A 57,671-nucleotide genomic window follows, 5' to 3' on the forward strand; every position below is an offset into this window, starting at 1 on the left:
CTCCCACCGGCTGTGGGGGTGTTTAGGTCCCCCCCCCCCCCCCCCGGGGGGGGCGCCCCCCCCCCCCCCCCCCCCCGCCACCGGCCCTTTGCATAGCTTCTTCCCGCAGGTGGCGGCCGTGCCGCCGGCACACCAGGACGCCGATATGGCTGACAGGGGAGGGCGGGGGTGCACCCGTGCGGATCGGACTGCTCACCGAAGGTGGTTACCCGTATGCGTCCGGTGAGTCGCAGGCGTGGTGCGACCGGCTCGTGCGCGGGCTCACCGGCCATGAATTCGAGGTCTACGCCCTGAGCGCCGAGCCCCGCCGCGACGCGCCGCCACGGCCCGAACTTCCGCGCCACGTACGGCTGGTGCGCAGCGCGCCCCCGGGGGACGGCTTTCCCGCCGGGCGCCGCCGGGCCGGCGAGCCGCGCCGGGGCCGCGCCCCCGGACGGCGCGCACGCCGCCGCTTCGCCGAGTGCTTCGGCGACCTCGTGGCGGCCTTCGCCGCGGCGCCTCCAGGAGGAGAGCCGGCCAACCCGGTGGTCCAGGCCCGGGGCGCCGCCCATGGGGGAGCGCCGGCCGGGTCTCCGCCCGCCGCCCCGGGGGGTGCCCCCGATGACGTCGCGACCAGCAAGGCGGACCGTTTCGCCGGCGGCCTCTACGGACTCGCCGAACTCGCCCGGGAGTACCGGGGACTGCCCGCCCTGCTGCACTCCGAGGACGCCGTACGTCTCCTGGAAGCCGCCTGCCACGGGCCGCACGCCCTGCCCGCCGCCTCAGGCGCACAGGTCAACGATCTGCTGGCGGTCACCGCCGGGCTCGCCCGTGCGCTGCGGCCGCTGTCCCTGGACTGGTACGGCGACCGGCACGCTCCCGGGCTCGGCGGTGTGGACCTCTGCCATGCCACCTCCGGCGGCGCCGCCGCCCTCCCCGGACTGCTGGCCAAGCACTTCTTCGCCACCCCGCTGCTGGTCACCGAGTACGGCGTACGGCTGCGCGAGCACTATCTCGCGCGCGCCACCCCACCGTTGAGTGCGCCGGTGCGCGCGCTGCTCGCCGCCTTCCAGGGCGCGCTGGCCGCCGAAACCTACGCGCAGGCCGCGCTGGTCACCCCCGGCAACACCCACGCCCGGCGCTGGCAGGAGCGCTGCGGCGCCGACCGCGCCCGGCTGCGCACGGTCTATCCGGGCATGGACGCCGCCCCCTTCGCCGCGGTCGCGGACGCCGCGGCGGACGACCCCAAGACGCTGGTGTGGGTCGGCACCATCGAGCCCGCCAAGGACCTCATGGCGCTGCTGCACGCCTTCGCCGAGATCCGCAAGGCCGAACCGGAGGCCACCTTGCGGATCGTCGGCGGCGTCGGCCGCGATCCGCAGGCGCCCGGGTACCTCGCGCACTGCCGGGCGCTGGCCGCCCAGCTCTTCCCCGACGAGGCAGCCGACACCCACAGCGTCGGCGAGAGCCCGGTCAGCTTCGAGGAGGTCGGCAGCCCCGAGGTGCCCACCCTGGCGGACGCCTACGCCTCCGGCGCGGTGGTGGTGCTCTCCAGCGTCATCGAGGGCTTTCCGCGCTCCCTGGTGGAGGCGATGTTCTGCGGCCGCGCCACGGTGTCGACCGACGCCGGTGCGGTCTGTGAAGTCATCGGCGGCACCGGTCTGGTGGTCCCGCCCCGTAATCCCCGCGCCCTCGCCGAGGCCTGCACCGCGCTGCTCGGCGACCCGGACCGCAGGGCCAGGCTGGGCGCGGCCGCCCGGGCGCGGGCGCTGGAGCTGTTCACCGTCGAGCAGAACGTCGCGGCATTTCGTGGCATCTACCTGGAGCTGATCTCCCATGCCCCGGCCCGCCCGGCCGCCTGCGGCGCACGGGACGCCCGGGGCGTACCGCAGCCCTTCGCCCGTCCCGCCGAGTCCCATGTCCCCGGCCGCTGGGCCGCGACCGGTGCCGCCACCCGCGCCGCCGTGCCCGCCGCCAGGGACGCCGTGTCAGCCACCCCGGCAGCCGTTCCCGAGGGCCGCACGCCCAGCTGGGCGGTTCCCGCGCAGGAGCGGACCGCCGCGCTGCCGGTGCCGGCCGACGGAGGCGCGGAGGGCGGGGAAGCGACCGGTGTCCGAGGGGTGAGACAGCCGGTGAGATGGGGAGGAGCCGGCGACCGGACAGGCGTGACCGGAGCGAAGGAGCGAGCGCAGGAGAAGGGGCAGTGGTGATGGTGACGGCTGTGCTGGACGTGATGTGTGCGATGGGCCTGGTGGGCGTGGCACTGGTGACGGGTATGACGGATGTGGCGCACGGCGGGAGCCGGCCCGGACACGGGCCCCGGGGCGACCGCCGTCCCGGCCGTCCGGTGTACGTCGCCCACGCCGCCCCCGACGACCGGGTCCGCCGGAGCCGCCGGGGTACGCCGCAGCCCCGTCCCGGCCGGGACGGCTGCGCCGCGGCGGACCGGGGGAGAGGGGACGGGCGGTGACCACACCCGACACCGGCGCCACCCCCGCCGCGGCGGCCACGGCGGACGGGGACGCCGCCCGCAGCGCGCCGGCCACGGCGAACACGGACGGCACTGCCGCCCCTCCGCACCCGGAGGCGAACCCCGCCCGTACCCCGCCACCGGGCAAGGAGGCCGCCGCCCGCCCCGCGCGCCGCGGCCCCGCCGACCCCGTACGGTCCCTGATGCACCGCCACCAGGAGCTGTGCGCACGCGCCGTCGACGCGCTGGAGATCGCCGCCGGCCTGGAGGCGCACGGCGTCACCGACCGGACGGCCGCCCGCTTCCGGCACCGCGATGTCTTCTCGCTGGCCGAAGAGCTCTACGCCCGGGTGCCGCGCGCCGAAGTGCCGGACACCCGGCCGGACGGGCAGCCCCGCCCGCCCGCGCCCGTCCCCGCGCGGGGCTCGCGCGGCGTGCGCGCGGTGCTGCAGCTGCTGCCCGGCGCCGTCTGCCTCGCGGCGGTCGCCGCTGTTGCCTCGGCCGGTGCGGCGACTCCTGCCGTACGCACCGGTGTCGGCGCGGCGGGCGGCGCGCTGGTCGCCCTCGCCGTCCGGCTGGCCGTCCGGTCCGGGCCGCTGCGACCGCGCCACCGCGGCGCCGGATCGTGGACCGCCAGCCTGTGGGTCTGCTGGACGGCCGGATACGCGGTCTACGGCGACTGGCTGCTCGGACAGCTGCTGGCCGGCGGCCCCGACCTGCCCGGCACCACGCCCCGGGCCGCCGTCGCCACCGCCGTGGCCCTGGCCTTCGCCCTCGCCCCCGCGGCCGGCTGCGCCCGCTGGTTCGCGGCGCGCGGGCGGCGCGGTCTGGCCGCCAGCCGCGGCCTCGGAGAACTCGCCGCCCGCGTCCGGCCGTTGCTGCTCGCCGCCACCCTGCTCTACCTGGGCGCGCTGGTGGCCCTGCTCCTCGGTGCGGCCGCCGCCCTCGGGAGCGACGGCACGACGGCCCTGGCCGCGGCGGCCGCACTGGGGGTGCTGCTCTTCCTCGCCCGGCTGCTGGCCGTACACGGCTTCCCCGAGGCGGCGGCGACCGGCCTGGCCTCGGCCGCCGCCCTGGAAGCCCTCGCCCTGTCCCTGGTGCTCATCGCCCGGCTCCCCGGCCTGCCCCCGCTCGACGTACCGGTCGCAGCGCTCACCACCGCCGTGGGACCGGCCGCCGTACCCGCCGTGGCCTGCACGGCCGCCGCCGCCGGGCTCCTCGTCCACGGCCTGCGGGCGCTCACCGGCGCCTGCGCGCACTGGCCTGCTCCCTCCGGCCCGGCGGAGGCGCACCGGCCGTGACCCTCCGCACGCACCCCGGCCCCCGGCCCCCCGTCCCCGACCTCCCCTGCCCCGGACCCCCCGTCCCACGACTCCCCGTTCCCCCACACGGACACCCCCACCACGCACCACCCCCCGGAGCGGCACCCCGAAACGGCCGCTTCGACCCCTGACCCGCGGACCTCGCCCCCCACCTGGCCCCCGCCCCCGGGACGGAGGCCGACTCCGCGGAAGCCGACGCACTTCCCCCGACCTGCTTGAGGAGCACGACATATGAACGTCCAGCCGACCACACGCCACGCGGACCGGGGGGTCGCACGATGAGGGTGCTGCTCATCGGCGCCAACGGCTACCTGGGCCGTTATGTCGCCGACCGCCTGCTCGCCGACCCCGCCGTCCAGCTCACCGCCCTCGGGCGGGGCGACGACGCCGACGTCCGCTTCGACCTGGCCACCGGCAGCCCCGGCGCGCTCACCCGCTTCCTCGACGCCGTCCACCCCGGCGTCGTCGTCAACTGCGCGGGGGCCACCCGCGGCGGCGCCCGCGAGCTGACCCGGCACAACACCGTCGCGGTCGCCACCATCTGTGAATCGCTGCGCCGCAGCAGCTGTGGTGCCCGGCTCGTCCACCTGGGCTGCGCGTCGGAGTACGGACCCTCCCAGCCCGGCTCCTCCACCGCCGAGGACGCGGTGCCGCGCCCCGGCGGGCCGTACGGCGTCAGCAAACTCGCCGCCACCGAACTGGTCCTGGGCTCCGGCCTCGACGCCGTCGTGCTGCGGATCTTCTCGCCGGTCGGCCCCGGCACCCCGGCCGGCTCACCGCTGGGCCGGCTCGCCGAGGCGATGCGCCGCGCCATGCAGTCCGGCGACAACGAGCTCAAGCTCGGCGGGCTCGGCGTACAGCGGGACTTCGTCGATGTCCGCGATGTCGCGCGGGCGGTGCACGCCGCCTCGCTGTCCGCCGCCCAGGGCGTCGTCAACATCGGGACCGGCCGGGCCGTACGGCTGCGCGAGGCCGCGGCCGTGCTCGCCCGGGTCGCCGGCTTCGGCGGCGCGCTGCACGAGATCGACTCCCCGCCGGCCCGGCTGGTCATCCCCGGCCCGTCCCCCGAGCACCCGGTCGGCTCGCCGCCCGCCACCTACCCCTACCCGGACGGCTGCGGCACCTGGCAGCAGGCGGATGTCCGCACCGCCCGCGACCGGCTCGGGTGGCGTCCGCGGATCGGACTGGAGGAGTCCCTGGCCGACATCTGGATGGAGGCCGCATGCCGTATCTGACCGGCCGGCGGGCCGCCGGGGCGGCGGCCGGCGGCCCCGGAGACGCCGGGGTGTCACTGCCCGGTTACTGGGACGGATTCGTCTCGCGCATCGGAACAGGTGTCTCGGAATGAAGAAGGGCGTGGCAGTGTTGCGGGGAGAGCAAGCTCCCCCACTCTCGGCTCCGCCCGTGCGGGGGGAACCCCATCAAGACCGACCAACGGAGTTCCCGTGTCGCTGCCACCCCTGGTCGAGCCCGCTTCCGAGCTCACCGTCGATGAGGTCCGCAGGTACTCCCGCCACCTGATCATCCCCGATGTCGGGATGGACGGGCAGAAGCGGCTGAAGAACGCCAAGGTGCTGTGTGTCGGCGCCGGTGGCCTGGGTTCGCCCGCGCTGATGTATCTGGCCGCGGCCGGCGTGGGCACGCTCGGCATCGTGGAGTTCGACGAGGTCGACGAGTCGAACCTGCAGCGCCAGATCATCCACAGCCAGGCGGACATCGGCCGCTCCAAGGCGGAGTCCGCGAAGGACACCGTCCTGGGCATCAACCCGTACGTCACGGTCAACCTGCACCAAGAGCGCCTTGACTCCACCAACGTCATGGAGCTCTTCGCCCAGTACGACCTGATCGTCGACGGCACCGACAACTTCGCCACCCGCTACCTGGTCAACGACGCCTGCGTGCTGCTGAACAAGCCGTACGTCTGGGGCTCGATCTACCGCTTCGACGGCCAGGCGTCGGTGTTCTGGAGCGAGCACGGCCCCTGCTACCGCTGCCTGTACCCGGAGCCCCCGCCGCCGGGCATGGTGCCCTCCTGCGCCGAGGGCGGCGTCCTCGGTGTGCTGTGCGCCTCCATCGGCTCGATCCAGGTCAACGAGGCCATCAAGCTGCTCGCCGGGATCGGCGACCCGCTGGTCGGCCGGCTGATGATCTACGACGCGCTGGAGATGACCTACCGTCAGGTCAAGGTCCGCAAGGACCCCGACTGCGCCGTCTGCGGTGAGAACCCGACCGTCACCGAGCTCATCGACTACGAGGCCTTCTGCGGTGTCGTGTCCGAGGAGGCCCAGGAGGCGGCGGCCGGCTCGACGATCACTCCCCGGCAGCTCAAGGAGTGGATCGACGGCGACGAGAAGATCGAGATCATCGACGTCCGCGAGCCGAACGAGTTCGAGATCGTCTCCATCCCCGGCGCCAAGCTGGTCCCCAAGAACGAGTTCCTGATGGGCACCGCCCTCCAGGACCTGCCGCAGGACCGGAAGATCGTCCTGCACTGCAAGACGGGTGTCCGCTCCGCCGAGGTCCTGGCCGTACTGAAGTCCGCGGGCTTCGCCGACGCCGTGCACGTCGGCGGCGGCGTCATCGGCTGGGTCAACACCGTCGAGCCGGAGAAGCCGGTCTACTAGGGGTTTTGGGCCTGCGCGATCCGCTGGAGCCGCCGGGCCCGGCGGCTCCGCCAGGCCTCTCGGGCCTTCGGCGGGACCTGCTCCCACCGGCCGCCCCCTCCCGCGCGAAGGCGCCGGTCCGTATGACACGGACCGGCGCCTTCGGCGTGGTGTGCCGCGTGTACGGGCGGGGTCTCCCGGCCGGCACGGCGGCGGCTTCCGCTCAGATCTCGCCCTTGTGGGTGAGGTAGTTGAAGGCCACCCAGCCCGGCAGCACCGGCAGCCAGAAGACCATCAGGCGGAACAGCAGCACCGCCGGGAACGACGTATCGGCGGCGAGCCCGGAGACCGTCAGCGCACCGATCAGCGCGCCCTCCACGGCGCCCACACCACCCGGCGTCGGCGCGGCCGAACCCAGCGCGTTACCGGCCAGGAAGGCCACCGCGATGCTCGCGTAGCTGATCGTGTCGCCGCCGCCGAACGCCCGGATCGAGGCGTCCAGGCACATCACGTTCGCCGCCGTCAGCAGCAGCATCCCGCCGATGCCGGTGACCAGCTTCCCGGGCCGCTGCAGGATGTCCAGCATCCGCGGGACCACCCCCGCGAACAGCGACCGCACCCGGGTCGAGACGAACTTCCGCAGCGCCGGCACCGCCGTGACGATCAGGACCAGTACGGCCACGGTCAGCAGCCCGGCGATGACCGTACGGGACGGCGAGATCGACGGGGTCTGCTCCTGGGTGCCGGTCAGATAGCCGAACACCAGCAGCAGCAGGACGTGGCTGCCCAGGCCGAACAGCTGGGACGCGCCGACGCTCGCCACGGCCAGCCCCGGCCGGACCCCGGCGCGCTGCAGGAAGCGGGTGTTGAGCGCCACTCCGCCGATCGCGGCGGGCGCCACCAGCTTCACGAAGTTGCCCGCGATCTGCGCGATGACCGTCCGGACGAACGACACCCGCTCCGTGACGAACCCCAACAGGCTCATCGCCGCGGCGATATATGTCAGCGCCGAGAAGAAGGCCGCGACCAGCACCCACTCCCACTGCGCCTTGTTGACCATGTCACCGAGGTTGAAGTTGGTGAGCTGGGACAGCAGGAGGTACACCGCGAACGCGCCGGCGATCCAGGTGATCAGTTTGCGCGGGCTGAGCCGTTCCAGCTTCGCGGGTTCGATCACCGCCGTCGGCCGGATCAGCAGCACCTGCCGGCGGATCTGGGCGAGCAGGTCCTCCTCGCGGGCCTCCTCCGAGGCCTCGTCCAGGGCCCGCTTCTCGGCGGTCTTCTCCGCATGCCGCTCGGCCCGCATCGTCTTGCGGTCCTTGGGGCCCTCCGCCTCGCGCGCCTCCCGCGCCTCCTTGGCCGCCTGCGACGCCTCCAGCACCAGCTCGCGCTCCCGCTTGGCGCGCTCGCGGGCGCGCTGGCGCAGCGTCGCGCGGGTGGTGCGGCTCAGCGCGATCGGCTGCAGCAGCGGCAGGCTGTCGGCGACCGCGTCCGGGCCCAGCACCTCGACGGCCGCGGCCACCGCGCGCTCGGCACCCACCCGCAGACCGCAGGTGGCCAGCAACTGGGCGATGTCCATCCGCAGCACGAGGTCACCGGCCGCGATCTCGCCGCCGCGCAGCTCGGTCAGGACGATGGTGCCGGAACGATCCATCAGCAGCGCGTCCCCGACCAGCCGCCGGTGCGCGATCCGCCGCGACTGCAGCGCCTCGACCTGCCGCCACGCACTGTGCATCAGCGCGTCGGTGATCTCCTCGTCGGCCAGGGAGTCGAAGGTGCGGCCGCCGATGTGCTCGTAGACCAGCATCACCGCGTCCGGGCCGAGCTCGGAGGTGGCGATCAGCTTGGGGGCGTGGGCGCCGGCCGCGATGGCCGCGTACGCCAGCAGCGCCTCCTGTTCCAGCGCCTGGCGCAGCGACTGCAGACTGCGGCGCTGGTTGATGCCGCGCAGCGAGAGCCGGCGCCACACGCGGTAGAAGAAGCCGTGCGCCTGCTGCTCGCGGTCGACGACGGTGACATCGATCGGCGGCCCGTCCTCCAGCGTGACGAGGTAGCGGCGGCCGCGGTCGGGGTGGTCGGTGGTGCCGGCGTCCTCCGCCCGCAGCGCGGAGACCGGGTGGAAGCCGACGCGGCGCAGCCCCGCGAGGAGGTTCTGGCCGGTGGGGCGGACATTGGGGGAGCCGACCGCGTAGAGGGTGCCGTAGGCGACGGTCCAGCCGATCAGCACGGTCGTGATGATCGCGAACGGGGTGGTGTACCGCCCGACCAGCACCGCGAACGCGTCCAGCAGCAGCACGCACCACATCGCGACCCGCCAGCGCGGCCGCCGGGACATGCCCACCGCCGTCATATAGGCGATCACCGGTGCCAGGTAGCTGTGCACCGGAGCGGAGAGCGAACCGTTCTCCAGGGGCTGGGTCAGCGCGTCCCGGATGGAGACGGGCGCGGCATCGGCCACCCACAGATCGGCGGCCAGCGACACCCCGTGGGCCAGGACGGCGGCCAGCACGCCGTCCGCGATCCGCAGCCCGTCGCGCTTGATCAGCCGCTCCACGGCGAACGCCACCGGCACGATCAGCACCGCGACGCTGGAGGTCAGCCCCGCCATGTTGATCAGCAGCGGGGGCGCCGCCTTCGCGCCGGTGCCGATGTCCCGCGCCAGGCCCTGGGTGGTGCCGTGGGCGAAGGTGGCGAGGCCCAGGACGAGGGCGATCCCGGCGATGCCGAGCAGCAGCCGCAGCAGGTCGGCGGGGCGGTGCACCCGGGCGGGCAGCAGCGGCTCGTCGCCGGAGACCCGGTCGACGTGGAACTCGCCGTACTCGTCGGAGCTCAGGTCGGAGCGGTGCGAGCCCGTGTGGGGCCGGTCCGCAGCCGCGTGGGGCGTGCCCGGAGGCGTGCCCTGAGGCGTGCCCGGCTCCGGCTCCTCGTGCTGGTCGCGCGCGGCCGGTCCGTCCTGCCCCTGCTCGGGCTCCGTGCCGTCCCGCTCCTCGCCGCTGTGCTCCGCGCCGTTGTGCTCCTCCTTGCTGCTGTGCCCCTCCTCGTGCCGCTCGGTTGGCTCGGGCTCCTTGGGCTCTTCCGGCCTCTCGGAGGCCCCGGGTCGTTCGGCCTTCTCGATCGTGCTCGCCTTTTCGGTAGCGGAAGCCGTGCCCGGCCTCCGTTGGTGCGTCCCCTGTGCCGCCGCCTGCTGCCGTTCCGGCCGCTCGGTCGGTGCGGCCGGTCCGGGCGCGGTGCCTGCGGCGTCGACGGCCAGTGCCTCAGGGGTGCCCGCCTCCCGTGGAGGCGCCGCACCCTGCTGCTCGGCTGTCTCTTGTTGATCTCGTATCACCAGTCACCGTCCGGAAGATGGTGGCACGCCCGACCGGTGGAGGGGGGCATCAGGGTGCATTTCGGGGGTGCGGGAGGCGGAACGCCCTCCCCGTACCGGGGCGGACGCGCCTAGCCGCCGACCTCCCGAAGGCGCCGGACCGTGTGTCCGATCCCATTGTCGGTGCCGTGCGGCAGGATGGACCGAATGAGTGGGACCGGAGATGAGGCGGCGGGTGAATTCCCCGCAAACCCGGAAAGCCCGGAAGAGGTGGCAGGGGCGGAAGATCAGCAAGGCTTGGCAGGCCCCGGAGGCGCGGGAGGCCCTGGGTATCCGGACCTCCCGGAGTACGCGGAACGGGTTCTGGCCGTCGCCGAACTGATTCCGGCGGGCCGGGTGATGACGTACGGCGATGTCGCGGAGTGGCTGGAGGAAGGAGGCCCGCGGCAGGTGGGGCGGGTGATGGCGCTCTACGGCGGCGCCGTGCCCTGGTGGCGGGTGGTGCGCGCGGACGGCCGGCTGCTGCCCGGGAGTGAACTGCGCGCCCTGGGCCACTACCGCGACGAGGGCACCCCCCTGCGTACGGCACCGCACGCCGCCGAGGACCACATACCGCGGCTCGATATGCGGCGGGCCCGCTGGGACGGGCGCCAGGACGGCGGTACCGGTTCCCCGGCCGCGGACGGCGGCGCGGCTCCGTAGCGCCGGCGGCATCGCGCGACGGGCCGTGGGCGGCGCTGCGGCCCGGACGCGACCTGGCGTAGCGTCGGGCACTGCCGTCACGACGACGGCTCCGCCCCGCGCCGCGCAGCCGGACCACCCCTGACCGGCGGCCCGCGGCGCCGCGCACCACGCACGCACCACGACCAGCACCCCCTCAGGACCGGCGATCCACGTGAGTTCCTCCTTCTCGGCCTTCCCGGCCACCCCGCCGGCGCAGCCCCACCGGGTGGCGTCGCGGGGTGCCGCAGGCACGTACCGGCTGGTGCGCACCCCGCCGGGGAGGGTGGCTCCTCCTGCGTGGGACGCAGCCCAGCGCGCCGTGGTTGACCACCGGCACGGGCCGCTGCTGGTGCTGGCCGGACCGGGCACCGGGAAGACCACGACACTGGTGGAGTCGGTGGCCCGCCGGGTGCGGGCCGGCGGCGACCCCGACCGGATCCTCGTGCTGACCTTCAGCCGCAAGGCCGCCGTCGAACTCCGTGACCGGCTCGCGGCCCGGCTGGCCGACCTGGAGGGACAGCCCGAAGGGCCGCGCGGCGCGGCGGGCGGCGGGCCGCGGGCAGGCATCCCGCAGGCGACGACCTTCCACTCCTTCTGCTACGCCCTGGTCCGCGCCCACCAGGACGCCGATCTCTTCGCCGACCCGGTGCGGCTGCTGTCCGGACCCGAGCAGGATCTCGTGGTCCGCGAGCTCCTGGCCGGGCAGGCGGAACTGGCCGGCGCCGGCCGTGCGCCGGTGCGCTGGCCGGACGAGCTGCGGGCCTGCCTGACCACCCGCGGCTTCGCCGACGAGGTCCGTGCGGTGCTCGCCCGCAGCCGCGAACTGGGCCTGGGCCCGGACGCCCTCGGCGCCTTCGCCCGCCGCACCGGCCGCCCCGACTGGAGCGCCGCGGCCGGCTTCCTCGCCGAATACCTCGACGTGCTGGACGCCCAGGGCGTACTGGACTACGCCGAGCTGGTGCACCGCGCGGTGCTGCTCGCCGAACGCACCGACGTCGCGGCACACCTGGCCGCCTCCTATGACGCGGTCTACGTCGACGAGTACCAGGACACCGACGTCGCCCAGGTACGGCTGCTGCGCGCACTCGCCGGCAACCACGGAGCGACGGCGGCGCCGGGCTCCCCCGGGCGCACGCTCATCGCCTTCGGCGACCCCGACCAGTCGATCTACGCTTTCCGCGGCGCCGACGTGGGCGGCATCCTCGACTTCCCCGAGACCTTCCGCCGCGGGGACGGCACCCCCGCCCCGGTGGCCGTGCTCGGCACCTCCCGGCGCTCCGGCGCCGCCCTGCTCGCGGCCACCCGGCTGCTGACCCGCCGGATGCCGCTCACCCGCCTCCCGGCCCGGGCGGTACGCGCCCACCGCGAACCGGTGCCCGTACGGGACGGCGGCCGCGTCGAGGTGTACACCTACCCGACACCCGGCAGCGAACTCGACAACATCGCCGACATCCTGCGCCGCGCCCACCTGGAAGACGGCGTGCCCTGGCGCGAGATGGCCGTCCTCGTACGCGCCGGGGGGCGCTCGCTCCCGGCGGTACGCCGTGCGCTCACCTCGGCCGGGGTCCCCCTCGACATCGACGGCGACGATCTGCCGCTGCGCCACGAACCCGCCGTCGCTCCTCTGCTGACGGCGCTACGGGTGGCGGCGCGGGCTGCCCTGGGGCAGGACCCGGCGAGGGCCGCTTCGGACGGGGGCGGGACGGGTCAGGCAAGTCCGGGCGATTCGGGCAGCCTTGGCGGTCTTGGCGGTCTTGGCGGTCCTGACGGGCCTGGCGGGCCTGACGAGGCGGGATCCGCCGCGGGTGCCGTCGGTGAGGCCGCCCCCGGAGACGTTCCCTCCGGTACGGCCACCCCCGACGACACTCCCTCCGGTACGGCCGCCGCCCCCCATGACGCCCCGTCCGCCGAGGCCGCCCGCCCCGCCCTCGATGCCGAAACCGCCCTCGACCTGCTGACCTCCCCCCTGGGCGGCATGGACTCCGCCGATCTGCGACGGCTGGGCCGCGCCCTGCGCGAGGAGGAACGGGCCGCCGGACAGGCCCTGCCGCAGCCCTCCGACGAGCTGATCGCCCAGGCGCTCGCCGAACCGCAGCGCCTGGTGGCGCACGACCCCGCCTACGCCCGCGGTGCCCAGCGGCTCGGGCTGCTGCTGCGCAAGGCCCGCGAACTGCTGGCCGGCGGCGGCACCGCCGAACAGGCGCTGTGGGAGCTGTGGGACGGCACCCCCTGGCCGCAGCGCCTGGAGCGGGCCGCCCACCGCGGCGGAGCCGCCGGGCGCAACGCCGACCGGGACCTGGACGCCGTCGTCGCCCTCTTCGAGACCGCCGCCCGCGCCGAGGAGCGCACCGGCGGCCGCGGTGCGCTCAACTTCCTGGAAGAACTCGACGCCCAGGACATCGCCGCCGACACCCTCACCCGGCGCGCGGTGCGCCCCGACGCCGTACGGCTGATGACCGCGCACCGCGCCAAGGGCCTGGAATGGCGGCTGGTCGTCGTCGCCGGAGTGCAGGAAGGCCTCTGGCCCGACCTGCGCCGCCGCGGTTCGCTCCTGGAAGTCGACCGGATCGGCCGCGACGGCCTGGCCGAACCGCTCACCCCGGGCGCGCTGCTCGCCGAGGAACGCCGGCTGTTCTACGTCGCCGCCACCCGCGCCCGCGAACGCCTGGTCGTCACCGCGGTGAAGGCCGCCGCCGACGACGGCGACCAGCCCTCCCGTTTCCTGACCGAACTGGGCGTCACCCCCCAGGACGTCACCGGCCGCCCGCGGCGCCCCCTTTCGGTGGCCGCGCTCGTCGCCGAGCTGCGCGCCACCACCGTCGACCCCGACGCCACCCCCGCGCTGCGCGAGGCCGCCGCCCAGCGGCTCGCGAAACTGGCGGCCCTGCACGACGACGACCACCACCCCCTGGTGCCTGCCGCCCACCCGGACAACTGGTGGGGTCTGGCCGAACCCACCCACAGCACCGTCCCGCTGCGCGACCGCGACCGTCCCGTGGTCCTCTCCGGCAGCGCCCTCGACCAGCTCGCCAACACCTGCTCCCTCCAGTGGTTCCTGGGCCGCGAGGTCAAGGCGGACACCCCCGCCACCGCCGCCCAGGGCTTCGGCAACGTGGTGCACGTACTCGCCGACGAGGTCGCCTCCGGCCGTACCCCCGCCGATCTGTCCGTCCTCATGGAGCGCCTGGACTCCGTATGGGACTCCCTCGCCTTCGACGCCCCCTGGAAGTCACGCCAGGAGAAGGAGTCCGCCCGCGCCGCCCTGGAACGCTTCCTGCGCTGGCACGTCATGGAACGCGAGACCCGTGGCCGGGACACCGCCGCCACCGAGCACGGCTTCGACCTCACCCTGCGGGCCGGTGCCTACGAGGTCCGCATCCGCGGCAGCATGGACCACGTCTCCAAGGACGCGCAGGGCCGGGCGTACGTCGTCGACTTCAAGACCGGCAAACAGAAGCCGACCGGCCCCGAGGTCGCCCGACACCCCCAGCTCGCCGTCTACCAGCTCGCGGTGCGCGAGGGCGCGGTCGACGACGCCTTCGACGGCCGCACACCGCAGCTGGGCGGCGCGGAACTGGTGCACCTGCGGCTGGGCGCGGCCCAGAAGGAGGGCGGCGACGCGCTGCCCGCCGTACAGGCACAGCAGCCGCTGGAGCCGGGAGGCCCCCCGGAGGAGCCCGGGGGAGAGTGGGTCGGCGAACTGCTCGCCACCGCGGCGGGCCGCGTCCTGGAGGAGCGCTTCACGCCGACCACCGGCACGCACTGCACCCACTGCACCTTCCGGTCGTCGTGCAGCGCCCAGCCGGAGGGGCGGCACGTCGTGGAGTGAGGGGGTCCGCTGCGTTTGGGTGGCCTTCCCACGTTGTCGGCTCTCCCGCCGTGGGGCTTCTCGCCGTTCCTCCCCCACGCCCTTTAGGCAGTGGGGGAGAAACAAAGAGAGACCCCCACGGCGGGACAGCCGAAAACGCGGGGCGCAAGCAAAGCGCAGCGTGTCAGTGGCGCCCGCTACCGTTTACGTCGTGTCAGCTCGCCTCACCGACCCCGAGCAGCTCAAGGAGCTCCTCGGCATCCCGTTCACGCCGGAGCAGACGGAGTGCATCACCGCCCCGCCCGCCCCGCAGGTCATCGTGGCCGGAGCCGGTTCCGGCAAGACCACGGTGATGGCCGCGCGCGTGGTGTGGCTGGTCGGCACCGGCCAGGTCGCCCCCGACCAGGTCCTCGGGCTGACGTTCACGAACAAGGCAGCCGGCGAGCTCGCCGAACGCGTCAGGGCCGCGCTGCTCGCCGCCGGTGTCACCGACCCCGACGCGCCCCCGCCCGATGCCGGCGCCACCGCCACCGGCCGGCCCGACGGGCAGCCCACCGGAGAGCCGCGGATCTCCACCTACCACGCCTTCGCCGGCCAGCTCCTCAAGGACCACGGCCTGCGCATCGGCCTGGAGCCCAGCGCCCGGCTCCTCGCCGACGCCACCCGCTTCCAGCTCGCCGCCCGTACACTCCGTGCCGCCCCCGGCCCCTACCCCGCGCTCACCACCTCCCTGCCCTCCCTCGTGGAGGACCTGCTCGCCCTCGACGCCGAGCTCGCCGAACACCTCGTGGACCCCGCCGCGCTCCGCACGTACGACACCGAGCTCCTGGCCGCCCTCGACGGCGTGAAACTCACCAACGCCGACCTGCGCAAAGCCCCCGAAACCGCCCGCGGCCGCCTGGAACTGCTCGACCTCGTCACCGCCTACCGGGCCGAGAAGCGCCGCCGCGACCTCCTCGACTTCGGCGACCAGATCGCCCACTGCGCGACCCTCGCCACCACCCGCCCCGAAGTCGGCCGGATCCTGCGCGACGAATTCCGCGTCGTCCTGCTCGACGAGTACCAGGACACCTCCGTCGCCCAACGACTGCTGCTGTCCGCCCTCTTCGGCGCCGGCACCGGCACCGCCACCGGACATGCCGTCACCGCCGTCGGCGACCCCTGCCAGGCCATCTACGGCTGGCGCGGCGCCTCCGTGGCCAACCTCGACGACTTCCCCGTCCACTTCCCCTTCCAGGACGGCACCCCCGCCCGCCGGTACGCCCTCAGCGAGAACCGCCGCAGCGGCGGCCGCCTCCTCGACCTCGCCAACGGCCTCGCCGCACCACTGCGCCGGATGCACGAGGGCGTCGAAGCGCTGCGCCCCGCCCCCGGCGCCGAGCGCGACGGCACCGTCCGCTGCGCCCTGCTGCCCACCCACGCCGAAGAGCTCAGCTGGCTCGCCGACTCCCTCGCCCACCTCGTCCGCACCGGCACCCCGCCCGGCGAGATCGCCGTGCTGTGCCGCACCGCCGGTGATTTCGCCCGCATCCAGGGCGAACTCGTCGCCCGGGACCTCCCCGTGGAAGTCGTCGGTCTCTCCGGACTGCTGCACCTGCCCGAGATCGCCGACCTCGTCGCCGTCTGCGAAGTGCTCCAGGACCCCACGGCCAACGCCGCCCTGGTCCGCCTGCTGATCGGCCCGCGCTGGCGGATCGGCCCCCGCGACCTGGCGCTCCTGGGCCGCCGCGCCCGCACCCTCGTCCACCACAGCGCCCCCTCCGACGACCCCGGGCAGCGCCTCGCCGAGGCCGTCGAAGGCGTCGACCCGGCGGAGACCATCTCGCTCGCCGACGCCCTCGACACCTTCCTGGAGGCCGAAGGACCCGACGACTCGCTCCCCTTCTCGCCCGAGGCCCGGGTGCGCTTCGCCTACCTGGCCACCGAACTGCGCGACCTGCGCCGCTCCCTCGGCGACCCCCTCATGGACGTGCTCCACCGGGTGCTCGCCGCCACCGGCCTGGAAGTCGAGCTGTCCGCGTCACCGCACGCCCTCGCCGCGCGCCGCCGCGAAACGCTCGGCACCTTCCTCGACATCGCGGCCGGATTCGCGGCCAAACAAGGCGGCGAATCCCTCGACGGCGACGCCACCCTGCTCGCCTTCCTCGGCTTCCTGCGCACCGCCGTCCAGCACGAAAAGGGCCTGGACAGCTCCCTCCCCGGCGGCGAAAACACCATCAAGGTCCTGACCGCCCACAAGTCCAAGGGCCTGGAATGGGACGTGGTCGCCGTCCCCGGCCTGGTGGCCAAGCAGTTCCCCAGCGAACAGGCCCGTGAGTCCTGGACCAGCCGGTCCAAGGTCCTCCCGCACGCCCTGCGCGGCGACGCCGCCACCCTCCCCGACGTCGGGGAATGGGCCGCCCGCGGTCTGAAATCCTTCAAGGAGGCGATGAAGCAGCACCAGGAGACCGAGGAACTGCGCCTCGGCTACGTCACCTTCACCCGCCCCCGCTCCCTGCTGCTCGGCTCCGGCCACTGGTGGGGCCCCCAGCAGAAGCGACCGCGCGGCCCCTCCGCCTTCCTGGAGGCGCTGCGCGAGCACTGCGAGGCGGGGCACGGCGAGATCGAGCACTGGGCCGATGCCCCCGAGGACGGCGAGGAGAACCCCGCCCTCTCCGAGGCCGCCACGGAACAGCCCTGGCCGCTGCCCCTCGACCCCACCGCCACGGCCCGCCGCCGCGCCGCCGCGGCAACGGTCCGCGCCCACCTGGAACGCCGTACGGGGGAGGGGCCCGCCGCCGCTGCCGCCGCTGCCACCGCCTCGCCGTCCCTGTCCGCCCACGACCCCGACTGGCCGCCGCCCCCGGCCGATGATCCCTGGGACGCCGATCCGTTCGAGGGGCCCGAAGCCGGACCGTACGCCGGGCCGGATGCCGGGCCAGAGGCCGATCCGTCCGACGGGCCGTACGACATGCCGGACGACCCGTACGACATGCCGGACGACCCGTTCGACGAGGCCGGCCCCCGGCCGTTCGACGGCACCCCGCCGTACGACGTGCCCCGCCCGCACCCCTCTGACGACGCCCCGCCGCAGGACACCCCCGAGGCCGGCCCTGCGTCCCCGCTCCATGCCCGCATCGGCGCCCAGCGCTCCACCGAGCCCGACCTCACGGCACCCGCCGACGCCGACACCGCCCACCCCGGAGAGACCGCGCCGCACACTCTCCTCCCCGAGGAGCGGCGCACCGTCGGCTCCTGGGACCGCGATCTCGACGCCCTCGCCGCCGAACTGCGCCGCTCCCGCGCCACCGTCCGCGACGTCCCGCTGCCCTCCGCGCTCAGCGCCACCCAGCTGCTCCGCCTCGCCGCCGACCCCGACGGCTTCGCCCGCGAACTCGCCCGCCCCATGCCGCGCCCGCCACAGCCCGGCACCCGCCGGGGCACCCGCTTCCACGCCTGGGTCGAATCCCGCTTCGAAGAGCTGACGCTGCCCCTGCTCGGCCCCGAGGAGCTTCCCGGCGCCGAAGCGGGCGAGGAAGCCGAAATCGTCGACGAACACGACCTCGAAGCCCTCAAGGAGGCCTTCGCCCGCACCCCCTACGCCCACCGCACCCCCTTCCGCGTCGAAGCCCCCTTCCAGCTCACCCTCGCGGGGCGGGTCATCCGCGGCCGGATCGACGCCGTCTACAAAGAGCCCGGCCCCGACGGCGACCGCTTCGAGATCGTCGACTGGAAGACCGGCCGCGCCCACAGCGCCGACCCCCTCCAGCTGGCCGTCTACCGCCTCGCCTGGGCCGAGCGGTACGGCCTGGAGCCGTCCGCCGTCGGCGCCGCCTTCCTCTACGTCCGCAGCGGCGAGGTGGTCCGCCCCGCCCGGCTGCCCGGCCGCACCGGACTCGAACGCATCCTGCTCGGCGAGACCGCCGACCGGCCTCCCCCACAAGGCCGATAGGCTCGGGCGTATGAGCACAACCCCGGACAGCGCCGTCCGCGCGTACATCACCTTGCACCGTGAAGCGTTCCTCGCGGACCTCGCCGACTGGCTGCGCATCCCCTCCGTGTCCGCCGACCCCGAGCGCGCCGGCGAGGTACGCCGCAGCGCCGAATGGCTCGCCGCGAAGCTCTCCGACACCGGCTTTCCCACCACCGAGATCTGGGAGACCGACGGCCTGCCCGCCGTCTTCGCCGAGTGGCCCTCGGGGGACCCGTCCGCGCCGACCGTGCTCGTCTACGGCCACCACGACGTACAGCCCGCCGCCCGCGAGGACGGCTGGCACACCGACCCCTTCGCACCCCAGACCATCGACGGCAAGCTCTACGCCCGCGGCGCCGCCGACGACAAGGGCCAGGTGTTCTTCCACACCCTGGGCGTGCGCGCGCACCTCGCCGCGACCGGCCGCACCGCCCCCGCCGTCAACCTCAAGCTGCTCGTCGAGGGCGAGGAGGAGTCCGGCTCACCGAACTTCCCGGCCCTGATCGAGAAGCACGCCGACCGCCTCGCCTGCGACGCGGTGATCGTCTCCGACACCGGCATGTGGTCCAGGGACACCCCCACGGTGTGCACCGGCATGCGTGGCCTGACGGACTGCCAGATCGACCTCTACGGCCCCGACCAGGACCTCCACTCCGGCTCGTTCGGCGGCGCCGTCCCCAACCCCGCCACCGAGGCCGCCCGGCTGGCCGCCGCGCTGCACGACGCCGACCGCCGGGTCGCCGTCCCCGGCTTCTACGACGGCGTGATCGAGCTCACCGACCGCGAGCGGGAACTCTTCGCCGAGCTGCCCTTCGACGAGGAGGAGTGGCTGCGCACCGCGCACTCCCACGCCCCCCTCGGCGAGGCCGGCCGCACCACCCTGGAACGCATCTGGGCCCGCCCCACCGCCGAGGTCAACGGCATCGGCGGCGGCTACCAGGGCCCCGGCGGCAAGACCATCGTGCCGTCCACCGCACAGCTCAAGCTGTCCTTCCGGCTGGTCGCGGGCCAGAGCGCGGACGCCGTGCAGCAGTCCGTACGCGACTGGGTCGCCGCGCGCCTCCCGGCCGGCATCCGCCACGAGATCACCTTCTGGGGCGCCACCCGCCCCTGCCTCACCCCGCTCGACCACCCCGCGCTCCAGTCCCTCGTCCGCGCCATGGGCCGGGCCTTCGAGGACAAGATCCGCTTCACCCGCGAGGGCGGCTCCGGACCGGCGGCCGACCTCCAGGACGTCCTCGGCGTCCCTGTCCTCTTCCTCGGCATCTCCGTGCCGTCCGACGGCTGGCACGCACCGAACGAAAAGGTCGAGCTCGACCTGCTGATGAAGGGCGTCGAGACCGCCGCCCTTCTGTGGGGCGACCTCGCGGAGACCTGGCGCCCGGCCTGACCGCGCACCCCCGTACCGCTCCGCGCCCGTACGCAGCAATCACCCACGCCACAGGGGGAGTTGGAAACAGCAGTGACCACCTGGACCGACCACACCGCCGGCCGGCCGCTCACGTTCAGCGCGCCGAGCGGAATTGACCGCTCCGCCCATCACCGTCTCGACGAGGCATGGCTGGCGGCGGCCTGGAGCCACCCGACGACGCGCGTCTTCGTAGTGTCCGGCGGACAGGCGCTGATCGACGACACCCCTGACGGCCGCACCGAGCTGATCATGACGCCGTCCTTCGAGGCGCCGCTGACCGAGGCCCACCGCTACTACCTCGGCACCGACGACGAGGGCGTCAGCTACTTCGCCCTCCAGAAGGACTCGCTGCCCGGCCGCATGGACCAGTCCGCGCGCCCGGCGGGCCTGCGCGAGGCCGGTCTGCTGCTGTCGCCCCGCGACGCGGGCCTGCTGGTGCACGCCGTCGCCCTGGAAAACTGGCAGCGCCTGCACCGCTTCTGCTCACGCTGCGGCGAGCGCACCGTCATCGCCGCGGCGGGCCACATCCGCCGCTGCCCGGCGTGCGGCGCCGAGCACTACCCGCGCACCGACCCCGCCGTGATCATGCTCGTCACCGACGAGGAGGACCGCGCCCTCCTGGGCCGGCAGGTCCACTGGCCCGAGGGCCGCTTCTCCACCCTTGCCGGCTTCGTCGAGCCGGGTGAGTCCATCGAGCAGTCGGTGGCGCGTGAAGTCTTCGAGGAGGCCGGCGTCGTCGTCGGCGATGTCGAGTACATCGCCAGCCAGCCCTGGCCCTTCCCCTCCAGCCTGATGCTGGGCTTCATGGCGCGTGCCACGTCGTCCGAGATCCAGGTCGACGGCGAGGAGATCGAAGAGGCCCGCTGGTTCTCCCGCGAGGACCTGCGCGCCGCCTTCGAGTCCGGCGAGGTCCTTCCGCCCTACGGCATCTCCATCGCCGCCCGCCTCATCGAGCTCTGGTACGGCAAGCCGCTGCCCAAGCCGTGAACACCGGACGGTGGGCGGGGGCGGGCGGCCGTAGGGCAGCCGCCTCCGTTCACCGTCGGGCAGCAGAGAGCCGGCAGACGGGACGCAGTAGCCAGCAGGCCGCCGGCCGGTCCCACATGGGGTCCGGCCGACGGCCTGCGCGTGCACACGGAGCGCAGCCGTCAGACCATCCGGCCGTCAGACCATCCGGCCGTCGAGCCGTCGAGCCGTCGAGCCGTCGAGCCGTCGAGCCGTCCGGCCATCGGCTGTCAGGCCCCGACCTTCTCCTTGACCTGCGCCAGGGACGGGTTGGTCAGCGTCGAGCCGTCGGGGAACCGCACGGTCGGCACCGTCTGGTTGCCGCCGTTCGCCTTCTCCACGAACGCCGCGGACTCCGGGTCGTGCTCGATGTTGATCTCGGTGTACGCGATGCCCTCGCGGTCCATCTGGCCCTTCAGCCGACGGCAGTAACCGCACCAGGTCGTGCTGTACATCGTCACAGTGCCCGCCATGCGTCCCGCGCTCCTTCGTTAAGTCTTGATCCGAAACCGCCCGACGCCGTACTCGGCACTCGGCGCGGCCAAGCACCACAACGTACGACGTGCCCGGGTCATTCCCGGGGGGACACCCCCACCCCTCCCCCCTCCCCACCCACACCCCCGAGAGACCGCCCCACCGGCCCCGCCTCAGCCCCCACCGCCCCTCCGCGCTACCCTCCCCCGCTGCCGCTGCCGCTACCCTCCCCCGCTGCCGCTGCCGCTGCCGCTGCCGCTGCCGCTGCCGCTGCCGCTGCCGCTGCCGCTGCCGCTGCCGCTGCCGCTGCCGCTGCCGCTGCCGCTGCCGCCGCTGCCGCTGCCGCCGCTGCCGCTCCCGCTGCCGCTCCCGCTGCCGCTGCGCCGCTCTCCGCCGGCTGCTCGCCGGTGAGAGAAGCAAAGCACCCTCCGCGGCCGCGTGCCGGCCGTTGTCCACAGGGGCCGTGATGCGTACGACCGGGGTGCGGCGGCTGTGGACGGGCTTCCCGGGCGGCCGCGCGGACCTGGCAGCATGGCGGGGTGACAGCAGCAACGGATTCCTCTCTCTTCCCGCAGGTGCCTGACTCGGCCGACGGGGTGCTCGACGGGCTCGACCCCGAGCAGCGCGAGGTCGCCACGGCTCTGCACGGTCCCGTCTGCGTGCTGGCCGGTGCCGGCACGGGCAAGACCCGCGCGATCACCCACCGGATCGCCTACGGCGTGCGGGCCGGAATCCTGCAGCCCGCGAGTGTGCTCGCGGTCACGTTCACGGCCCGCGCGGCCGGCGAGATGCGCGGCCGGCTGCGGCAGCTCGGCGCGGGCGGGGTCCAGGCCAGGACGTTCCACTCCGCCGCCCTGCGGCAGCTCCAGTTCTTCTGGCCGAAGGCCGTCGGCGGTGAGGTCCCGCGGCTGCTGGAGCGCAAGATCCAGCTCGTCGCCGAGTCCGCCGCCCGCTGCGGCATCCGGCTGGACCGCAATGAGCTGCGCGATGTCACGGCCGAGATCGAATGGTCCAAGGTCACCCAGACCGTGCCGGCTGACTACCCCGCCGCCGTCACCAAGGCCGGCCGCGAGGCCCCTCGTGACCCGGCCGAGGTCGGGCAGATCTACCGCACCTACGAACAGCTCAAGCGCGAGCGCGGCAGCATCGACTTCGAGGATGTGCTGCTGCTCACGGTCGGTGTGCTGCAGGACCGGCACGACATCGCCGAGCAGGTCCGGGCCCAGTACCAGCACTTCGTCGTCGACGAGTACCAGGACGTCAGCCCGCTCCAGCAGCGGCTGCTGGAGCTGTGGCTGGGGGACCGCGACACCCTCTGCGTGGTCGGCGACGCCGGCCAGACGATCTACAGCTTCACCGGCGCCACCCCCGACCACCTCCTCAACTTCCGCACCCGCCATCCGAACGCGACGGTCGTCAGGCTCGTCCGCGACTACCGCTCCAGCCCCCAGGTCGTGCACCTCGCCAACGGTCTGCTGTCCCAGGCCAAGGGGCGCGCCGCCGAGCAGCGCCTGGAGCTGGTCTCGCAGCGCGAGGCCGGCCCCGAGCCCGTGTACACGGAGTACGCCGACGAGCCCGCCGAGGCCGAGGGCACCGCCCGCCGGATCCGGGACCTGATCGCCGCCGGTGTGCCCGCCGGCGAGATCGCCGTGCTCTTCCGCATCAACGCCCAGTCCGAGGTCTACGAGCAGGCGCTGGCGGACGCCGGGGTGCCGTATCAGCTGCGGGGCGCCGAGCGGTTCTTCGAGCGGCCCGAGGTGCGCGAGGCCGGCGTCAAGCTGCGCGGCGCCGCCCGCTTCGGTGCCAACGACGCGCTGCTCGACGACGCCATGGACCTGCCGTCCGAGGTGCGGGCGGTACTCAGCGACATGGGCTGGACGAGCAGGCCACCGGCCGGCTCCGGGGCGGTGCGGGACCGCTGGGAGTCCCTGGCGGCCCTGGTCCGGCTGGCCGAGGACTTCGCCAGGGCCCGGCCCGCGGCCACCCTCGCGGACCTCGTCGCCGAGCTGGACGAGCGGGCGAACGTCCAGCACGCCCCGACGGTCGAAGGGGTGACCCTGGCGTCCCTGCACGCCGCCAAGGGCCTGGAGTGGGACGCCGTCTTCCTGGTCGGCCTCACCGAGGGCATGCTGCCGATCACCTACGCCAAGACCGACGAGCAGATCGAGGAGGAGCGCCGGCTGCTCTATGTCGGCGTCACCCGCGCGCGGCTGCATCTGGGCCTGTCCTGGTCGCTGGCGCGCTCTCCCGGCGGGCGTACCTCCCGCCGCGCCAGCCGCTTCCTCAGCGGCCTGCGGCCCGGATCCGGGGCGGCGGCCGGCCGCCGGACGCCGGGCGCGCTCTCCGGGGGCGTCGAGCGCGGCGACGGGGCGGCTGCGGTGGTGCGGCGCCCCCGGCACCGCAGCCCGGCCCGCTGCCGGGTCTGCAACAAGACCCTCACCGACGCGGGCGAGATGAAGCTGATGCGGTGTGAGGACTGCCCCTCGGAGCTCGACGAGGCGCTTTACGAGCGGCTGTGCGCGTGGCGGGCCGAGCAGGCGGCGCGTTCCCGGCAGCCCGCCTACTGCGTCTTCACCGACAAGACCCTGATGGCGATCGCGGAGGCCGTGCCGGGAACCGAAGCGGAGCTTGCGGTCATCTCCGGGGTGGGGCGGCGGAAGTTCGACCGCTACGGCAATGACGTGCTGGCAATCTGCGCCGGCGAGGAGCTCGTGGGGGCCCTTGAGGACGGGCCCGGGGACGCCACGGAAAACTCGTCGGAAAAATAGTTTGCGCGCGCGGAGCGCATCCCCATAGCCTTCACAAGCAACGGAGACAACGGTTTCTTTCCGAGATCCGATGGATCCGTGCTGTACTTGAACACCCTGGAACGGGATTCCCGGTCCACCGAGACGCCGAGAGGAGGCGAGCCCAGTGATCAGCATCATCGAGACCAACAAAATGACCGATCTCTCGGTCGTCGCCACCTGCCCGCTCGGCTCCTCGCTCCCTGGTACCGGTATGTCCGGCTTCGGCCGCCTGTCCGGTATGGGAGTCGCGCGTCCCGAGTCCCTCGCTGTGCTGACGCGCGGCGAGCGGAGCGAGCGACCGACCGAGGCACCTGCGGTAGCAGCGGCGGCATCGGCGAATGCCTTTGTCTTCGCGGCGGCCAATGGTGCCGGATCCCGGAAGCAGTACCAGTCGCAGCATGAAACGTGGGCCTACCGCGGCCACGAACCCTGGAGAGATCCAGCCTGATCGGCACGATCAGGTCGGCACCTTCCAGGGCCGCGGAACCCACACCGGGATCCGCGGCCCTTTTGTTTTCCCCAAGCCTCCGGCTAGGGGGGACTCCCACAAGCGCGCCCGCCACCAGCCGGGCCGAACAGACGAGGAACACACCACCGTGCAACTGCAGACGCACACCCCGTCCGTAGCCACCGACCTGATCCCTCCGCCCGACCCTCAGGAGAACTCCTTGCTTCCCCTCACCGAGCTCGACGACGAGATCGACCGCCTCGGCGCCGCTGTTCCGTGCCGCACCTACGACCCCGAGGTCTTCTTCGCCGAGTCCCCGGCCGACGTCGAGTACGCCAAGACGCTGTGCCAGACCTGTCCGGTCCGTGAGGCCTGCCTCGCCGGTGCCAAAGACCGCCGTGAGCCGTGGGGCGTCTGGGGCGGCGAGCTCTTCGTCCAGGGCGTCGTCGTACCGCGGAAGCGGCCGCGTGGCCGTCCGCGCAAGAACCCGGTCGCGGCATGAACACCATCGGCACAGGAACGATCGACCGTCCCCTCACCCGGGACCCCCAGAAGCAGGACCTCACGATGAACCCCTCCCTCACCGACACCCCCGTCCTTGTGAACTCCGACGCGACCGAGTCGCGTCAGAACAGGAACCTCGCCATGCAACTCATCCCAGAAGCCCTGGCGCGTGCGCATATGCACCAACGCCTCCGGGAGGCCGAATCGGAACGCAGGGCGCATCGGCTCGCGGCCGCGCGGCGTATGCAGCGGCGCGCCGAGCGCGCGTCGCTCCGTGCCCGCCGGGCGCTGGCCATGGCCGTGATGCAGTAAGGCGCTGATGCCGCCACCCATGGGGTCCGTCCGACAGGGCGGGCCCCGCGGTGCGTTGTATCCCGTTTCGCGGGGCCGGCGGGGATATCGTCGGCTGGTGGACCAGAAGACGCATGAACGCGCGGAGTTGGCCGACGGGAAGACGGTGTGCGCCGGCTGCGGCGCGGTCGCCGAGGGCGCCGGGCCGACCTGGACCTGCTCCGTCGAGAACGGTGAGCGCCGCTACTTCTGCCACCACTGTGCGCGGGAGAACATCCGGGCCATCGAAGGGCGCCTGGATTCCAGCTGGTGGTGAGGCCGGCCGCCGCCGCGGCCGGCTGCCCCCGGGCCGTCCCGTCCGCTCCGCCGGCCGGAGCGGACGGGACGGGTTCGTGTGACGTGGCGGGCCCGGCTCAGACCGTGGTCTCCTCGACGGACTCCTTCCCGAGGTCCGCACCGATCTCGTCGTCCCCGAGGGTGCCGGCACCGGAGATGTCCGCGGCGGCCGGCTCCTCCTCGGGCACGAATCCGGGCAGCCACGCCTCCAGCTCGTCGCGCAGCCGTACCGTCGCCCCCAGCTGGCACAGCACCCCGATCGTGCTCAAGGTCACCCGGTGGATCAGAAGGTACGCGGGCGGCAGATTGAGCTGCTTGCCCAACTGGTGGGCGGGGGAGCGCGGATCGCCGATCCGGGTGGCCTGATGGCGCATCCAGCTCCGGGTGAAAGTGAAGGCGTCCACCAGGGCGGGCTCGATGATCGGCAGGAGATAGTCCAGCACCGCGTCCGGGTCCAGCTCGATGGACTCCTTGACGAAGCCCTCCTCGCACAAAAGCTGGTAGACGGCTTCCGCCTCGCCCTCCAGCGTCATCCGCAGCGAGGTCCCGATCGTCGGCGGCAGCCCCTCGGGCAGCCGGTCGACGGTGCCAAAGTCCAGCACCCCCAGCCGCCACTCCTCGACCGGGCCGTCCGGGAAGTCCCCGGCCAGCAGCCGGAAGTTGCCCGGATGCGGGTCGGCGTGCAGCAGGCCCGTACGGGCGGGGCCGGAGAAGAGGAAGCGGGCCAGCAGCTGACCGGCTCGGTCCCGCTGCTCGTCGGTGCCGTCCGCGATCACCTCCGACAGCGGCACCCCGTCCATCCACTCCGTCACCAGCACCTCGTCGCACTGGTGCACCACGGCCGGCACCACCACGTCCGGGTCGTCGGCGAACTCCTCGGCATGCGCCCGCTGGGCCGCTGCCTCCAGGGAGTAGTCCAGCTCCTCCGACACCCGGTCACGCAGCTCGGTGATCAGCGGTTTGATGTCCATGCCCGGGATCAGCGGGCCCAGCAGCCGCGCGAACCGGCTCAGCTGTGCCAGGTCCGACAACAGCGCCTGGCCGGCGCCCGGATACTGCACCTTGACCGCCACCTCGCGGCCGTCGTGCCACACCGCACGGTGGACCTGTCCGATCGAGGCCGCCGCGGCCGGCTTGTCCTCGAACTCCTCGAACAGCTCCCGCCAGTCCACGCCGAGCCGTTCCGCCAGGACGGAGTGCACCGTGCTGGTCGGCATCGGCGGTGCCGCCTCCTGAAGCTTCGTCAGGGCGGCGCGGTAGGGTCCGGCGATCTCCTCGGGCAGCGCCGACTCGAAGACGGACAGCGCCTGCCCGAACTTCATCGCCCCGCCCTTCAGCTCACCGAGCACCTTGAAGAGCTGTTCCGCGGTGCGCTGTTGCAGCTCCCGGCCGACGATTTCCGCGGATCTGCCGCCGATCCGCTTGCCGAGGCCCCAGGTGGCGCGGCCGGCGAACCCCAGTGGCAGCGCGGCCAGCTTGGCGGTGCGGGTGACCGCCTTGCGGGGAAGATCAGACATGTGCCCCTCCAACTCACACTGTCCCCCAACCGGGGTTACTCCGTCATTGTGGCGTGTCACGGCCGAGGATCCGAGGCGCCCGTCGTACCGGACGGACCGGCAGCGCCGCAGCCGCACTCCGGATGCGGCTCGATCCGCACCGTCCGCACGGTGGCACACGGTGCGGCGAGCTCCATCCGTGCCCCTGTGCACGGCGGCAGTTCACCGTCGAGGAACGTCAGTGCCTGGACGGCGGCGACCCCCGCGACCGCGGTCGCCAGCGCGGCATCGCAGGCCGGCACCGCGGGGGAACCACGGCCCGACCGCCACTGCGCCAGCAGCCGCGGCCAGGCCGGCTCCGCGTCTGTACGGCGCAGTTCATCGCAGCGGGCACAGGCCGAACCTCCGGGCAGTACCAAGGGACCCACCACACCCGTGCCCTCGATCACCCCCGCGTAAAGATGCGGGATGCCGGCGGTGAGCAGCGGCTCGGAGAGCACGGGATCGGGGGCGTAAGCGCCGAGTCCGTCGCGTGGGGCGAGCACCACGAGGGACAGCCCGGGTTCCCCGGATTCACTGACCGGGACCCTCGGCCGCGGGGTACGGGCCCAGGGGGAGCAGCGGGTGACCAGCCGTCGCGCCGCGACGGCGCGCCGCTCACCGGTCTGCTCGGCCGGCAGCCCGCCGGGCAGCACATCCCACGGCTGGACCGTGCCGCCGTCGACCACCTCCACCCGGCCGGTCCCCGAGGCGGAGAGCAGCGCCGCGATCGCGGCGCCGACCCGCCCCGCCCCCTTGACCCGCGCCCGGACCGCGCGACGCGCCCCCATCCGGCTCAGCGCGCCCGCGGGCTCGGGATGCCGCACCGAGAGGGACGCCAGGTCGGGCCGCAGCTGTTCGAAGGCGGCCTGGTCCGCCCGGACCGCCTCGGCCGGCGGGCCGCCGGCGGTGGGGGCTTCCAGCAGCCCGGCCGCGCCGAGCCGGTCCACCACACCCCGTACGTGTTCGGGCGGGAGGTCCAGTAACGCGGCCTCCTCGATCAGTTGCGGCAGCGTACGCGTGCCGTCGATCAGCGAGAGGAAGCTTCCGGTCGCCGTATCGACCGGGCCGACCACCAGTGCATGCGCCGGCGCCACACCGAACCGCACCGTCTCCCTGTCCCGCCAGCCGCGCCGCAGCGCGGGCTTGAGCATCGGATGCCGCATATCCGCCCCCGTCCTTCGTCGTCCGGCTCCCAGCATGCGCCGTGCCGCGGATTCCTGCGGAAGTTATCCACAGGCAGGGGCTGCCGGTCGTACAAGCAGTGCACGCCATGGAGTGGTTCGGCGGGCGAACCGTCCGCGGGGCGGGACTTCCCGCACTGCCAGCGGGTAACGTCGGGCGCGTGCCCGCCGACCCTTCCCACGGCCCGGGGGAAACCCCCCTGCGCCGCGCCGCCGACACATCGCGCGGGGCTCCTCCGAGCCCCCAGGCCCGCGGGTCGGGTACCAGCGCCGTCGAGGTGCGCCGCAGCTCACGGCGGCGCAGAACGGTCTCGGCGTACCGCGAGGGCAACCGCACGGTGGTCCTCATCCCGGCGCGTATGTCCGAGGCCGAGGAACGGCGTTGGGTCACCGTCATGCTCGACAAGCTCGCCGCCCAGGAGAGCAAGCGGATGCTGGGCGACGGCGAGCTGGCCCGGCGTGCCGAGCGGCTGTCCGGCCAGTATCTGGACGGCCGCGCCAGCCCCGCGTCGGTGCGCTGGGTGACCAACCAGAACACCCGCTGGGGATCGTGCACCCCCGCGGAGGGCAGCATCCGCCTCTCGCACCGCCTCCAGGGCATGCCGGAGTACGTCGTCGACTACGTCCTGCTGCACGAACTCGCCCATCTGCTCGTCCCCGGCCACGGCCCCCGTTTCTGGCGGCTGCTGGAGGCCTACCCCCGTACGGAGCGGGCCCGCGGCTACCTCGAAGGGGTGGTCGCGGCCGGCCGGCTGCCCCATCTGCCCGCCGCCCGCGACGACTGACGCGGCACCGGACGAGATCCGCCGCGCCCCGCCATCGCCTGCTGTCGGCGCCAGCGGTTAGCCTGGCCGCGCAGAAGGAACGCACAGCGGAGCGGGGGACGGACGTTACGTATGGCCAGGGAATTCCAGCGGGGCCACAAGGCCAAGATCGGTGATCTGACGGCGGGAACGGATCTGTACGTCGGCGTGCAGATCGCCGGACCCGGCCTGACCTTCGACATCAGCTGCTTCGGACTGGACGCCGAGGAACGGCTGTCCGACGACCGGTACTTCGTCTTCTTCAACCAGCCCAAGACGCCCGAGGAATCGGTCCAGCTGCTCGGGGCGCAGGCCGGCGACAGCGAGTCCTTCCGGGTCACCCTCGACAAGATCCCGCCGCACATCCGGAAGCTCTCCTTCACCGCCGCGCTCGACGGTGCGGGCCAGGTCTCGCAGATCGGCCCCGGCTACCTCCGGATCGTGGCCGGCGGCGAAGAGGTCGCCCGCTACTCCTTCACCGGCAGCGAGTTCAGCACCGAACGCGCCGTCATGCTCGGCGACTTCTACCTCAAGGACGTCTGGCGCTTCGCCGCCGTCGGCCAGGGCTTCGACGGCGGACTGGAGGCGCTGCTGAAGAACTTCGGCGGCGAGGTCGCCGAAGAGGCCGAGGCCCCGGCGCCGCCCCCCGCGGCACAGGGCGTGCCCGGCTTCGCGCCGCCCTCCGGTGCGGCGGCCCCCGCACCGTCCTTCGGGGTGCCCGCCGCCCCCGCACCGCAGCAGCCCGCGCCCGACTTCGGCCCGCCCCAGGGCGCGCCGCAGGCGCCCCCGGCCGCACCGCAGCCCACCGAGCCGCAGGTGCACCTCGCGCCCACCCTCGCCGCGCCGCCGGCCCCGTACGGTCAGCCGGCGCCCGGTCAGGACCCGTACGGCCGGCAGCAGACCGTACCCGGCGGCTTCCCCGGCCAGCAGGCCCCGCAGGCACCGCCCTACGGGCAGCCCGCCCCGCCGCCCGGCGGATACGGACCCCCGCAGCCCGCCCCCTACGGGCAGCCGGGACAGCAGCCCCCGGGCGCCCCGTACGGCGGCGGCCAGACCCCGGCGGTGCCCCAGGGCGGCGGCCCGGGCCTCGGTGTCGTCCTGGACAAGTACAAGGAAGCCCCCACCGGCCGGCGCTGGACCCCGCAGAACAGCAAGCTGATCCGCGTCGACCTCGGCGTCGACGGCCAGCCGGTGCTCGCCCGCCAGGGCAGCATGGTGCTCTACCAGGGCAAGGTCGACTTCGGCTACAAGGGCGCCGGCTTCCGCGGCCGGATCGTCGGCAACGCCACCGGCCAGGAAATGCAGCTGATGCGCTGCACCGGCCAGGGCCAGGTCTTCTTCGCCGAGAACAGCGCCCACGTCCACCCCATCGAGCTGCAGGGCGACGCCATCTGTGTGTCCGCCGACAGCGTCCTCGCCTTCGACGAGTCGCTGCAGCACGAGGTCCGCAGGATCGAGGGCCACGGCATCCCCGGTGGCGCCCTGTTCACCATGCAGTTCCAGGGGACCGGCACCCTCGTCGTCAAGACCCAGGGCACCCCGGTCGTCCTGCCGGTCACCCCGACCACCTTCGCCGACGCCAACGCCATCGTGGCGTGGTCCGCGGGCTCGCAGGTGATCATCTCCAGTCAGGTGAGCCTGCGCCGGCACGCCTTCCCCGGCCACTCGGGCGAGACCGTGAACCTCCAGTTCCGCGGTGCGCCCGGCAACTTCATCGTCGTCCAGCCCTACGAGGTCTGAGGGAGCCCGCACGTCATGAACCAGCAGCAGCTGTCGGGCTACGCCCCGACCCCGCCCGCCGCCCGTATGGAGAACCACGGCAGCGCCATGGTGAAGATCGCCATGCAGAGCGGCCAGGACGTCTTCGCACGCACCGGCTCGATGGTCGCCTACGAAGGATTCGTCCAGTACGAGCCGAACCCGCCCGCCGTCCGCCAGATGGCCTCCCAGTGGCTCACCGGCGAAGGCGCACCCCTGATGAAGTGCTCCGGAGACGGTCTGCTCTACCTCGCCGACTACGGCGCCGACGTGGTCTGCATCAACCTCGACGGCGATGCGCTCTCCGTCAACGGCACCAACCTCCTCGCGTTCGACGCGCAGCTCCAGTGGGGCGTGCAGCGCGTCAAGGGCATGGCGAAGTTCGCCGGCCAGGGCCTCTTCAACGTCGGGATCTCCGGCACCGGCTGGGTCGCCCTGACCTCCCGGGGCACGCCCATCGTCGTCGACTGCGGCCGCGGCGAGGACGAGACCTATGTGGACCCGGACGCCCTGGTCGCCTGGTCGACCAACCTGAAGATGAAGGGCAAGCGCAGCTTCAAGGCGTCCTCGATGATCGGGCGCGGCAGCGGCGAGGCGTACCAACTGGGCTTCTCCGGCCAGGGGTTCGTCGTCGTCCAGCCCAGCGAGGACAGCACCGACCGGCTCCGGGCCCGGGGCTGAGGGGGAGGACCGAACACGCCATGCAGAGTCCGCTTTTCGCCTTCACCGAGGCGCAGACCCAGGACCGCTACGTCCTGCAGAACAGCCAGCTGCTGCGCGTCGCCCTCCAGGGCCACGAAGACCTCCTCGCCCGTAAGGGCGCCATGGTCGCCTACCAGGGGCTGCTCGAATTCGACGGCAACTACACGACGCCCGGCCAGCAGCGCGCCCGCGCGCACTCCGGCGAGGGCCTGGACCTGATGCGCGTCTCCGGGCAGGGCACGGTCTACCTGGCCAACCTCGCCCAGTACGTCCATGTCGTCGACGTCGACCACGACGGCCTGACCGTCGACAGCAGTTACGTCCTGGCCCTGGACTCCGGCCTCCACTGGGAGGTCGTCTCCGTCGACAGCCAGTACGGCATCTCCGGCACCGGCAAGTACCAGCTCAACATCTCCGGACGGGGCAAGGTGGTCCTGATGACCTCCGGCGAGCCGCTGATGCTGCAGGTCACGCCCGACAAGTACGTCAACGCCGACGCCGACGCGGTGGTCGCCTGGTCCGCCTCGCTGCGGGTGCAGATGCAGGCACAGACGCACTCCTCCGGGGTGTGGCGCCGGCGCGGCAACACGGGCGAGGGCTGGGAGCTCAGCTTCCTCGGCCAGGGCTACGCACTGGTCCAGCCCAGCGAACTGCTGCCGCCGCAGAACGCCGTCATGGGCTCCGGTGTGGCCGCCCAGTTCGGTATGGGCCAGCAGGGCGCGCGGGGCATGAACCAGGGCAACATCTTCACCAACTGAGCGCCTTCGGGGCGCCGTTGCCGCACGCACTTCGGCGCCCGCCCCGGGAAGGGCGGGCGCCGCAGCGCATGGCGGTCCAGCGGTGCCGGGGCACCGCCGTCCGGGCCGCTGCTCCCCAGCGGGGGAGCGCAGGTGCCGTCCGGAGGCGAGCGCAGGTGCCGTCTAGAGGAGAGCGCGGGTGCGCTCGACCAGCTGCACCACCGACGCATCGGCGACGCCGGGTACCTCGTCGTAGCCGAACCACCGCAGATCCAGTGACTCGTCGCTGATCGCCGCCACCGCGTCAGCCGGAGCCAACGCCGCGTACTGGACGTCCAGATGCACCGCACACGGCGTCTGATGGCGGTCCAGCCGCACCGGGCCGCCGGACAGCAGCGTCAGCCCCTGGGTGATCCCCGACTCCTCGCGCGCCTCCCGCAGCGCCGCCCCGGCCAGCGAGGCGTCCTCCGGCTCGCAGTGGCCGCCCATCTGCAGCCACATCTCCAGCTTGCGGTGCAGGGTCAGCAGCACCCGGCCGCCGGCCGGGTCGATCACCAGTGCACTGGCCGTGAGGTGTCCGTCCTTGCAGGGCTTCCACATGCCGTCCTGATGGGCGGCGAGGTGGTCCAGATACGCCAGCCGCAGCTGCTCTTGTTCAGGCGACGGCGCGGGCCACTCCTTGAGCACCCGCGCCGCGTCCTCGCGCAGACTCACTTGCCGCCGTCACCCCTGCCCTCGCCGGACGCCTCGTCCGGGCCGCCGTCCTCCCGGTCGGACCTGCCCGGGTCCGGCTTGCCCAGATCGGTCCTGCCGCCGCTCGCGGCCTCGCCGAGCATTTTGTCGAGCTCGGAGAAGTCCGGCTGCTCGTGGTGGACGAACCCGTCCGGGTCGTCCAGGTCCGCCGCCGTCGGCAGCATGTCCGGGTGCTCCCACAGGCCGTCGCGGCCCTCCAGGCCCCGCGCGTCCGTCAGCGACGCCCACAGCCGCGAGGCGTCCCGCAGCCGCCGCGGCCGCAGCTGCAGACCGATCAGCGTCGAGAACGTCTGCTCGGCGGGACCACCGCTGGCCCGGCGCCGCCGCAGCGTCTCACGGAGCTTGTCCGCCGACGGCAGATGCGGCTTGGCGGCGGCGTGCACCACCGCGTCCACCCAGCCCTCGACGAGGGCCAGTGCGGTCTCCAGCCGGGCCAGCGCCGCCTTCTGCTCCGGGGTGTCCTCGGGCTGGAACATGCCCTGCTGAAGGGCGTTCTGCAGCTCCTCGGGATGCTGCGGATCGATCTGGCCGACCACGTCCTCCAGCTTGGTGGTGTCGACCTTGATGCCGCGCGCATAGCCCTCGACGGCACCGAACAGATGCGAGCGCAGCCACGGCACATGGGCGAAGAGCCGCTGGTGGGCGGCCTCGCGCAGGGCCAGATACAGCCGCACTTCCTCTTCCGGCACACCCAGGCCCTCACCGAACCTCGCGATGTTCCCCGGCAGCAGCGCGGCCTTGCCGGCCGGCCCCAGCGGAAGCCCGATGTCCGTCGAACCCACGACCTCGCCGGCCAGCACGCCCAGTGCCTGGCCGATCTGGGTGCCGAACATCGCACCGCCCATGGAGCGCATCATCCCGAGCAGCGGACCCGCCATGGCCTGCATCTCCCCGGGCAGGACGTCACCCATGGCCGCTCCGACGCGCTCGGCGAGCGGATTGACCAGGTCCTCCCACACCGGGAGGGTTTCCTCGACCCACTCCGCGCGGCTCCAGGCCACCACGGAGCCGGAGCCCGACGGCAGCGACGTCACACCGTCCAGCCACAGGTCGGCGAGGCGTACGGCCTCCTCGACCGCGCCGCGCTCACCCGGCGACAGGCTCGCGTCCTTGCTGCCGTCCTCGGCGCCCTGCGCGACGGTCTGCCGCGCGATGTCCTTGGCCATGTCCCAGTTCACCGGGCCGCCCTCGTAGGAGAGCATCTGTCCGAGCTTCTGGAAGGCGGCTCCCAGGTCGCCAGGGTTCATCTCGCCGCCGGGGCCGCCCATGCCGCCGAAGAGCGCCGCGAACGGATTGTCCGCGCCACCGCTCCCGCCGCCGAACCCGAAGGGGTTTGCGGGGCCCTGGCTACCTCCCTGGCCGCCCTTCTGCTTGCCGTTGTCGCCGTCCTCCGGCTCCTCCGGCGGAAGGCCGAATCCAAATGGGGTGTCACTCACGGGTTTCCTCGGCTCGTAGGGCCGCCGACCAGGTGGCCGACGGCGGCTGCCCGACATCACCTCCAGCGTAGACACCCGGACCGCTTCGGGGCTCGGTGCTTCGCTGTCCCGGTGGCTGGGGCAGGATGGACGCCACCTGGTGCGCACGCATGACCACACGTCCGCACTGAAGACAACCGCTGGAGACGCCCGGTGAGTTCCCCAGATCCGACCGTTCGCGCAGCGCGAAACGCTGCGGCCCAGACCGAGAAGGCAGTCAATGGCGCAGGTGGGGCCACGGACCGGCCGCTGCGCCGGCCCGTGGTGGCCGTCACCGGAGCCGCCTCCGGAGTCGGTGCGCTGCTCACCCGCGCCCTGGTCGCCTCCGAGGAGGTCAAGGAGGTGGTGGCCATCGACGAGCGGCGCGGCGACGTCGCCGAGGCGCACTGGCACGTCCTGGACGTCCGGGACCCGGCCATCGCCGACAAGCTGCGCGGCGCCGACGTCGTCGTCCATCTGGCGCTCGACCTCGACCTGGAGACCGACGACGCGGCACGCACCGCCTACAACGTGCGCGGCACGCAGACCGTGCTCACCGCCGCCGCGGCCGCCGGCATCCACCGGGTGGTGCTGTGCACCTCCGCCATGGTGTACGGGGCGCTGCCCGACAACGACGTTCCCCTGGCCGAGGACGCCGAACTGCGGGCCACCGCGGACGCCACCGGTGTCGGCGACCTCCTGGAGATCGAGCACCTGGCGCACCGTGCGCCCCGCGCGCACCCCGGCCTCAACGTCACCGTGCTGCGCCCCACCGTCCTGGTGGGCGGCACGGACACCGCGCTGACCCGCTACTTCGAATCGCCCCGCCTCCTGGTCGTCGCCGGATCCCGTCCCGCCTGGCAGTTCTGCCACGTCGAGGACCTGGTCAGCGCCCTGGAGTTCGCCGCCCTGGAGAAGGTCGACGGCGAACTGGCGGTGGGCTGCGACGGCTGGCTGGAGCAGGAGGAGGTGGAAGAGCTCTCCGGAATCCGGCGCATGGAGCTGCCGTCCTCGGTGGCCCTGGGCGCCGCCGCCCGCCTGCACCGCATCGGCCTGACGCCGTCCCCCGCGGGCGACCTCGCGTACACGATGCATCCATGGGTGGTCAGCGGCAGCCGGCTGCACGATGCGGGCTGGCGCCCCCGGTGGACGAACGAGGAGGTGCTGGCCGAGCTCCTGGAGGAGGTCGCCGGACGGCACACCGTCGCGGGCCGCAGGCTGGGCCGCAAGGACGCCACCGCCGCGGGCGCCGCCGGTGCCACCGTCGCCCTCCTGGGCACCGCCGCCCTGGTACGCCGTGCCCGTAAGGCCCGCCGCCGTATCTGAGCGCCACCGGGCCGGCCGGGCTGGAGAAGTCTCCATACGGCGCCCGGGACGACCGGCGGAACCGGCAATACCCCACCGTGCCCGCGTACGGCACGATGGGGGTATGTCTGGCACGCCCTCCCCTCCGTCCCCCGGCCGCGACCACCCCGGTGAGCAGGCCGCGCCGGACCCGATCAGGCTCCTGGAGATCCGCGAGCGCGCGCTGTCCGTGGACGAGGTGTTCGCGGCCGTGGGGGACTCGGCGGCCGGCGGTACGGCCCTGTTCGTGGGCACGGTCCGCTCGCACGACAACGGCGCCGACGTCGAGGGCCTGGGCTACTCCGCGCACCCGACGGCCGAGGCGGAGATGCGCCGGATCGCCGGGAAGGTGATCGCCGACTTCCCGGTGCGGGCGCTGGCCGCCGTCCACCGTGTGGGTGATCTGCGCATCGGTGATCTGGCAGTGGTGGTCGCGGTGTCCTGCCCGCACCGCGGCGAGGCGTTCGAGGCCTGCCGCAGGATGATCGACGACCTCAAGCACGAGGTGCCTATCTGGAAGCATCAGACGTTCGCCGACGGGACCGAGGAGTGGGTCGGCGCGTAGCCCCCTCATGGAAGGTCCGGCCCGGTGCGTAAGGCCGCTTTCCCGGGGCAGGCGACATGACAGACGCGCAGGCAGTGGCCCTGTGGCCACGGGGCGGTGGCCTCCGAACACGAGGCCGAACCGGTGCCTTGTGTTCCGGTTGCGTAACCCGCCCCCTGGCGTGAGCGTTGACCCAGCAGATGGTTAATCTGCTTATTCGTCGATCGCGGTCGTACAAGGGGTTGGGAGGTCGCTGATGGGTGCGCTCCTCTGGTTGCTGATTCCGGTCGGTGCGGGGCTGATTGCCGCGGTGTGGAGCAGCTGGGCCCTACGGCACCGCAAGGCCGGGGATGTCGCGGAACTCGCGGGCTACGCCCGGTTCCGGGACGCCATGGAAAAGGAGCACCCCGTTCCCGACCCCGCCTCGGATCCCGTCTGACCTTCCCGCGCCGGCTGCGCGCGATCCGGGCCCGAGCCGAACCCCCCGCCGTGCGATGACCTCCGCGTACGAGCGGGGTGTTCGACCTCGTACGGACGGCCCCGCGGGCCGGTTGTCATACCCGTCCCGTACTGTCGTTCCATGCCACGCCGCACCGCGACGCTGCTCGCCTCGACCCTGATGCTGATCGCGCTGCTCTGCGCCGGGGTACTGATCCCCGTGCCCTACTCCGAGATGTCACCGGGGCCGACGGTCAACACCCTCGGTGATCACGACGGTGAGCCGGTGCTGCAGATCTCCGGCCGCAAGACGTACCCGACGACCGGTCATCTCAACATGACCACCGTCCGCGTCACCGGCCCCGACTACCGCATGAACCTCTTCGAGGCGGTGTACGGCTGGCTCGACCACGACAACGCCGTGGTGCCGCACAAGACGCTCTACCCCGAGGGACAGACGGCCGAGCAGGCCGACCAGGAGAACGCCGAGGAGTTCAGCCAGTCCCAGGAGAGCGCCAAGGCCTCCGCCCTCAACCAGCTGCACATCCCGGTCGCCACCCAGACCGTGGTCGGTTCCGTCGTCAAGGACAAGCCGGCCGACGGGCGGCTGCACGCGGGCGATGTGATCAAGGCGGTGGACGGCACGCAGGTCAAGCAGGCCGGCGACGTCGCCAAGCTCGTCACCCGGCACAAGCCGGGCGAGAAGGTGGTCTTCACGATCATTCCGGCCAAGGACGCCGCCGCCGCGGAGAAGCGGGGCAAGAAGCCCGCGTCCGGCGAGCGGGAGGTCACGGTCAGCACGCAGAAGGCGGACGACGGCCGCGCCATCGTGGGCATCCAGGCCCAGGTGGATCACACCTTCCCGTTCCCCATCGACGTCAAGCTGGCCGATGTCGGCGGCCCGAGCGCCGGGCTGATGTTCGCGCTCGGCATCGTCGACAAGCTCACGCCCGGGGACCTGACCGGCGGCAAGTTCGTGGCCGGCACGGGCACCATCGACGACAAGGGCAAGGTCGGCCCGATCGGTGGCATCTCGATGAAGACGGTCGGTGCACGTGACAAGGGCGCCCAGTACTTCCTCACGCCCAAGGAGAACTGCGCCGCCGCGGCCAAGGACACCCCGAAGGGGCTCACCCTGGTCAAGGTCGGCACCATAGGCGACGCCGTCAAGGCGCTGGAGAAGCTCCGCAAGGGCGACACCGCGGGCCTGCCGAGCTGCAGCCCCGCGGGCCACGCCTAAGCGGGCCACGCCTAGGGGGTGGCTCCCCCCTCAGGACCTGCCAGGACCTGGAAACCGGGCGGCGGCCCGGGCCCGACGCGCACGTCGGGCCCGGGCCGCCGCCCCGCATACCGTCGTCAGCCCTCGAACGTCGCCGCCAGCGCTTCCGCGAGGCCCGGCACCAGCGCCGAGCCGGTGAGCACCTCGGACGTGGAGTCCTTCTCGCGCAGCCGCAGCGCCGACTCGCGCCGGCCGTCCCGCAGCACGGCCACCGTCATCCGGACCTCCTGGCGGTCCGGGTGCTCGGCGACCCACTTGGCGAGCTGCGCCTCGTCCATGCCCGCGGGCTCGGAGTCCTCGGCGGACGGCGGCAGCATCAGCCGCTCGACGGTCAGCGCACAGCCGGTGACGGCGTCGGGCCAGGCAATGGTGGCCAGGAACTCGTCCAGCGGGACGCCCGCCGGGATCTCGTCCTGCTCCACGGGGGTCAGGGACGTGGTGGTGGAGTCGTCGATGCCGAGCTGGGCGGCGAGCGAGGGCTCCTGCGCACGCAGCTTGGCGGTGTCGACGAGGGCGAACAGCCGGGCGGGCTGATCCCAGCCGAGCCCGGCGCTGTACTCGTCGATCTCGAGCACCGCGCGGGTCAGGGGGTCGGCGGCGAGGGGGGTGCCGGCAGCGGGAGAGCCAGGAAGGTCAGTCATGCTCAACATCGTGCCTTGTGTACCCCGGAAAGCGGGAACTGAGTAAAGCCTTCGTAAGTTGCATCGGTGGGTCCTACTATCGCCGGGCCTGCTCCACACGACAGCGAACTTCGAGGTGCGCACCTTGGCTTTCCAGATGCCGGACCGCGGCGGAGGCCCGACAGGGCCACGGATCAGAGTCGGCCGACCATCGCGGCGGATCCGGACCCTGCTCATGACATTGGGTGTGCTGGCCGTCCTGGCCATGCTCTTCGTGATGTTTGCGGGGTTCTGGACCGATTGGCTCTGGTACCGCTCGGTCAAGTACTCCTCGGTCTTCACCACCACCCTGTGGACCAAGATCGGCCTGTTCTTCGCCTTCGGCGTCCTGATGGCCGTGGCCGTCGGGGTCAACGTCTGGCTCGCGTACCGGCTGCGGCCGCCGCTGAGCGCGATGTCCGTGGAGCAGCAGAGCCTGGACCGCTACCGCATGGGCATCGCGCCCTTCAAGAAGTGGGCGCTGATCGCGGTCACCGCGGTGATCGGCCTGATCGCCGGTGCCTCCGCCTCCGGGGAGTGGCGGACCTACCTGCAGTGGGCCAACGCCGTGCCCTTCGGCAAGACGGACCCGCAGTTCGGCATGGACATCGCGTTCTACACGTTCGATCTGCCCTGGTACCGCTTCCTGTTGAGCTTCGGCTTCGCCTGTGCGGTACTGTGTCTGGTCGCCGCGGCGCTGACCCACTACCTCTACGGCGGACTGCGGCTGACCAGCCCCGGCTCGCGGGCGACCGCGGCGGCCACCGGCCATCTGTCGGTGCTGCTGGGCATTTTCGTCTCGCTCAAGGCGATCGCGTACTGGCTCGACCGGTACGGCCTGGCGGTCAAGTCCAGCGGCCTGAAGTCGGCCGACAACTGGACGGGCCTGCGGTACGTCGACGCCAACGCCTACCTCCCGGCGAAGACGATCCTGTTCTTCATCGCGGCGATCTGCGCGGTGCTGTTCTTCGCCACCCTCTGGCGGCGGACGTGGCAGCTGCCGGTGATCGGCTTCGGTCTGATGGTGCTCTCGGCGATCCTCATCGGCGGGCTGTACCCGGCGATCGTGCAGAAGTTCCAGGTCCAGCCGAACGAGCAGGCCAAGGAAGCGCCGTACATCAAGCAGAACATCAAGGCGACCCGGGACGCGTACGACATCCAGAATTCCGAGGTCACGCCGTACAAGGGTGACTACAAGCCCGCCGACAAGGCGGACAGCCAGCGGCTGCGCGACGACGCCGACACCACGGCCAGCATGCGTCTGCTCGACCCGAACGTGGTCTCGCCGGCCTTCCAGCAACAGCAGCAGGTGCGCGGGTACTACCAGTTCCCCTCGACCCTCGACGTCGACCGCTACAAGGACGAGGACGGTGCCGAGCAGGACACCGTCATCGGTCTGCGCGAGCTGAACATCGCGGGTATCCCCGAGCGCAACTGGATCAACGACCACTTCAAGTACACCCACGGCTACGGCGCGGTCGCCGCCAAGGGGACGGAGGCCGCCGACGGCGGCGGCCCCAAGTACACCGAGTCGGATCTGCCGGCCAAGGGGCAGCTCGGCTCGTACCAGCAGCGGGTGTACTACGGCGAGAAGACCTCGCAGTACTCCATCGTCGGCGGTCCGCAGAAGGAACTGGACTACTCCGACGACAGCGGCGAGAAGAGCTACAGCTACCGGGGCAACAGCGGCGTCAGCCTCTCCAACCCGGTCAACCGCGCCGCCTACGCGGCGGCGTTCGGGGAGCCGCAGATCCTCTACTCCGGAGCGATCGGCAAGGGCTCGCGGATCCTGTACAACCGCACGCCCAAGGAGCGCGTCGAAGCCGTCGCCCCCTGGCTGACCATCGACGGCGACGCCTACCCGGCGGTCATCAACCACCGGCTCAAGTGGATCGTCGACGCCTACACCACCAGCAACGGCTATCCGTACGCCTCGCGCACCACGCTCGGGGACAGCACGGCCGATTCGCTCACCGACGGCCAGCGGGCGGTGGTGGCCCAGCAGAACCAGGTCAACTACATCCGCAACTCCGTCAAGGCGACGGTGGATGCCTACGACGGTTCGGTGAAGCTCTACCAGTGGGACGAGAAGGACCCGGTCCTCAAGACCTGGATGAAGTCGTTCCCCGGCACGGTCGCGAAGAAGAGCGCCATCAGCCCGGCCCTCAAGGAGCACCTGCGCTACCCGCAGGACCTCTTCAAGGTGCAGCGCCAGCTGCTGACCACGTACCACGTCACGGACCCGGACACCTTCTACACCGGCTCCGAGCGCTGGCAGATCCCGAACGACCCGACGACCAAGTCGGGCAACGCGGTACCGCCGTACTACCTGAGCATGAAAATGCCGGACCAGAAGAACCGGGCGTTCTCGCTGACGACGAGCTTCACGCCCAACAAGCGCGACAACCTCGGCGCGTTCATGGCCGTCGACGCCAATGCGACCAGCGGCGACTACGGCAGGATCAGACTGCTGAAACTGCCCTCGCAGACGCCGGTGCCCGGTCCGCAGCTGGTGCAGTCGAAGTTCAACTCCGATCCGAACATCGCCAATGAGCTCAATATCCTCAAGAAACTCGGCGACTCGGAGATCGAGTACGGCAATCTGCTGACCGTGCCACTGGACGGCGGACTGCTCTATGTCGAACCGGTGTATCTGCGCGGTGCCAACACCAACTACCCGCTCCTGAAGAAGGTGTTGGTCAGCTACGGCGACAACAAGCCCGTCCTGGAGGACTCCCTCAAGGACGCGCTGGACGTGGTCTTCGGCAAGAAGGCGCCGAGTACGGGATCGCAGAACCCGCCGGGCGGCGACACCGGAACCGGACAGCAGCCCCCGTCCGGCCAGACGGTGCAGCAGGCCCTGGGCGACGCGCAGAAGGCCTACGAGGAGGGCGAGAGGGCGCGCGCCTCGGGCGACTGGGCCGGTTACGGCGAGGCCCAGAAGAAGCTCAAGGCGGCGCTGGACCGTGCGGCGAAGGCGTCCCAGAAGGGCGGCAAGCCGGCCGGCTGACCCCGCCGTCCGCCCCCTGGCCCCGTGGCCGCCGGTTCGTGCCGGCGGCCACGGAGCCGCGGTGGTCCGGGCCGTCCCGCTGCCGTGATACGTTGAGGACACAACGACGCGGGGTGGAGCAGCTCGGTAGCTCGCTGGGCTCATAACCCAGAGGTCGCAGGTTCAAATCCTGTCCCCGCTACCAAAGACGAAGGCCCGGATCTTCAGGGATCCGGGCCTTCGTCATGTCTTCATGCCGTCGTCCCGTCATGTCTTCGGGTTCGTTACCGGTCAAAGCCGGGTCGCGCGGCAGATGTGGGGTAGGTGTGTGCTTGAGTTTGCCAAGTCGTCGTGTCGGGAAGTCGACAAACCGCTGAAGTGACCTCACTGGCTGCGGTATACCAGGTGTACGCGGGTTACAGGTGATGCGACGATGGGGCTTATGGGGGACAAGGCAAGGTTGTTGGAGACGGACCGGTTTGTGCATGCGCCCGACGACGGGCGCGAATCCGAGCTGCCGATCGACGCGATGGAGGCCGCGGAGGCCGCCGAAGCGTCCGATGCCGTGACCGAGTCCGGCCACCGCCGGGCCGCCGAGGCGGGCGACACCGCCGCCATGAGCGCGCTCGGCGCGATGCTGCTGCGCCGCGGTGACCTCGACGGCGCCGAGTCGCATCTGCGTTCCGCGGCCGCCGCCGGCGACCGCGCCGCGGCCAACAACCTCGGCGTGCTGCTGCACCAGCGGGGCTACGGGGACGAGGCGGCGGGCTGGTGGCGGATCGCGGCCGTCGCGGGCTCCGCCGCCGCGGCGCACGCCCTCGGGCGCCACTACCGCGAGCGCGGCGACGAGCCGGCCGCCGAGTACTGGCTGCGCCAGTCCGCCGAGTCCGGGCACTGCCTGGGCGCGTACGCCCTGGCCGACCTGCTGGAGCACCGCGGTGACATCGGCGCCGAGCGCTGGTTCCGTACGGCCGCCGAGCGGGGCCACCGTGAGGCCGCGTACCGCCTGGCCCGGCTCATCGAGGACGGCCGCGACTCGGACCGGCGCGCGGTCCCCGCGTACGGCGAGCTGAACCGGCAGGAGGAGGCCGAGCAGTGGTACCGCCAGGCCGCCGCGCGGGGCCACCGGCGGGCCGCGCTGCAGCTCGGTGCGCTGCTGGAGGACCGTGGCGACGTCCAGGAGGCGGGCCGCTGGTACCTCTCCGCCGCCAAGGACGGCGAGGCGCGCGCGGCCTGTGCGCTGGGCTTCCTGCTGCGGGACGCGGGGGACGAGGAGAGCGCCGCCGAATGGTGGCGGCGGGCGGCCCAGGACGGCGATGGCAACGCTGCCAACGCCCTGGGAGCGCTGCACGCCGACCGCGGCGAACTGCAGACCGCCGAGCGCTGGTACCGCGTCGCGCTGGACGCCGGGGACGTCAACGGCGCCTACAACATCGGGCTGCTCTGCGCCGAGCAGGGCCGGGAGGGGCGCGGCGAGCAGTGGTACCGCCGGGCCGCCTACGCCGGGCACCGCGAGGCCGCCAACGCGCTGGCCATCCTGCTGCTGCAGCGCGGTGACGCCGCGGGAGCCGAGCCGTGGTTCTCCAAGGCGGCCGAGGCGGGCAGCGTCGATGCCGCGTTCAACCTCGGCATCCTCTTCGCCGGGCGCGGCGCCGAGCGTATGGCGCACACCTGGTACGAGCGGGCGGCCGCGGCCGGGCACACGGAGGCGGCCCTCCAGGTCGCCATCGTGCAGCTGCGGGACGGTGCGCTGCAGGACGCGGAGCGCAATCTGCGCTGTGCGGCCGGCGGCGGCAGCTCCGAGGCGGCCTTCCGGCTCGCGGACCTGCTCGACCGCCGGGCGGCGGCCGCCGGCGAGGGGCTGGCGGACAGCGAGCGCACGGCGGACGACGAGAGCGTGCAGTGGTACGAGCGGGCCGCCCGCCAGGGGCACCGGCGTGCCCAGGTCCGGGTCGGCATGTTCGCGGCGGCCCGCGGGGATGCCGTCGAGGCCGCCGAGTGGTACCGCGCGGCGGCCGAGGCGGGCAGCCGCAACGGCGCCTTCAACCTCGGGCTGCTGCTGGCCCGTGAGGGCAGCCTTCCCGAGGCTGCCCTGTGGTGGCAGCGCGCCGCCGAGACCGGCCATGGCCGGGCGGCGCTGCGGCTGGCGCTGCTCGCCGCCCGGCGCGGCGCGCTCGCGGAGGCGCAGAGCTGGTGTGCGCGCGCCGTCGAGCTGGGGCCGCCGGAGGTGGCGGAGCGTGCGGCGCGGCTGCGGGCGGCGCTCCAGGAGGAGCTCAGCGCGTAGCGGGCGTCCCACGGGTGTCCGGGAGGCCCGGGGCCCGGCCACAGGGCCGGGCCCCGGGCCGCGCGGAAGGAATTTGCGCTGGTCGTCGGCCCGGGGTTAAAGTAAGGGCACAACGACGCGGGGTGGAGCAGCTCGGTAGCTCGCTGGGCTCATAACCCAGAGGTCGCAGGTTCAAATCCTGTCCCCGCTACTGAAGACGAAGGCCCGGATCCTCAGGGATCCGGGCCTTCGTCATGCATGCCTGCCGCCGTGCTTACCCCGGAATCCGGTGGCCGGCCGCTTCCGTGCGGGAGTTGCGGCCGACTTCCGGGCGGATGCCGCGGTCGACGAGCCGGTTCTCCGGCAGCGGGGCGCCCCTGGTGATGCCGCCAAGGCGCCCGCCGCCGCGCGGTAGGCATTCTGGAGCCGATTCTCGCCGCAACGGGGTGTTCCCTGAGGAGTGCGGACAGGGTGCCGCCGTCGTGCGGGGCCCGGGCGCCGCACGGGCTCGGTGGCCGGAAAGTGCGGCGTGCCGACGATATGACGCCCCGTCAGATTGGATCAGGGGGCGTGCGGGCAGGGTGCGGGGTGAGCTGATGCACGGGACCGGGCGAGATGCGGGGTGGGCCGATGTGCGGGACGGGTCGGCAGGGGGTGCGGTGACGGGAGTGCGGACGGCGGGCCCGCCGGGTGCGCGAAGGAGCCCGCGGCCGGGTGGGCGCGGGCTCGACGGTGCGTATGGCGTGACGCGGTGCGCGGGAGGCCCGGGCGGGGGCCGGTGTGCCCCGGCGTCAGGACGGGGCGCTGCAGGTGGGGCAGATGCCCCGGTAGGTCACGGTGACCTCGGAGACCTGGAAGCCGTAGCGCTCCGGCTCGGGCAGGGCCGAGAGCGGGTCGCCCTGGACGTGGACGTCGCGGATCGTGCCGCACCGCGAGCAGATCAGGTGCTGGTGGTCGTGGTGGGCGTTGGGGTCGTAGCGCTTGGCCCGGCCGTCCGTGCTCACCTCGATCACCTCACCGAGCGAGACCAGCTCGCCCAGAGTGTTGTAGACCGTGGCGCGGGAGATCTCGGGGAGCCGGTCGGATGCCAGCGCGTGCACCTCGTCGGCGGTGTAGTGGACGTGGTCCCCGTCGAGGACCTCGGCGACGACGCGTCGCTGCGCGGTCAGCCGCCAGCCGCGTCCTCGGAGCCGTTCCAGCAGGTCACTCATGCCATTCACCTATCAGTCAGATAAAGCCAGGGTAGCAGTGGTAGGTCCATCGCCGGATCGAGTACTGCTTTCGCATTCTTCTTGACTTAGACATTGTCCAATGTAGGATCGTGACCGGCGCAAGCCAAGGGCAGGTGTAGAAGACTTTCCAGGAGGCGCACGTGTCGGTAGAGAGCACCACCGGACCGCTGACCACGGAGTCCGGGGCTCCGGTCGGGGACAACCAGAACAGCGAGACAGCCGGCATCGGCGGTCCCGGCCTTATCCAGGACCAGCTCCTGATCGAAAAGCTCGCGCACTTCAACCGCGAGCGCATCCCGGAGCGCATCGTGCACGCCCGCGGCGCCGCCGCGTACGGCACGTTCACGGTGACCGCGGATGTGACCAAGTACACCCGCGCCCACTTCCTCTCCGAGGTCGGCAAGCAGACCGAGACCTTCCTGCGCTTCTCCACCGTCGCGGGCAACCTCGGCTCGGCCGACGCGGTGCGTGACCCGCGCGGTTTCGCGCTGAAGTTCTACACCGAAGAGGGCAACTATGACCTCGTCGGCAACAACACCCCGGTGTTCTTCATCAAGGACGCCATCAAGTTCCCCGACTTCATTCACACCCAGAAGCGCGACCCGTACACCGGCTCGCAGGAGGCGGACAACGTCTGGGACTTCTGGGGCCTGTCGCCGGAGTCCACCCACCAGGTCACCTGGCTGTTCGGAGACCGCGGCATCCCCGCCTCCTACCGCCACATGAACGGCTACGGCTCGCACACCTTCCAGTGGAACAACGCCGCCGGTGAGGTCTTCTGGGTCAAGTACCACTTCAAGACCGACCAGGGCATCAAGAACCTCACCCAGGCCGAGGCCGACAAGCTCGCCGGTGAGGACGCCGACAGCCACCAGCGCGATCTGCGCCAGTCCATCGAGCGGGGCGACTTCCCGAGCTGGACCGTCCAGGTGCAGATCATGCCCGAGGCCGACGCGGCCACCTACCGCTTCAACCCGTTCGACCTGACCAAGGTCTGGCCGCACGAGGACTACCCGCCGATCGAGATCGGCAAGCTGGAGCTCAACCGCAACCCGCAGAACATCTTCGCCGAGGTCGAGCAGTCGATCTTCTCCCCGCACCACTTCGTGCCGGGTATCGGCCCGTCCCCCGACAAGATGCTCCAGGGCCGTCTCTTCGCCTACGGCGACGCGCACCGCTACCGCGTCGGCATCAACGCCGACCACCTCCCGGTGAACCGCCCGCACGCCACCGAGGCGCGCAGCCACGGCCGGGACGGTGTGCTCTACGACGGCCGGCACGCGGGCGCGAAGAACTACGAGCCCAACAGCTTCGGCGGCCCGAAGGAGACCGGCCGCCCCCTGTGGCAGCCGGCCACCGTGACCGGCCCCACCGGAGAGCAGGCCGCGCCCTCGCACGCCGAGGACACCGACTTCGTCCAGGCCGGCACCCTCTACCGCCTGATGTCGGAGGACGAGAGGGAGCGCCTGATCGACAACCTGGCGGGCTTCATCTCCAAGGTCTCCCGCGACGACATCGCCCAGCGGGCGATCGAGAACTTCCGCAAGGCGGACGCGGACTACGGCAAGCGGCTGGAGGCCGCGGTCCAGGCCCTGCGCGGCTGAACCCCTCTTTGCGGCTAAGCCGCCGCCGCTTTCGCGGAGGTGGTTGATCGCCGTGGGGGTTGCTCAATTGTCGCTGCCGTATAAGCGAAGAGGCCGGATGCCAGTGGGCTCCGGCCTCTTCGTGTGGGGGGCTCCGGGATGTTCGCCGCCGGAGCCGTTCGCGGTTCAGGCGGGTACGGCGTCGGTCCGCTCGGCGTCGGCCCGTTCCGTGGCGGTTGACCAGCAGCGGATGATGTCGCGTACGGACACCACGCCGACCGGTTCATGGTCGTTGAGCACGATCAGATGGCGGAAGCCGCCGCGCACCATGGCGTCCGCGGCGTCGTCGAGGGTCCAGTGCGGAGCGGCGAAGACCACGTCCGAGGTGGTGTGGGTCTGGGCGGTCTCCCGGTCGGGGTTCTCGCCCGCGCCGAGGGAGTTGAGGATGTCGCGCTCGGTGAGGATGCCGATACCGCTGTTGTCGTTGTCGAGGACCACGGCCGCGCCGATGCGGCGGGCCGCCATCAGCTGAGCCGCCTGTCGGAGGGTGTGGGCGGGCCCGATGGTGAGGACCACCGTGCTCATGGCGTCTTTGACGTGCATGGGCATGGAGTGGAGCCACCTCCTTGGTGAATGTGCCTTGCGAAGGGATTCACAAGTTCACAAAGTGGGGATTCTCATGTTCACATGCCTGTGTCGATGCAACAAGGGGCAACTGCGGGACGGGTGTCCGAATATCCGCCCCGCAGCAGGTCAGCGCCGCAGTTCAGCCCCGCAGGTCAGTGCCGCGGTTCAGCGCGGGGAGTCGCCGAGATAGCCCAGCAGGTCCTCGTGCAGCAGGCCGTTGGAGGCCGCCGCGTTGCCGCTGTGCGGGCCCGGCTTGCCGTCCAGCCCGGTGAACTGCCCGCCGGCCTCCTTCACGACCACCGCGCACGCCGCCATGTCCCACAGCGAGAGCTCCGGCTCCGCGCAGATGTCCACCGATCCCTCGGCGATCATCATGTACGGCCAGAAGTCACCGTAGCCGCGGGTGCGCCAGCAGTCCCGGCTCAGGTCGAGGAAACCGGGCAGCTTGCCGCGCTCCTCCCAGCCGGTCAGCGACGAGTAGGCGAACGAGGCGTCCTGGATGCGGCCGACCTGCGAGACCTGAAGCCGGGTGGCGGAGGTCAGGCTGCGGCCGGTGAACGCCCCCAGGCCGTCGGCGGCCCACCAGCGGCGGTTGAGCGCCGGGGCGGAGACGATGCCGACCACCGGGCGGTCGCCGCTCTCGCCGCGCTCCATCAGCGCGATCAGCGTCGCCCAGACCGGCACTCCGCGGACGTAGTTCTTCGTGCCGTCGATCGGGTCGATGATCCAGCGCCGCGGCCCCGTGCCCTCGCTGCCGAACTCCTCGCCGAGCACGGCATCGCGTGGCCGGGCCCGCTGGAGCTGGCCGCGGATCAGCTCCTCGGCGGCCTTGTCCGCCTCGCTCACCGGCGTCATGTCCGGTTTGGTCTCGACCTTGAGGTCGAGTGCCTTGAAGCGCTCCATGGTGGCGGCGTCCGCGGCGTCCGCGAGAACATGGCCGAGGCGAAGATCATCGTGATAGTCGGGCATGGGCGAACAGTATCGATTGGTCTACGCAGGAGCCACACGGCCATGCGCCGCCGGGCGTGTGACAGCCTCGGGACCCCTGGTGCGCAGGTGCCGCGACGACCCTTGACAGTACCTGGCACCGCGTCAATTCTGTGCGCACACCGGCCACCTGGGCCGGCGGCCGGGGAGGCGACGGATGCCCGCAGCGCGTGAATCCCTGCTCGATGCCGCCTACACGGCGCTGACGCAACGCGCCTGGACGGCCATCCGGATGGTCGATGTCGCGGCCGCCGCCGGTGTCTCCCGGCAGACGCTCTACAACGAGTTCGGCAGCTAGGAAGGGCTGGCCCGCGCCCTGGTCCGCCGGGAGACCGAGAACTACCTCGCCGGGGTCGCCCGGGCGCTGTCACGGGGCGCCTCGGCCGCGGGGGCGCGCGGCGACGCGCCCGGCCGGGTGGTGGCCGCGGCCGCCTGGACACTCCGGACCGCCCGTGCGAACCCCCTGGTCAGGGCCGTGCTGACCGGCTGCTGGGGCGACCGGCTGCCGAACCCTTCGAGGGTGCCGGCCGACCCGGCGCCGGTGCGGGCCGACCGGTCCGGCACCCCCGTACAGCGCGCGGCGGCGCCCGCCGAGGGGCTGCTGCCGGGGCCCGCGGAGCTCGTCGGCCGCTTCTGCGACCAGGCGGTCGCGGCGCTGGAGCCCGACTGGCCCGCGGAGGAGCTGCCCGCCCTGGGCACCGCCTGCGAGACCGCGGCGCGGCTGACCCTGGCCTGCGTCGTCGCCCCGCCGGCCTCCGGCGCCGCGCAGGTTCCCGGACGCATCCCGGCTCAGCCCGCGCGCCGGGAGCTGGAGACGGAGGCGGTGTCCCGGCTCGTACGGGGCGCCTTCGCCCGGACGGCGGGGACGGCGGGGACGGCGGCCGGTGCCTCACCGGTCGGCCAGGGAAGACAGGAGACCGTGACGACCGCGTCGGCCGACCGGGGGTGACGGGGTGTCACGGGCAGGCGGTGTCACGGGCCGCACGCGCGCACCGGCGGTGACCGAAGCGGCCCCTCAGGCCTCTGTGCCGAGCCCCGCGCGGACCGGCGCTCCCGCGTTCAGTGCGCCGACCCCGACAGCTGCAGACCGACCACGCCGACGATGACCAGGGTGATGGAGACGATCTTGAGAGTGGAGACCAGGTCGCCGAGGAAGACCATGCCGTAGATCGCCGTCCCGGCCGCGCCGATGCCGGTCCACACGGCATACGCCGGGCCGACGTCGAGCTTGCGCAGCGCCAGCGTCAGCAGGCCGAAGCTGCCGAGGGCGAAGGCCGCGAAGGCGATGGTCGGGAAGAGGCGGGTGAAGCCGTGCGAGAGCTTGAGGCAGACCGCGAAGCCGGTCTCCAGGATCCCCGCCACCACGACCAGCAGCCACGCCATGTCCCATTGCCTCCGTCAGCCAGGGCCTGTCTTACATGAGCGACGACGGGGCGTCAGAATCACTCGTTCGGGCCCCGTCCGGGCGATCAGGGCCTGCTTGAGCACTACGCCGACCTTGGTGTGATTATGCCTTTACCTCCGGCGGGCGGTGGCAAACGTCAAAGGTCAGTCGCCCTCGCGTCGTTCGCGGGTGGCCAGGAGGCGGCGCAGGGAGTAGAGACGGGCCGGGTCGGCGTGCCCGTCGGCGACCCAGGCGTCCAGCGCGCAGTCCGGCTCGTCGTGACTGCAGGCGCGCGGACAGCCCGCGGTACCGGGCTCCAGATCCGGGAAGGCGTGGATGACCCGGGACGGATCCACGTGATGCAGCCCGAAGGACCGTACGCCCGGGGTGTCGATGACCCAGCCCGAGTCGCCGGGCAGCGGGAGCGCCAGCGCGGAGGTGGTGGTGTGCCGCCCGCGGCCGGTGACCGCGTTGACGTGGCCGATGGCCCGGCGGCGCTCCGGGACCAGGGAGTTGACCAAGGTGGTCTTGCCCACCCCGGAGTGGCCGACGAACGCCGTCATCCGGCCCGTCAGCGCGGCCCGCACCCGCTCGGCGGCGCTGCCGTCGGCGAGTTCGTCGCGGTTGGTGACCAGGTAGGGGACGCCGAGCGCGCCGTAGGACTCCAACAGGGTGTCCGCGGAGGCCAGATCGGACTTGGTCAGCACCAGCAGCGGGTCGAGGCCCGCGTCGTAGGCGGCGACCAGGCAGCGGTCGATGAGCCGGGGGCGCGGCTCGGGGTCGGCCAGCGCGGTGACGATCGCGAGCTGGTCGGCGTTGGCGACCACGACCCGCTCGAACGGGTCGTCGTCGTCGGCCGTACGGCGCAGCGTCGAGGAGCGCGACTCGACCCGGACGATCCGGGCGAGGGTGTCCTTGGCGCCGGTCAGGTCCCCGACGACGGCGACCCGGTCGCCGACCACCGCGCTCTTGCGGCCGAGTTCACGGGCCTTCATCGCGGTGACCGTACGGCCGTCGACCAGGCAGGTCAGCCGGCCGCGGTCGACGGTCAGCACCAGGCCCTCGCCGGCGTCCTCGTGCTTGGGGCGGATGTTGGTGCGGGGGCGGTTGCCCTTGGGGTTGGGGCGGACGCGGATGTCGTCCTCGTCGGGGTTCTTTCCGTAGCGGCGCATGGTGGCTGAGCCCTCACGCTCTCCGGGCGGGGACGGCCGGAGAGCCGAGCATGTCCGTCCACATCGCCGGGAAGTCCGGCAGGGTCTTGGCGGTGGTGGCGACGTTCTCCACCTCCACGCCGTCGACCGCCAGGCCGATGACCGCTGCGGCGGTGGCCAGCCGGTGGTCCTCGTAGGTGTGGAAGATCCCGCCGTGCAGGGGGCGCGGCCGGATGTGCAGGCCGTCCGCGGTCTCGGTGACATCGCCGCCGAGTTCGTTGAACTCCTTGGTGAGCGCGGCCAGCCGGTCGGTCTCGTGGAGCCGCAGATGCGCCACCCCGCGCAGCGTGGAGGGGGAGTCGGCCAGGGCGGCGACCGCGGCGATGCCCGGGGTCAGCTCGCCGACCTCGCTCAGGTCGACGTCGATGCCGTGGATCCGGCCGCTGCCGGTGAAGGTCAGCCCCTGCTCGGTCAGCTCGCAGGAACCGCCCATGGTGGTGAAGATCTCGCGCAGCGCGTCGCCGGGCTGGGTGGTGTGCTCGGGCCAGTCCGGGATGGTCACCCGGCCGCCGGTGACCAGCGCCGCGGCCAGGAACGGCTGCGCGTTGGACAGGTCCGGCTCGACGACCAGGTCGCGGCCGAGCAGCGCGCCGGGGGTGACCCGCCAGACGTTCGGCTCGCCGCCCGCCTCCGGGGTGTCCACCTGTGCGCCGACGCTGCGCAGCATGTCGACGGTCATCCGGATGTGCGGCATGGAGGGCAGCGCCGCGCCCACGTGCCGGACCTCGACGCCCTGGTTGAAGCGCGGCGCGGACAGCAGCAGGGCGCTGACGAACTGGGAGGACGAGGAGGCGTCGATCTCGACCGGGCCGCCGTCCAGGGCGCCGCTGCCGAAGACCGTCATCGGCAGCGCGCCGCGGTTGTCGTCGTCGATCCGGGCGCCCAGGGCACGCAGCGCGTCGATCACGCCGCCGAGCGGGCGCTCGTAGGAGCGGGGGTCGCCGTCGAAGCGGATCGGGCCGTCGGCGAGCGCGGCGACCGGGGGGAGGAAGCGCATGACCGTGCCGGCGTTGCCGACGTCGATGGTGGCCGGGCCGTGCAGACCCGCCGGGATGATCCGCCAGGCCTCACCGCCGCCGGGCTGCGCGGTGGCGCCGGCGGAGCTGGAGGAGGCGGTCTCCTCGATGCCGACGCCCAGGGTGCGCAGCGCCTCGGCCATCAGGAGCGTGTCCCGGGAGCGCAGCGGCCGGCGCAGCCAGCCGGGCTCGGAGGAGAGGGCGGCCAGGACCAGGCCGCGGTTGGTGACCGATTTGGAGCCGGGCACGGTGACGGTGGCATCGACGGCCCCGGCGGCGAGCGGGGCGGGCCAGAGGGCGGGGTGTGCGGGGCTCTCGGTCATGCCCCTTACTTTAATGGCTGGGCAAGGGTGCCGATCTTGATCAAAAGCGGCGCAACCCCGCCGAAACGTGGCAGTGATAGTGCGTCGGCGTGCCGGGAGCGGGGTGGCGGCGGGCTCCTCCGGCGTGGCGGCGGGCACCCCGGGCGCGCACCGCGGGCGTGCGGCGGGCCCCCGGGCGTGGCGGTACGGGATCCGGCCGGCGCCCGGGGCGGTGGGCGTCAGAGGCCGAGCAGCCAGCGCCCGCCGCCCGTCAGGGAGCACAGCGTCACCACGTGGAAGAGGCCGAGCCAGACGGCCGCCGGGACATGGGTCAGGCGCGCCAGCTGGTCCGGATCGGAGTCCACGGCCCCTCCGCGACGCCGCTTGCCCATCAGCTCGAACGGCGGCCGCACCCCGCCCAGCAGCAGGAACCACACCACCACATAGGCGAACGCCGCCTGCACCTCGGCCGTCGTCAGCCAGGACACCAGCACGAACGCGGCGCCGGTGAGCACGACGGTGAGCACGCCGTACGCGTTACGGATCATGATGAGCATCGCCAGCAGCAGTGCGGTCGCGCCCCACAGCAGTGCCGTGATGTGGCCCGCGGCGAGCAGCGCGGCGCCCGCCAGACCCAGCAGGGACGGCGCGATGTAGCCGGCCGCGGCGGTCAGCACCATGCCCAGACCGGTCGGCTTGCCGCGCGAAACGGTCAGGCCCGAGGTGTCCGAATGCAGCCGGATGCCGTCCAGACGGCGGCCGGTGAGCAGGGCGATCAGTCCGTGGCCGCCCTCGTGGGCGATGGTGACGGCGTTCCGTGACAGCCGCCAGGCGGTGTGCGGGACGACGGCGCCCAGGGCGAGCACCGCCGTGATGATCACCAGCCAGAGCGACGGGGCGGGCTGGGTCCCGAAGACTCGGCTCCATATGTCCGTGAGGTGGTCGGTGTCCATGTCTCCCCTTCGTGTGGCATGGCAGTGTGGCATGCATGTGCGGTAGGTATGCAGCGAGCCGTCGCCCCGAGGACCTGGTGGGGACCTTCGGCGTTCAGCAGTGGGAGCCGGCGGAGACCCTGGCGCCCAGTTGGAACGTGGCGCCGACGGACCGGGTGCACGTGGTGCTCGAACGTCCCCTCAAGGGCGCGGCGGCCGGCGCCGCCGTCCCGGACGGCCCGGTGCGCCAGCTGCGGACGCTGAAGTGGGGCCTGGTCCCGTCGTGGTCGAAGTCACCCGAGGCCGCCGCGAAGATGATCAATGCGCGGGCCGAGACGGTGCACGAGAAGCCGTCCTTCCGGCAGGCCTTCGCGACCCGGCGGTGCCTGCTCCCCGGGGACGGCTACTTCGAGTGGGTCACCGACGCCGCGGAGCGGCAGCTGGAGGAGCAGGGCAGGAAGAAGCGGCCCCGTAAGCAGCCGTACTTCGTGACGCCCGCGGACGGGTCCGTGATGGCGATGGCCGGGCTCTACGAATTCTGGCGGGACCGGACGCTGCCCGGCGACCACCCGCTGGCCTGGTGGGTGACCTGCACGGTCGTCACCACGGAGGCCGAGACCACCCCGCTGGCGGGGGCCGCCGGCGACGAGGGGCCGCAGTCGCTGGCCGAGATCCACCCCCGGATGCCGCTGGTGCTGACCCCGGACCGCTGGGACGCCTGGCTCGACCCGTCCCGCACCGACCCCGACGAGATACGCGCACTGCTGGCGCCGCCGCCCGCCGGGATGATGCGCGCCTATCCCGTTCCGACCGGGGTCAGCAATGTCCGCAACAACGGGCCCGAGCTGGTCGCCGAGCTCGACGGTCCGGAGGCGGGCACGCTGTTCTGAGGCGTGTCCGGCCCGCGGTGGGCGCTGCCGGTGTGCCGCGCGGGTGTCCGCGGTGCCCGTCCGGCCGGGGCACGGGCAGGATGGGCGTATGAGCACTGGCGCGATGGAGACCGAGACGGTCGGCACACCGGCGGGCGACGCCCGGATCACCTGGCACCGCGACGCCACACCGGCACGGGCCGTGGTGGCCGTGAGCCATGGCGCCGGCGGGGGCATCGAGGCACGCGATCTGCGGGCCCTGGCGGCCGCGCTGCCGGCCCGCGGGTACACCGTGGCGCTGGTCGAGCAGCCGTGGCGGGTGGCGGGCAAGAAGCTGGCGCCCGCGCCGAAGACCCTGGACTCCGGGTGGACCGCGCTGTGGCCGGCGCTGGAGAAGCCGGGGCTGCCGGTGGTCGCCGGCGGCCGCAGTGCCGGGGCCCGGGTGGCCTGCCGTACGGCGCGGGACCTGGGGGCGCAGGCCGTACTGGCGCTCAGCTTCCCGCTGCATCCGCCGGGCCGGCCGGAGAAGTCCCGGGTGGACGAGCTGACCGGCGCCGGGGTGCCCACGCTGGTCGTCCAGGGCGGCCGGGATCCGTTCGGACGGCCCGAGGAGTTCCCGCCGGGGACGGAGATCACCGAGGTGGCACACGCCGACCACGGCTTCGCGGTGCCGAAGAAGGCGGGCGTCGGCGAGGCGGAGTCGATGGCCGTGATCACGGACGCGGTGGCGGCCTGGCTGGACGGGATGTTCGGCTGACGGGCCGCTTCCGCTGCGTGCGCTTGCCTTGGTGCGCGCTGCCTTGCCGGAGTGGCAAGCGGGCTTGCCACTCCGCCCGCGGTCGGCCCGCAGTCGGCCTGTGGCCGCCGGCGGCCGCGCGTCGGCCCTTTGGGCCCCGCTTCCGGGAATGCCGCGCCGCATGCGGCTGTTGTGCCAGGCGTAGTACTCGAGTACGTCCGGTGAAGCACGAGGAAGAGGAGTCCGCCGCATGGGAATCGCTTGCCCGGCCCGCCCGGCCGCCGACCTGCCGTGGTCGCAGATGCAGGTGACGCAGCCCGCCCTGGCTGGAGCGGCGGCCGCACCGGATCGTCGTCTATTCTCCGAATCGGGTGGGTCCGCATCCGGATCCAGGACGGTGTTGGAGGAGGTGGGTCCGGTCACCGGTACCGACGCAGGGACCGACGGCACGGCTGAGAACAAGGCTCAGGAGAGCGCTGCCGAACGCAATGCGCGCTTCGAGCGGGACGCGCTGACGTTCCTGGACCAGATGTACTCCGCCGCGCTGCGCATGACGCGCAATCCGGCCGACGCGGAGGACCTGGTGCAGGAGACATACGCCAAGGCGTACGCGTCCTTCCATCAGTTCCGGGAGGGCACCAACCTCAAGGCCTGGCTGTACCGCATCCTCACGAACACCTTCATCAACTCCTACCGCAAGAAGCAGCGCGAGCCCCAGCGCAGTGCCGCCGAGGAGATCGAGGACTGGCAGCTGGCGCGCGCCGAGTCGCATATGTCGACGGGGCTGCGCTCCGCGGAGTCCCAGGCGCTCGACCACCTCCCCGACTCCGATGTGAAGGCCGCGCTCCAGGCGATCCCCGAGGAATTCCGTATCGCGGTGTACCTGGCGGATGTCGAGGGGTTTGCGTACAAGGAGATCGCGGACATCATGGGGACACCCATCGGCACGGTGATGTCCCGACTGCACCGGGGCCGGCGCCAACTGCGCGGCATGCTGGAGGATTACGCCCGTGAGCGCGGGCTGGTCCCGGCGGGGGCGGCGACCGCGGACCCGCAGTCCGCGCGCACGACGGAGTCGCACGACCGGAAAGGCTCGGGATCATGAGCTGCGGAGAGCCGCACGAGAAGGACTGCTCAGAGGTCCTTGACCACCTCTACGAGTATCTCGACCGGGAGATGCCCGAAGGGGAGTGCGCAGATTTCCAGGTGCATCTCGACGAATGCTCGCCGTGCCTGGAGAAGTACGGCCTGGAGCAGGCGGTCAAGAAGCTCGTCAAGCGCTGCTGCGGCCATGACGACGTCCCCAGCGACCTGCGCTCCAAGGTGATGGGCCGGATCGACCTCATCCGGGCCGGGGAGACCGTGCCCGAGGTGAGCGTGCTCGAACAGGCCAAGAAGGAACAGGCGCAGCGCGAACAGGCCGCGGCCTCCGAGGAGGGGGCCGGCCCGTCCGGGACGGCCGGTTCCACCGATGCACGCAGCCGGACGGCACGAGCCGAATAACGCGGCCCATCACCCTAAGGGGTGAGGGGCGGGCCGATTCGTCCCGCCCGATCCGCTGATGCACCTTCCCCGGTGCCCCAGCCCCTCTATTCTCACCGGACCCCGACGCACTGCGGAGGCAGGGCGAGGGGTCCCTGTGCTCCCCAAGAGCGCGGGGAAGCGGTGGGCACGTGAGGAGGGCGCGATGCGGGGACTTCCGGCGGCCGCGCGGGGGTATATCGGCTGCGCCGTGCTGGCCGCGGCGCTGTGTACGGCTCCGGCGTCACGGCTCGGCGCCGGCGCCCCCTGGAGCAGCACGCTGGCCCTGGCCGCCCTGTACACACTCTGCGAACAGCTGCACCGCTGCCCGTTGGCGGGCGGCCGGATACCGTACGGCGCGGGTTTTGCCGGGGCTCCCGGGGCCCTGGTCGCCGGCTGGGCCAGCCCCGTCCTGCTCGCCGGGGTCTTTCTGCTGCCGCCGCCCCTGGCCGCACTGGCCGCGGTCCCCGGAGCGCTGACCGGCCCGGCGAAGGAGCGCTCGGCCGGCGCCCGCAGGCTCTGGCACGCCGCCGAGGCGGCACTGGCCTGCTGCGCGGCGGCCCTGGTCTTCCGGGCCTTCGGCCACCACCCGCTGACCGCACCGCAGTTCCCCGTTCTGCTGCTGCCGGCCGCGGCCGCCGCCACCACCTTCTGCGCGGTGCGCGTGGCGCTCGACGGCGGTGTGCTGGTCGCCGCCGAGCGCCACCCCCTGCGCTCCGCCTGGCGCGGGGCGCTGCCCCGTTCGCTGGGGCCGCATCTGGTGCACGGCCTGGCCGGGCTGATGATGGCGGTCCTGTGGCGCAGCTCGTACGGGCCGACGGCGGCACTGCTGGTGCTGCTGCCGATGTGCCTGTCCTGCTGGGTCTTCGCCCAGTACCACCGCGAACGCACCGCCCACCAGGCCACTGTCCGCGCCCTCGTCCAGGCCGTGGACATCAAGGACCGCTACACCCGCGGGCACAGCGAGCGGGTCGGGCGGGCCTCGGTGATGATCGCCCGGGAGCTGGGCATGACGGAGGACCGGGTGGAGGTGCTGCGGTTCGCCGGCATCCTGCACGACGTCGGCAAACTCGGCGTCCCCACCCGGCTGTTGCGCAAGGACGGGCCGCTGACGCCGCAGGAGCGCCGGGTCATCGAGCTGCATCCCGAGTACGGAGACGAGATCGTGCGCGGTATCGGCTTCCTGGGGGAGGCGCGGGCGGCGATCCTGCACCACCACGAGCGGCTGGACGGGCGCGGCTACCCCTACGGGCTGATGGGGCATCAGATCCCGGAATGCGCCCGGGTGGTGGCGGTCGCGGACGCCTTCGACGCGATGACCTCGACCCGCTCCTACCGCCGGGCCCGTCCGGTGCCGGCGGCCGTGGCGGAGCTGCGCAAGTGTGCCGGGGCGCAGTTCGACCCGCGGAT

At 72.8% G+C, this 57,671-nt stretch carries 47 protein-coding genes, 2 tRNA genes and 1 pseudogene (1 of these 50 cut by a window edge); 36 read left to right on the forward strand and 14 right to left on the reverse strand.

All coding sequences use genetic code 11. The annotated features are described in order from the left end of the window. Nucleotides 1-176 precede the first annotated feature (176 nt). The 6 genes from ABZ851_RS10015 (at nt 177) to moeZ (ending at nt 6,395) form a co-directional block, all read left to right on the forward strand. Complete coding sequence (locus ABZ851_RS10015; protein WP_361124517.1) at nt 177-2,189, forward strand: DUF3492 domain-containing protein; 2,013 nt, start codon at nt 177-179, stop codon at nt 2,187-2,189. Beyond that, nucleotides 2,189-2,449, forward strand: a complete 261-nt coding sequence (locus ABZ851_RS10020; RefSeq protein ID WP_361124519.1) for a hypothetical protein — start codon at nt 2,189-2,191, stop codon at nt 2,447-2,449. Before ABZ851_RS10015 ends, ABZ851_RS10020 begins: the two co-directional genes overlap by 1 nt. Continuing rightward, a complete protein-coding gene (locus ABZ851_RS10025) occupies nt 2,446-3,750 on the forward strand; it encodes a hypothetical protein (RefSeq protein WP_361124521.1) in 1,305 nt (434 codons plus the stop codon). Before ABZ851_RS10020 ends, ABZ851_RS10025 begins: the two co-directional genes overlap by 4 nt. Before the next feature lie 299 nt (nt 3,751-4,049). After that, nucleotides 4,050-5,006, forward strand: a complete 957-nt coding sequence (locus tag ABZ851_RS10030; RefSeq protein ID WP_129294293.1) for an NAD-dependent epimerase/dehydratase family protein — start codon at nt 4,050-4,052, stop codon at nt 5,004-5,006. Continuing rightward, nucleotides 4,994-5,119 (forward strand): hypothetical protein, encoded by a 126-nt coding sequence (locus ABZ851_RS10035; protein ID WP_361124523.1) that lies wholly within the window; start codon nt 4,994-4,996, stop codon nt 5,117-5,119. Before ABZ851_RS10030 ends, ABZ851_RS10035 begins: the two co-directional genes overlap by 13 nt. Before the next feature lie 97 nt (nt 5,120-5,216). Further along, nucleotides 5,217-6,395, forward strand: coding sequence for an adenylyltransferase/sulfurtransferase MoeZ (gene moeZ / locus ABZ851_RS10040; protein WP_361124525.1), 1,179 nt, complete (start codon nt 5,217-5,219; stop codon nt 6,393-6,395). A gap of 202 nt (nt 6,396-6,597) precedes the next feature. On the opposite strand, the gene ABZ851_RS10045 is transcribed toward moeZ, so the two are convergent. Then, nucleotides 6,598-9,207 carry a lysylphosphatidylglycerol synthase transmembrane domain-containing protein gene (locus ABZ851_RS10045; RefSeq protein WP_361124941.1) on the reverse strand — a complete coding sequence of 870 codons (2,610 nt, stop codon included), beginning with the start codon at nt 9,205-9,207 and terminating at the stop codon, nt 6,598-6,600. Between the two features lie 768 nt (nt 9,208-9,975). On the opposite strand from ABZ851_RS10045, the gene ABZ851_RS10050 reads away from it, so the two are divergent. The 5 genes from ABZ851_RS10050 to nudC all read left to right on the forward strand — a co-directional run bounded on the left by ABZ851_RS10050 (nt 9,976) and on the right by nudC (nt 20,559). Then, nucleotides 9,976-10,380, forward strand: a complete 405-nt coding sequence (locus ABZ851_RS10050) for an MGMT family protein (RefSeq protein WP_361124527.1) — start codon at nt 9,976-9,978, stop codon at nt 10,378-10,380. 283 nt (nt 10,381-10,663) lie between these two features. After that, the gene (locus tag ABZ851_RS10055; protein ID WP_361124943.1) at nt 10,664-14,230 is read left to right on the forward strand and encodes an ATP-dependent DNA helicase; all 3,567 of its coding nucleotides are present in this window, start codon (nt 10,664-10,666) and stop codon (nt 14,228-14,230) included. Between the two features lie 190 nt (nt 14,231-14,420). After that, nucleotides 14,421-18,140, forward strand: coding sequence for an ATP-dependent DNA helicase (locus tag ABZ851_RS10060; RefSeq protein WP_361124529.1), 3,720 nt, complete (start codon nt 14,421-14,423; stop codon nt 18,138-18,140). A gap of 10 nt (nt 18,141-18,150) precedes the next feature. Beyond that, nucleotides 18,151-19,551, forward strand: coding sequence for a dipeptidase (locus ABZ851_RS10065; RefSeq protein ID WP_361124531.1), 1,401 nt, complete (start codon nt 18,151-18,153; stop codon nt 19,549-19,551). 72 nt (nt 19,552-19,623) lie between these two features. Continuing rightward, on the forward strand, nt 19,624-20,559 hold the full coding sequence (gene nudC, locus ABZ851_RS10070; RefSeq protein ID WP_093491791.1) for an NAD(+) diphosphatase: 936 nt from the start codon (nt 19,624-19,626) through the stop codon (nt 20,557-20,559). Between the two features lie 248 nt (nt 20,560-20,807). Here the strand turns inward: nudC and ABZ851_RS10075 are convergent, their stop codons facing one another. Next, nucleotides 20,808-21,050, reverse strand: coding sequence for a mycoredoxin (locus ABZ851_RS10075; protein ID WP_088799819.1), 243 nt, complete (start codon nt 21,048-21,050; stop codon nt 20,808-20,810). 25 nt (nt 21,051-21,075) lie between these two features. On the opposite strand from ABZ851_RS10075, the gene ABZ851_RS10080 reads away from it, so the two are divergent. The 6 genes from ABZ851_RS10080 (at nt 21,076) to ABZ851_RS10105 (ending at nt 25,399) form a co-directional block, all read left to right on the forward strand. Further along, nucleotides 21,076-21,462 (forward strand): hypothetical protein, encoded by a 387-nt coding sequence (locus ABZ851_RS10080; RefSeq protein ID WP_361124534.1) that lies wholly within the window; start codon nt 21,076-21,078, stop codon nt 21,460-21,462. 128 nt (nt 21,463-21,590) lie between these two features. Further along, complete coding sequence (locus ABZ851_RS10085) at nt 21,591-23,819, forward strand: ATP-dependent DNA helicase UvrD2 (protein ID WP_361124536.1); 2,229 nt, start codon at nt 21,591-21,593, stop codon at nt 23,817-23,819. A gap of 145 nt (nt 23,820-23,964) precedes the next feature. Then, entirely contained in the window at nt 23,965-24,288 is a 324-nt protein-coding gene (locus ABZ851_RS10090) for a hypothetical protein (RefSeq protein ID WP_361124538.1), read from the forward strand. 148 nt (nt 24,289-24,436) lie between these two features. Beyond that, on the forward strand, nt 24,437-24,790 hold the full coding sequence (locus tag ABZ851_RS10095; RefSeq protein WP_026169602.1) for a WhiB family transcriptional regulator: 354 nt from the start codon (nt 24,437-24,439) through the stop codon (nt 24,788-24,790). After that, nucleotides 24,787-25,104 (forward strand): hypothetical protein, encoded by a 318-nt coding sequence (locus ABZ851_RS10100; RefSeq protein ID WP_361124540.1) that lies wholly within the window; start codon nt 24,787-24,789, stop codon nt 25,102-25,104. Before ABZ851_RS10095 ends, ABZ851_RS10100 begins: the two co-directional genes overlap by 4 nt. A gap of 97 nt (nt 25,105-25,201) precedes the next feature. Beyond that, nucleotides 25,202-25,399 (forward strand): hypothetical protein, encoded by a 198-nt coding sequence (locus ABZ851_RS10105; protein WP_361124542.1) that lies wholly within the window; start codon nt 25,202-25,204, stop codon nt 25,397-25,399. Between the two features lie 97 nt (nt 25,400-25,496). On the opposite strand, the gene ABZ851_RS10110 is transcribed toward ABZ851_RS10105, so the two are convergent. Further along, complete coding sequence (locus tag ABZ851_RS10110; RefSeq protein WP_361124544.1) at nt 25,497-26,936, reverse strand: AarF/ABC1/UbiB kinase family protein; 1,440 nt, start codon at nt 26,934-26,936, stop codon at nt 25,497-25,499. A gap of 56 nt (nt 26,937-26,992) precedes the next feature. Then, entirely contained in the window at nt 26,993-28,120 is a 1,128-nt protein-coding gene (locus ABZ851_RS10115; RefSeq protein ID WP_361124546.1) for a ThiF family adenylyltransferase, read from the reverse strand. A gap of 179 nt (nt 28,121-28,299) precedes the next feature. Here ABZ851_RS10115 and ABZ851_RS10120 point away from each other — a divergent pair, with 179 nt between their 5' ends. The 4 genes from ABZ851_RS10120 (at nt 28,300) to ABZ851_RS10135 (ending at nt 32,159) form a co-directional block, all read left to right on the forward strand. Beyond that, the gene (locus ABZ851_RS10120) at nt 28,300-28,923 is read left to right on the forward strand and encodes a M48 family metallopeptidase (RefSeq protein ID WP_361124548.1); all 624 of its coding nucleotides are present in this window, start codon (nt 28,300-28,302) and stop codon (nt 28,921-28,923) included. Nucleotides 28,924-29,034: 111 nt separating this feature from the next. Then, entirely contained in the window at nt 29,035-30,681 is a 1,647-nt protein-coding gene (locus tag ABZ851_RS10125; RefSeq protein ID WP_361124550.1) for a TerD family protein, read from the forward strand. A 15-nt stretch (nt 30,682-30,696) separates the two neighbouring features. Continuing rightward, nucleotides 30,697-31,380 (forward strand): AIM24 family protein, encoded by a 684-nt coding sequence (locus ABZ851_RS10130; protein WP_311626460.1) that lies wholly within the window; start codon nt 30,697-30,699, stop codon nt 31,378-31,380. 20 nt (nt 31,381-31,400) lie between these two features. After that, entirely contained in the window at nt 31,401-32,159 is a 759-nt protein-coding gene (locus tag ABZ851_RS10135) for an AIM24 family protein (protein ID WP_088799835.1), read from the forward strand. Nucleotides 32,160-32,321: 162 nt separating this feature from the next. Here ABZ851_RS10135 and ABZ851_RS10140 read toward each other — a convergent pair whose 3' ends face one another. Continuing rightward, the gene (locus ABZ851_RS10140; protein WP_361124553.1) at nt 32,322-32,852 is read right to left on the reverse strand and encodes an NUDIX hydrolase; all 531 of its coding nucleotides are present in this window, start codon (nt 32,850-32,852) and stop codon (nt 32,322-32,324) included. Then, the gene (locus tag ABZ851_RS10145; RefSeq protein WP_361124555.1) at nt 32,849-34,327 is read right to left on the reverse strand and encodes a zinc-dependent metalloprotease; all 1,479 of its coding nucleotides are present in this window, start codon (nt 34,325-34,327) and stop codon (nt 32,849-32,851) included. Before ABZ851_RS10145 ends, ABZ851_RS10140 begins: the two co-directional genes overlap by 4 nt. A gap of 192 nt (nt 34,328-34,519) precedes the next feature. Here ABZ851_RS10145 and ABZ851_RS10150 point away from each other — a divergent pair, with 192 nt between their 5' ends. The 4 genes from ABZ851_RS10150 to ABZ851_RS10165 all read left to right on the forward strand — a co-directional run bounded on the left by ABZ851_RS10150 (nt 34,520) and on the right by ABZ851_RS10165 (nt 37,911). After that, complete coding sequence (locus ABZ851_RS10150; protein WP_336051184.1) at nt 34,520-35,671, forward strand: SDR family oxidoreductase; 1,152 nt, start codon at nt 34,520-34,522, stop codon at nt 35,669-35,671. Nucleotides 35,672-35,774: 103 nt separating this feature from the next. Further along, nucleotides 35,775-36,254: a molybdenum cofactor biosynthesis protein MoaE gene (locus ABZ851_RS10155; protein ID WP_361124557.1), complete on the forward strand. Its 480-nt coding sequence runs from the start codon at nt 35,775-35,777 to the stop codon at nt 36,252-36,254. Between the two features lie 235 nt (nt 36,255-36,489). Continuing rightward, complete coding sequence (locus ABZ851_RS10160; RefSeq protein ID WP_336051181.1) at nt 36,490-36,672, forward strand: hypothetical protein; 183 nt, start codon at nt 36,490-36,492, stop codon at nt 36,670-36,672. A gap of 141 nt (nt 36,673-36,813) precedes the next feature. Beyond that, nucleotides 36,814-37,911 carry a PDZ domain-containing protein gene (locus ABZ851_RS10165; RefSeq protein ID WP_361124560.1) on the forward strand — a complete coding sequence of 366 codons (1,098 nt, stop codon included), beginning with the start codon at nt 36,814-36,816 and terminating at the stop codon, nt 37,909-37,911. A gap of 116 nt (nt 37,912-38,027) precedes the next feature. On the opposite strand, the gene ABZ851_RS10170 is transcribed toward ABZ851_RS10165, so the two are convergent. Continuing rightward, complete coding sequence (locus tag ABZ851_RS10170; protein ID WP_088799847.1) at nt 38,028-38,591, reverse strand: PPA1309 family protein; 564 nt, start codon at nt 38,589-38,591, stop codon at nt 38,028-38,030. A gap of 214 nt (nt 38,592-38,805) precedes the next feature. Here ABZ851_RS10170 and ABZ851_RS10175 point away from each other — a divergent pair, with 214 nt between their 5' ends. The 4 genes from ABZ851_RS10175 (at nt 38,806) to ABZ851_RS10190 (ending at nt 44,072) form a co-directional block, all read left to right on the forward strand. Beyond that, complete coding sequence (locus tag ABZ851_RS10175; RefSeq protein WP_361124562.1) at nt 38,806-41,619, forward strand: UPF0182 family protein; 2,814 nt, start codon at nt 38,806-38,808, stop codon at nt 41,617-41,619. 107 nt (nt 41,620-41,726) lie between these two features. Then, a tRNA-Met gene (locus ABZ851_RS10180) sits at nt 41,727-41,803 on the forward strand. Between the two features lie 228 nt (nt 41,804-42,031). After that, entirely contained in the window at nt 42,032-43,882 is a 1,851-nt protein-coding gene (locus ABZ851_RS10185; RefSeq protein ID WP_361124564.1) for a sel1 repeat family protein, read from the forward strand. Between the two features lie 116 nt (nt 43,883-43,998). Further along, a tRNA-Met gene (locus ABZ851_RS10190) sits at nt 43,999-44,072 on the forward strand. A 580-nt stretch (nt 44,073-44,652) separates the two neighbouring features. Here the strand turns inward: ABZ851_RS10190 and ABZ851_RS10195 are convergent. After that, nucleotides 44,653-45,072: a Fur family transcriptional regulator gene (locus ABZ851_RS10195; RefSeq protein ID WP_088799853.1), complete on the reverse strand. Its 420-nt coding sequence runs from the start codon at nt 45,070-45,072 to the stop codon at nt 44,653-44,655. Nucleotides 45,073-45,233: 161 nt separating this feature from the next. On the opposite strand from ABZ851_RS10195, the gene ABZ851_RS10200 reads away from it, so the two are divergent. Then, nucleotides 45,234-46,697 carry a catalase gene (locus ABZ851_RS10200; RefSeq protein WP_361124566.1) on the forward strand — a complete coding sequence of 488 codons (1,464 nt, stop codon included), beginning with the start codon at nt 45,234-45,236 and terminating at the stop codon, nt 46,695-46,697. 165 nt (nt 46,698-46,862) lie between these two features. On the opposite strand, the gene ABZ851_RS10205 is transcribed toward ABZ851_RS10200, so the two are convergent. Both ABZ851_RS10205 and hisN read right to left on the reverse strand, forming a co-directional pair. Further along, nucleotides 46,863-47,279 (reverse strand): CBS domain-containing protein, encoded by a 417-nt coding sequence (locus tag ABZ851_RS10205; RefSeq protein ID WP_361124945.1) that lies wholly within the window; start codon nt 47,277-47,279, stop codon nt 46,863-46,865. A 189-nt stretch (nt 47,280-47,468) separates the two neighbouring features. After that, nucleotides 47,469-48,272 (reverse strand): histidinol-phosphatase, encoded by an 804-nt coding sequence (gene hisN, locus ABZ851_RS10210; protein WP_088799856.1) that lies wholly within the window; start codon nt 48,270-48,272, stop codon nt 47,469-47,471. Nucleotides 48,273-48,447: 175 nt separating this feature from the next. Here hisN and ABZ851_RS10215 point away from each other — a divergent pair. Beyond that, nucleotides 48,448-49,041: pseudogene (locus ABZ851_RS10215) on the forward strand (TetR/AcrR family transcriptional regulator); the annotation flags it as partial. Between the two features lie 308 nt (nt 49,042-49,349). Here ABZ851_RS10215 and ABZ851_RS10220 read toward each other — a convergent pair. The 4 genes from ABZ851_RS10220 to ABZ851_RS10235 form a co-directional block, all read right to left on the reverse strand. Next, nucleotides 49,350-49,673 (reverse strand): multidrug efflux SMR transporter, encoded by a 324-nt coding sequence (locus tag ABZ851_RS10220; protein ID WP_086716806.1) that lies wholly within the window; start codon nt 49,671-49,673, stop codon nt 49,350-49,352. A 165-nt stretch (nt 49,674-49,838) separates the two neighbouring features. Next, nucleotides 49,839-50,846 carry a ribosome small subunit-dependent GTPase A gene (rsgA, locus tag ABZ851_RS10225; RefSeq protein ID WP_088799860.1) on the reverse strand — a complete coding sequence of 336 codons (1,008 nt, stop codon included), beginning with the start codon at nt 50,844-50,846 and terminating at the stop codon, nt 49,839-49,841. A gap of 13 nt (nt 50,847-50,859) precedes the next feature. Further along, nucleotides 50,860-52,224, reverse strand: a complete 1,365-nt coding sequence (gene aroA, locus ABZ851_RS10230; RefSeq protein ID WP_361124569.1) for a 3-phosphoshikimate 1-carboxyvinyltransferase — start codon at nt 52,222-52,224, stop codon at nt 50,860-50,862. 218 nt (nt 52,225-52,442) lie between these two features. Further along, entirely contained in the window at nt 52,443-53,156 is a 714-nt protein-coding gene (locus tag ABZ851_RS10235) for a M50 family metallopeptidase (RefSeq protein WP_361124571.1), read from the reverse strand. 35 nt (nt 53,157-53,191) lie between these two features. On the opposite strand from ABZ851_RS10235, the gene ABZ851_RS10240 reads away from it, so the two are divergent. The 5 genes from ABZ851_RS10240 to ABZ851_RS10260 all read left to right on the forward strand — a co-directional run. Then, a complete protein-coding gene (locus ABZ851_RS10240) occupies nt 53,192-54,025 on the forward strand; it encodes an SOS response-associated peptidase (RefSeq protein WP_361124573.1) in 834 nt (277 codons plus the stop codon). Between the two features lie 88 nt (nt 54,026-54,113). Then, nucleotides 54,114-54,761, forward strand: coding sequence for an alpha/beta family hydrolase (locus tag ABZ851_RS10245; RefSeq protein WP_336051169.1), 648 nt, complete (start codon nt 54,114-54,116; stop codon nt 54,759-54,761). A 388-nt stretch (nt 54,762-55,149) separates the two neighbouring features. Next, nucleotides 55,150-55,845 (forward strand): sigma-70 family RNA polymerase sigma factor, encoded by a 696-nt coding sequence (locus tag ABZ851_RS10250; RefSeq protein WP_176956661.1) that lies wholly within the window; start codon nt 55,150-55,152, stop codon nt 55,843-55,845. Next, nucleotides 55,842-56,243, forward strand: a complete 402-nt coding sequence (rsrA, locus tag ABZ851_RS10255; RefSeq protein ID WP_361124576.1) for a mycothiol system anti-sigma-R factor — start codon at nt 55,842-55,844, stop codon at nt 56,241-56,243. Before ABZ851_RS10250 ends, rsrA begins: the two co-directional genes overlap by 4 nt. 184 nt (nt 56,244-56,427) lie before the next feature. Beyond that, nucleotides 56,428-57,671, forward strand: partial view of an HD-GYP domain-containing protein gene (locus ABZ851_RS10260; protein WP_361124578.1) — the 5' portion only. 280 nt of this gene lie beyond the right edge of the window; only the first 1,244 of its 1,524 coding nucleotides appear in the window; it begins with the start codon at nt 56,428-56,430; the stop codon falls past the right edge of the window.

This window comes from Streptomyces sp. NPDC047049 (assembly GCF_040643995.1).
GTDB classification, from domain to species: Bacteria; Actinomycetota; Actinomycetes; order Streptomycetales; family Streptomycetaceae; genus Streptomyces; species Streptomyces mooreae.

Coding starts and splice junctions, on each gene's coding strand:
- ABZ851_RS10130 (WP_311626460.1), top strand. CDS start 30,697: ATGAACCAGCAGCAGCTGTCGGGCTACGCCCCGACCCCGCCCGCCGCC.
- ABZ851_RS10110 (WP_361124544.1), bottom strand. CDS start 26,936: ATGTCTGATCTTCCCCGCAAGGCGGTCACCCGCACCGCCAAGCTGGCC.
- ABZ851_RS10170 (WP_088799847.1), bottom strand. CDS start 38,591: ATGACTGACCTTCCTGGCTCTCCCGCTGCCGGCACCCCCCTCGCCGCC.
- ABZ851_RS10100 (WP_361124540.1), top strand. CDS start 24,787: ATGAACACCATCGGCACAGGAACGATCGACCGTCCCCTCACCCGGGAC.
- ABZ851_RS10075 (WP_088799819.1), bottom strand. CDS start 21,050: ATGGCGGGCACTGTGACGATGTACAGCACGACCTGGTGCGGTTACTGC.
- ABZ851_RS10205 (WP_361124945.1), bottom strand. CDS start 47,279: ATGCACGTCAAAGACGCCATGAGCACGGTGGTCCTCACCATCGGGCCC.
- ABZ851_RS10155 (WP_361124557.1), top strand. CDS start 35,775: ATGTCTGGCACGCCCTCCCCTCCGTCCCCCGGCCGCGACCACCCCGGT.
- ABZ851_RS10185 (WP_361124564.1), top strand. CDS start 42,032: ATGGGGCTTATGGGGGACAAGGCAAGGTTGTTGGAGACGGACCGGTTT.
- ABZ851_RS10175 (WP_361124562.1), top strand. CDS start 38,806: ATGACATTGGGTGTGCTGGCCGTCCTGGCCATGCTCTTCGTGATGTTT.
- ABZ851_RS10220 (WP_086716806.1), bottom strand. CDS start 49,673: ATGGCGTGGCTGCTGGTCGTGGTGGCGGGGATCCTGGAGACCGGCTTC.
- aroA (WP_361124569.1), bottom strand. CDS start 52,224: ATGACCGAGAGCCCCGCACACCCCGCCCTCTGGCCCGCCCCGCTCGCC.
- ABZ851_RS10240 (WP_361124573.1), top strand. CDS start 53,192: ATGTGCGGTAGGTATGCAGCGAGCCGTCGCCCCGAGGACCTGGTGGGG.
- ABZ851_RS10020 (WP_361124519.1), top strand. CDS start 2,189: ATGGTGACGGCTGTGCTGGACGTGATGTGTGCGATGGGCCTGGTGGGC.
- ABZ851_RS10035 (WP_361124523.1), top strand. CDS start 4,994: ATGCCGTATCTGACCGGCCGGCGGGCCGCCGGGGCGGCGGCCGGCGGC.
- ABZ851_RS10115 (WP_361124546.1), bottom strand. CDS start 28,120: ATGCGGCATCCGATGCTCAAGCCCGCGCTGCGGCGCGGCTGGCGGGAC.
- ABZ851_RS10165 (WP_361124560.1), top strand. CDS start 36,814: ATGCCACGCCGCACCGCGACGCTGCTCGCCTCGACCCTGATGCTGATC.
- rsrA (WP_361124576.1), top strand. CDS start 55,842: ATGAGCTGCGGAGAGCCGCACGAGAAGGACTGCTCAGAGGTCCTTGAC.
- ABZ851_RS10195 (WP_088799853.1), bottom strand. CDS start 45,072: ATGAGTGACCTGCTGGAACGGCTCCGAGGACGCGGCTGGCGGCTGACC.
- ABZ851_RS10065 (WP_361124531.1), top strand. CDS start 18,151: ATGAGCACAACCCCGGACAGCGCCGTCCGCGCGTACATCACCTTGCAC.
- rsgA (WP_088799860.1), bottom strand. CDS start 50,846: ATGCGCCGCTACGGAAAGAACCCCGACGAGGACGACATCCGCGTCCGC.
- ABZ851_RS10235 (WP_361124571.1), bottom strand. CDS start 53,156: ATGGACACCGACCACCTCACGGACATATGGAGCCGAGTCTTCGGGACC.
- ABZ851_RS10245 (WP_336051169.1), top strand. CDS start 54,114: ATGAGCACTGGCGCGATGGAGACCGAGACGGTCGGCACACCGGCGGGC.
- ABZ851_RS10125 (WP_361124550.1), top strand. CDS start 29,035: ATGGCCAGGGAATTCCAGCGGGGCCACAAGGCCAAGATCGGTGATCTG.
- hisN (WP_088799856.1), bottom strand. CDS start 48,272: ATGCCCGACTATCACGATGATCTTCGCCTCGGCCATGTTCTCGCGGAC.
- ABZ851_RS10135 (WP_088799835.1), top strand. CDS start 31,401: ATGCAGAGTCCGCTTTTCGCCTTCACCGAGGCGCAGACCCAGGACCGC.
- ABZ851_RS10160 (WP_336051181.1), top strand. CDS start 36,490: ATGGGTGCGCTCCTCTGGTTGCTGATTCCGGTCGGTGCGGGGCTGATT.
- ABZ851_RS10030 (WP_129294293.1), top strand. CDS start 4,050: ATGAGGGTGCTGCTCATCGGCGCCAACGGCTACCTGGGCCGTTATGTC.